56 protein-coding genes (1 of these 56 running past the window's edge) are annotated in these 57,671 nt (G+C 36.5%); 25 read left to right on the top strand and 31 right to left on the bottom strand.

Going from position 1 to position 57,671, the window contains the following annotated elements; genetic code table 11:
• On the bottom strand, nt 1–721 hold the 5' portion of the coding sequence (locus tag Q4493_RS08760; protein ID WP_303451645.1) for a type IV pilus twitching motility protein PilT. The gene continues 323 nt to the left of window position 1, outside the view; the window shows 721 of its 1,044 coding nt (coding positions 1–721); the start codon lies at nt 719–721; the stop codon falls past the left edge of the window.
• 180 nt (nt 722–901) lie between these two features.
• Here Q4493_RS08760 and Q4493_RS08755 point away from each other — a divergent pair, with 180 nt between their 5' ends.
• From Q4493_RS08755 to Q4493_RS08740, 4 genes are all read left to right on the top strand, one after another.
• Nucleotides 902–1,588, top strand: coding sequence for a YggS family pyridoxal phosphate-dependent enzyme (locus tag Q4493_RS08755; RefSeq protein WP_303451643.1), 687 nt, complete (start codon nt 902–904; stop codon nt 1,586–1,588).
• Nucleotides 1,589–1,665: 77 nt separating this feature from the next.
• Entirely contained in the window at nt 1,666–2,481 is an 816-nt protein-coding gene (gene proC / locus Q4493_RS08750) for a pyrroline-5-carboxylate reductase (protein WP_303451641.1), read from the top strand.
• Nucleotides 2,482–2,559: 78 nt separating this feature from the next.
• A complete protein-coding gene (locus Q4493_RS08745) occupies nt 2,560–3,108 on the top strand; it encodes a YggT family protein (protein ID WP_303451639.1) in 549 nt (182 codons plus the stop codon).
• Between the two features lie 86 nt (nt 3,109–3,194).
• Nucleotides 3,195–3,635 (top strand): DUF4426 domain-containing protein, encoded by a 441-nt coding sequence (locus Q4493_RS08740; RefSeq protein WP_303451637.1) that lies wholly within the window; start codon nt 3,195–3,197, stop codon nt 3,633–3,635.
• 73 nt (nt 3,636–3,708) lie between these two features.
• Here the strand turns inward: Q4493_RS08740 and Q4493_RS08735 are convergent, their stop codons facing one another.
• A complete protein-coding gene (locus Q4493_RS08735) occupies nt 3,709–4,608 on the bottom strand; it encodes an EamA family transporter (protein ID WP_303451635.1) in 900 nt (299 codons plus the stop codon).
• Nucleotides 4,609–4,702: 94 nt separating this feature from the next.
• Between Q4493_RS08735 and Q4493_RS08730 the strand changes: the two genes are divergently transcribed.
• Genes Q4493_RS08730 through Q4493_RS08715 form a run of 4 tightly spaced genes read left to right on the top strand, consistent with a single transcriptional unit; the run spans nt 4,703 to nt 7,507 of the window.
• Nucleotides 4,703–5,314: an XTP/dITP diphosphatase gene (locus Q4493_RS08730; protein ID WP_303451632.1), complete on the top strand. Its 612-nt coding sequence runs from the start codon at nt 4,703–4,705 to the stop codon at nt 5,312–5,314.
• 12 nt (nt 5,315–5,326) lie between these two features.
• Nucleotides 5,327–6,496: a radical SAM family heme chaperone HemW gene (gene hemW, locus Q4493_RS08725; RefSeq protein ID WP_303451630.1), complete on the top strand. Its 1,170-nt coding sequence runs from the start codon at nt 5,327–5,329 to the stop codon at nt 6,494–6,496.
• Nucleotides 6,493–7,026: a tRNA adenosine(34) deaminase TadA gene (tadA, locus tag Q4493_RS08720; protein ID WP_303451628.1), complete on the top strand. Its 534-nt coding sequence runs from the start codon at nt 6,493–6,495 to the stop codon at nt 7,024–7,026. The genes hemW and tadA overlap by 4 nt, the downstream gene beginning before the upstream one ends.
• 7 nt (nt 7,027–7,033) lie before the next feature.
• Nucleotides 7,034–7,507 (top strand): GNAT family N-acetyltransferase, encoded by a 474-nt coding sequence (locus Q4493_RS08715; protein ID WP_303451626.1) that lies wholly within the window; start codon nt 7,034–7,036, stop codon nt 7,505–7,507.
• A 98-nt stretch (nt 7,508–7,605) separates the two neighbouring features.
• On the opposite strand, the gene Q4493_RS08710 is transcribed toward Q4493_RS08715, so the two are convergent.
• Both Q4493_RS08710 and mltF read right to left on the bottom strand, forming a co-directional pair.
• A complete protein-coding gene (locus tag Q4493_RS08710; RefSeq protein ID WP_303451624.1) occupies nt 7,606–7,734 on the bottom strand; it encodes a hypothetical protein in 129 nt (42 codons plus the stop codon).
• Between the two features lie 192 nt (nt 7,735–7,926).
• Nucleotides 7,927–9,396, bottom strand: a complete 1,470-nt coding sequence (gene mltF, locus Q4493_RS08705) for a membrane-bound lytic murein transglycosylase MltF (protein WP_303451927.1) — start codon at nt 9,394–9,396, stop codon at nt 7,927–7,929.
• Nucleotides 9,397–9,574: 178 nt separating this feature from the next.
• Between mltF and purL the strand changes: the two genes are divergently transcribed.
• Nucleotides 9,575–13,495, top strand: a complete 3,921-nt coding sequence (purL, locus tag Q4493_RS08700; RefSeq protein WP_303451925.1) for a phosphoribosylformylglycinamidine synthase — start codon at nt 9,575–9,577, stop codon at nt 13,493–13,495.
• 269 nt (nt 13,496–13,764) lie between these two features.
• Nucleotides 13,765–14,439, top strand: coding sequence for a nitroreductase family protein (locus tag Q4493_RS08695; protein ID WP_303451622.1), 675 nt, complete (start codon nt 13,765–13,767; stop codon nt 14,437–14,439).
• 408 nt (nt 14,440–14,847) lie between these two features.
• On the opposite strand, the gene Q4493_RS08690 is transcribed toward Q4493_RS08695, so the two are convergent.
• Nucleotides 14,848–15,195, bottom strand: coding sequence for a ribonuclease E inhibitor RraB (locus tag Q4493_RS08690; protein WP_303451619.1), 348 nt, complete (start codon nt 15,193–15,195; stop codon nt 14,848–14,850).
• A gap of 297 nt (nt 15,196–15,492) precedes the next feature.
• Here Q4493_RS08690 and Q4493_RS08685 point away from each other — a divergent pair, with 297 nt between their 5' ends.
• Nucleotides 15,493–16,380 (top strand): RluA family pseudouridine synthase, encoded by an 888-nt coding sequence (locus Q4493_RS08685; protein WP_303451618.1) that lies wholly within the window; start codon nt 15,493–15,495, stop codon nt 16,378–16,380.
• Between the two features lie 19 nt (nt 16,381–16,399).
• Here Q4493_RS08685 and dapA read toward each other — a convergent pair whose 3' ends face one another.
• The 3 genes from dapA to Q4493_RS08670 form a co-directional block, all read right to left on the bottom strand.
• Complete coding sequence (gene dapA, locus Q4493_RS08680) at nt 16,400–17,323, bottom strand: 4-hydroxy-tetrahydrodipicolinate synthase (RefSeq protein ID WP_303451616.1); 924 nt, start codon at nt 17,321–17,323, stop codon at nt 16,400–16,402.
• Nucleotides 17,324–17,354: 31 nt separating this feature from the next.
• Entirely contained in the window at nt 17,355–17,735 is a 381-nt protein-coding gene (locus Q4493_RS08675) for a hypothetical protein (protein ID WP_303451614.1), read from the bottom strand.
• Nucleotides 17,736–17,854: 119 nt separating this feature from the next.
• Nucleotides 17,855–18,622, bottom strand: coding sequence for a DUF4097 family beta strand repeat-containing protein (locus tag Q4493_RS08670; protein ID WP_303451612.1), 768 nt, complete (start codon nt 18,620–18,622; stop codon nt 17,855–17,857).
• A 129-nt stretch (nt 18,623–18,751) separates the two neighbouring features.
• On the opposite strand from Q4493_RS08670, the gene Q4493_RS08665 reads away from it, so the two are divergent.
• The 4 genes from Q4493_RS08665 (at nt 18,752) to Q4493_RS08650 (ending at nt 23,134) form a co-directional block, all read left to right on the top strand.
• The gene (locus tag Q4493_RS08665) at nt 18,752–20,029 is read left to right on the top strand and encodes a CinA family nicotinamide mononucleotide deamidase-related protein (RefSeq protein WP_303451610.1); all 1,278 of its coding nucleotides are present in this window, start codon (nt 18,752–18,754) and stop codon (nt 20,027–20,029) included.
• A 250-nt stretch (nt 20,030–20,279) separates the two neighbouring features.
• Nucleotides 20,280–20,606, top strand: coding sequence for a hypothetical protein (locus tag Q4493_RS08660; RefSeq protein WP_303451608.1), 327 nt, complete (start codon nt 20,280–20,282; stop codon nt 20,604–20,606).
• Between the two features lie 44 nt (nt 20,607–20,650).
• The gene (locus tag Q4493_RS08655) at nt 20,651–22,336 is read left to right on the top strand and encodes a DUF342 domain-containing protein (RefSeq protein ID WP_303451606.1); all 1,686 of its coding nucleotides are present in this window, start codon (nt 20,651–20,653) and stop codon (nt 22,334–22,336) included.
• Between the two features lie 30 nt (nt 22,337–22,366).
• Nucleotides 22,367–23,134, top strand: coding sequence for a DUF2884 family protein (locus Q4493_RS08650; protein WP_303451604.1), 768 nt, complete (start codon nt 22,367–22,369; stop codon nt 23,132–23,134).
• Between the two features lie 35 nt (nt 23,135–23,169).
• On the opposite strand, the gene Q4493_RS08645 is transcribed toward Q4493_RS08650, so the two are convergent.
• The 12 genes from Q4493_RS08645 to murJ form a co-directional block, all read right to left on the bottom strand.
• Nucleotides 23,170–23,487 (bottom strand): TapY2 family type IVa secretion system protein, encoded by a 318-nt coding sequence (locus Q4493_RS08645; protein ID WP_303451602.1) that lies wholly within the window; start codon nt 23,485–23,487, stop codon nt 23,170–23,172.
• A 1-nt stretch (nt 23,488) separates the two neighbouring features.
• Complete coding sequence (locus Q4493_RS08640; RefSeq protein ID WP_303451600.1) at nt 23,489–23,887, bottom strand: type IV pilin protein; 399 nt, start codon at nt 23,885–23,887, stop codon at nt 23,489–23,491.
• Between the two features lie 8 nt (nt 23,888–23,895).
• Nucleotides 23,896–27,447 carry a pilus assembly protein gene (locus Q4493_RS08635; RefSeq protein ID WP_303451598.1) on the bottom strand — a complete coding sequence of 1,184 codons (3,552 nt, stop codon included), beginning with the start codon at nt 27,445–27,447 and terminating at the stop codon, nt 23,896–23,898.
• A 30-nt stretch (nt 27,448–27,477) separates the two neighbouring features.
• On the bottom strand, nt 27,478–27,993 hold the full coding sequence (locus Q4493_RS08630) for a pilus assembly PilX N-terminal domain-containing protein (protein WP_303451596.1): 516 nt from the start codon (nt 27,991–27,993) through the stop codon (nt 27,478–27,480).
• Complete coding sequence (locus tag Q4493_RS08625; protein WP_303451594.1) at nt 27,984–28,964, bottom strand: PilW family protein; 981 nt, start codon at nt 28,962–28,964, stop codon at nt 27,984–27,986. Before Q4493_RS08625 ends, Q4493_RS08630 begins: the two co-directional genes overlap by 10 nt.
• A gap of 1 nt (nt 28,965) precedes the next feature.
• The gene (gene pilV, locus Q4493_RS08620; RefSeq protein ID WP_303451592.1) at nt 28,966–29,514 is read right to left on the bottom strand and encodes a type IV pilus modification protein PilV; all 549 of its coding nucleotides are present in this window, start codon (nt 29,512–29,514) and stop codon (nt 28,966–28,968) included.
• Between the two features lie 316 nt (nt 29,515–29,830).
• Nucleotides 29,831–30,760: a 4-hydroxy-3-methylbut-2-enyl diphosphate reductase gene (gene ispH / locus Q4493_RS08615; RefSeq protein ID WP_303451590.1), complete on the bottom strand. Its 930-nt coding sequence runs from the start codon at nt 30,758–30,760 to the stop codon at nt 29,831–29,833.
• Nucleotides 30,761–30,791: 31 nt separating this feature from the next.
• Nucleotides 30,792–31,226: an FKBP-type peptidyl-prolyl cis-trans isomerase gene (gene fkpB / locus Q4493_RS08610; protein WP_303451588.1), complete on the bottom strand. Its 435-nt coding sequence runs from the start codon at nt 31,224–31,226 to the stop codon at nt 30,792–30,794.
• 1 nt (nt 31,227) lies between these two features.
• Entirely contained in the window at nt 31,228–31,740 is a 513-nt protein-coding gene (gene lspA / locus Q4493_RS08605) for a signal peptidase II (protein ID WP_303451587.1), read from the bottom strand.
• 116 nt (nt 31,741–31,856) lie between these two features.
• Complete coding sequence (gene ileS / locus Q4493_RS08600) at nt 31,857–34,694, bottom strand: isoleucine--tRNA ligase (protein ID WP_303451585.1); 2,838 nt, start codon at nt 34,692–34,694, stop codon at nt 31,857–31,859.
• A 54-nt stretch (nt 34,695–34,748) separates the two neighbouring features.
• A complete protein-coding gene (gene ribF / locus Q4493_RS08595) occupies nt 34,749–35,699 on the bottom strand; it encodes a bifunctional riboflavin kinase/FAD synthetase (protein WP_303451583.1) in 951 nt (316 codons plus the stop codon).
• 133 nt (nt 35,700–35,832) lie between these two features.
• Complete coding sequence (gene murJ / locus Q4493_RS08590; RefSeq protein ID WP_303451581.1) at nt 35,833–37,404, bottom strand: murein biosynthesis integral membrane protein MurJ; 1,572 nt, start codon at nt 37,402–37,404, stop codon at nt 35,833–35,835.
• Nucleotides 37,405–37,651: 247 nt separating this feature from the next.
• On the opposite strand from murJ, the gene rpsT reads away from it, so the two are divergent.
• Together rpsT and Q4493_RS08580 are read left to right on the top strand one after the other, a co-directional pair.
• Nucleotides 37,652–37,912 (top strand): 30S ribosomal protein S20, encoded by a 261-nt coding sequence (rpsT, locus tag Q4493_RS08585; RefSeq protein WP_303451579.1) that lies wholly within the window; start codon nt 37,652–37,654, stop codon nt 37,910–37,912.
• 158 nt (nt 37,913–38,070) lie between these two features.
• Nucleotides 38,071–39,723, top strand: coding sequence for a Zn-dependent hydrolase (locus Q4493_RS08580; RefSeq protein WP_303451578.1), 1,653 nt, complete (start codon nt 38,071–38,073; stop codon nt 39,721–39,723).
• A gap of 67 nt (nt 39,724–39,790) precedes the next feature.
• Here the strand turns inward: Q4493_RS08580 and prsT are convergent, their stop codons facing one another.
• Entirely contained in the window at nt 39,791–42,586 is a 2,796-nt protein-coding gene (gene prsT / locus Q4493_RS08575) for an XrtA/PEP-CTERM system TPR-repeat protein PrsT (RefSeq protein ID WP_303451576.1), read from the bottom strand.
• A gap of 275 nt (nt 42,587–42,861) precedes the next feature.
• Here prsT and Q4493_RS08570 point away from each other — a divergent pair, with 275 nt between their 5' ends.
• Nucleotides 42,862–43,710: a PEP-CTERM sorting domain-containing protein gene (locus Q4493_RS08570; RefSeq protein ID WP_303451574.1), complete on the top strand. Its 849-nt coding sequence runs from the start codon at nt 42,862–42,864 to the stop codon at nt 43,708–43,710.
• 145 nt (nt 43,711–43,855) lie between these two features.
• On the opposite strand, the gene Q4493_RS08565 is transcribed toward Q4493_RS08570, so the two are convergent.
• From Q4493_RS08565 to Q4493_RS08550, 4 genes are all read right to left on the bottom strand, one after another.
• The gene (locus Q4493_RS08565; RefSeq protein ID WP_303451572.1) at nt 43,856–44,599 is read right to left on the bottom strand and encodes a tRNA-uridine aminocarboxypropyltransferase; all 744 of its coding nucleotides are present in this window, start codon (nt 44,597–44,599) and stop codon (nt 43,856–43,858) included.
• Nucleotides 44,600–44,747: 148 nt separating this feature from the next.
• Nucleotides 44,748–45,548, bottom strand: coding sequence for a DUF2884 family protein (locus Q4493_RS08560; RefSeq protein WP_303451570.1), 801 nt, complete (start codon nt 45,546–45,548; stop codon nt 44,748–44,750).
• A gap of 294 nt (nt 45,549–45,842) precedes the next feature.
• Nucleotides 45,843–46,052 (bottom strand): cold-shock protein, encoded by a 210-nt coding sequence (locus Q4493_RS08555; RefSeq protein ID WP_303451569.1) that lies wholly within the window; start codon nt 46,050–46,052, stop codon nt 45,843–45,845.
• 196 nt (nt 46,053–46,248) lie between these two features.
• Complete coding sequence (locus tag Q4493_RS08550) at nt 46,249–46,776, bottom strand: RNA methyltransferase (RefSeq protein WP_303451567.1); 528 nt, start codon at nt 46,774–46,776, stop codon at nt 46,249–46,251.
• A 113-nt stretch (nt 46,777–46,889) separates the two neighbouring features.
• Between Q4493_RS08550 and Q4493_RS08545 the strand changes: the two genes are divergently transcribed.
• The 3 genes from Q4493_RS08545 to Q4493_RS08535 all read left to right on the top strand — a co-directional run bounded on the left by Q4493_RS08545 (nt 46,890) and on the right by Q4493_RS08535 (nt 49,543).
• Nucleotides 46,890–47,654 (top strand): class I SAM-dependent methyltransferase, encoded by a 765-nt coding sequence (locus Q4493_RS08545; RefSeq protein ID WP_303451566.1) that lies wholly within the window; start codon nt 46,890–46,892, stop codon nt 47,652–47,654.
• A 320-nt stretch (nt 47,655–47,974) separates the two neighbouring features.
• Nucleotides 47,975–48,625 carry a signal peptidase I gene (lepB, locus tag Q4493_RS08540; RefSeq protein ID WP_303451565.1) on the top strand — a complete coding sequence of 217 codons (651 nt, stop codon included), beginning with the start codon at nt 47,975–47,977 and terminating at the stop codon, nt 48,623–48,625.
• A 117-nt stretch (nt 48,626–48,742) separates the two neighbouring features.
• Entirely contained in the window at nt 48,743–49,543 is an 801-nt protein-coding gene (locus Q4493_RS08535; protein ID WP_303451564.1) for a peptidylprolyl isomerase, read from the top strand.
• A 157-nt stretch (nt 49,544–49,700) separates the two neighbouring features.
• On the opposite strand, the gene arfB is transcribed toward Q4493_RS08535, so the two are convergent.
• The 3 genes from arfB to Q4493_RS08520 all read right to left on the bottom strand — a co-directional run bounded on the left by arfB (nt 49,701) and on the right by Q4493_RS08520 (nt 51,357).
• On the bottom strand, nt 49,701–50,120 hold the full coding sequence (gene arfB, locus Q4493_RS08530) for an alternative ribosome rescue aminoacyl-tRNA hydrolase ArfB (protein ID WP_303451563.1): 420 nt from the start codon (nt 50,118–50,120) through the stop codon (nt 49,701–49,703).
• A 73-nt stretch (nt 50,121–50,193) separates the two neighbouring features.
• Complete coding sequence (gene raiA, locus Q4493_RS08525) at nt 50,194–50,550, bottom strand: ribosome-associated translation inhibitor RaiA (protein ID WP_303451562.1); 357 nt, start codon at nt 50,548–50,550, stop codon at nt 50,194–50,196.
• A 318-nt stretch (nt 50,551–50,868) separates the two neighbouring features.
• Nucleotides 50,869–51,357, bottom strand: a complete 489-nt coding sequence (locus Q4493_RS08520) for a GNAT family N-acetyltransferase (RefSeq protein ID WP_303451561.1) — start codon at nt 51,355–51,357, stop codon at nt 50,869–50,871.
• A gap of 337 nt (nt 51,358–51,694) precedes the next feature.
• Between Q4493_RS08520 and Q4493_RS08515 the strand changes: the two genes are divergently transcribed.
• Together Q4493_RS08515 and Q4493_RS08510 are read left to right on the top strand one after the other, a co-directional pair.
• Nucleotides 51,695–52,024 carry a DUF3718 domain-containing protein gene (locus Q4493_RS08515; RefSeq protein WP_303451560.1) on the top strand — a complete coding sequence of 110 codons (330 nt, stop codon included), beginning with the start codon at nt 51,695–51,697 and terminating at the stop codon, nt 52,022–52,024.
• Between the two features lie 188 nt (nt 52,025–52,212).
• Entirely contained in the window at nt 52,213–53,322 is a 1,110-nt protein-coding gene (locus Q4493_RS08510) for a 1-acyl-sn-glycerol-3-phosphate acyltransferase (RefSeq protein ID WP_303451559.1), read from the top strand.
• Nucleotides 53,323–53,431: 109 nt separating this feature from the next.
• On the opposite strand, the gene Q4493_RS08505 is transcribed toward Q4493_RS08510, so the two are convergent.
• The 3 genes from Q4493_RS08505 to Q4493_RS08495 form a co-directional block, all read right to left on the bottom strand.
• The gene (locus tag Q4493_RS08505) at nt 53,432–54,871 is read right to left on the bottom strand and encodes a hypothetical protein (RefSeq protein WP_303451558.1); all 1,440 of its coding nucleotides are present in this window, start codon (nt 54,869–54,871) and stop codon (nt 53,432–53,434) included.
• Nucleotides 54,872–55,088: 217 nt separating this feature from the next.
• The gene (locus tag Q4493_RS08500) at nt 55,089–55,397 is read right to left on the bottom strand and encodes an AzlD domain-containing protein (RefSeq protein WP_303451923.1); all 309 of its coding nucleotides are present in this window, start codon (nt 55,395–55,397) and stop codon (nt 55,089–55,091) included.
• The gene (locus Q4493_RS08495; protein ID WP_303451921.1) at nt 55,397–56,107 is read right to left on the bottom strand and encodes an AzlC family ABC transporter permease; all 711 of its coding nucleotides are present in this window, start codon (nt 56,105–56,107) and stop codon (nt 55,397–55,399) included. The genes Q4493_RS08500 and Q4493_RS08495 overlap by 1 nt, the downstream gene beginning before the upstream one ends.
• A gap of 203 nt (nt 56,108–56,310) precedes the next feature.
• Here Q4493_RS08495 and Q4493_RS08490 point away from each other — a divergent pair, with 203 nt between their 5' ends.
• Together Q4493_RS08490 and Q4493_RS08485 are read left to right on the top strand one after the other, a co-directional pair.
• A complete protein-coding gene (locus Q4493_RS08490; protein ID WP_303451557.1) occupies nt 56,311–57,063 on the top strand; it encodes an SDR family oxidoreductase in 753 nt (250 codons plus the stop codon).
• 36 nt (nt 57,064–57,099) lie between these two features.
• Nucleotides 57,100–57,489 carry a ribosome recycling factor family protein gene (locus Q4493_RS08485; protein WP_303451556.1) on the top strand — a complete coding sequence of 130 codons (390 nt, stop codon included), beginning with the start codon at nt 57,100–57,102 and terminating at the stop codon, nt 57,487–57,489.
• The last annotated feature ends 182 nt before the right edge of the window (nt 57,490–57,671 follow it).

Genomic DNA, 57,671 nt, shown 5'->3' with positions numbered 1-57,671 from the left:
TAATACGATCGATTGTTTTTGGGGCTGAGGTTGTATGTAACGTTCCAAACACTAAGTGACCCGTTTCTGCTGCTGTCATGGCAAGACGAATGGTTTCTAAATCACGCATCTCACCAACTAGAATAACATCTGGATCTTCACGTAATGCCGAACGCAATGCCGCGCTAAAACTTAACGTATCGCGATGCACTTCACGTTGGTTAATCAAACACATTTTGTTTTCGTGAACAAATTCGATAGGATCTTCAATCGTTAAAATATGATCATGTTTACTATTGTTAATGTAATCAACCATTGCCGCTAACGTCGTTGACTTACCCGAGCCAGTCGGTCCTGTCACTAACACTAAACCACGTGGCTTTTCAGAGATCTGTCTAAAAATATCAGGGCAACCTAAATCTTCTAAAGATAACACTTTACTTGGGATGGTACGGAAAACGGCTGAAGGACCACGGTTTTGATTAAAGGCATTCACCCTGAATCGTGCGAGATTCGGTACTTCAAAAGAGAAATCGACTTCCATATTCTCTTCATATTCTTTACGTTGACGATCATTCATAATATCGTAAACAAGCGCATTGACATCTTTGGCATCAAATGCGGGGATATTAAGTTTACGCACATCCCCATCAACACGAATTAAAGGAGGAGTGCCGGTAGAAAGATGTAAATCAGATGCATTATTTTCTACGCTAAACGCGAGTAATTCGGTAATATCCATAAAAACCTCTTATAAACTAATTTTAACTTTTATTTTTATAAACTTTATAAACTAAGTAACTACTTTTAGACTAACCATTATTTTTCATTAATAACTATTTATTTAATTTTTTATTATATGAAAGCATAAACCATGATTGCTTAAACTTAACATTTTTCTCAGGTAATTGAATAAAAAAACATGACGCATATTAAAGATAACCTCGCCGCCATTAACCTGCAAATATCGCACGCTTGCCAGCTTGCTAACAGAAGTATAGATGAAGTTTGTTTGTTGGCGGTAAGTAAAACGAAATCGGCAGAACTTATTCAACAAGCGTATGAAAGTGGACAACGAGCTTTTGGAGAAAGCTATATTCAAGAAGCAATTGAAAAAATTCAGCAATTAGCTCACCTCAATGATATTTCTTGGCATTTTATTGGCCCTATTCAATCGAATAAAACTCGACTTATTGCCGAAAATTTTTCTTGGGTTCATAGCGTAGATAGAGAAAAAATCATTCATCGCCTTAATGAACAAAGGTCAAATCAAGATACCCCGCTCAACGTTTGTTTACAAGTAAATATTAGCGATGAAACGGCTAAATCTGGTATTAATGTCAATGAGTTAGTCAAATACGCGACGCTAATTGAACAGTGTGATCATTTAACTTTACGCGGTTTAATGGCCATACCGAAAAAAAATGATTCTCAAGAAAGTTTTAGTAAAATGGCAGAGCTATTTACTGAATTAAAATTACGCTTTCCTTCAGTTGATACCCTATCTATGGGAATGTCGGGTGATTTAAGCCAAGCGATAGCCAATCAATCAACGATGGTACGTATAGGTACTGCGATATTCGGCGAGCGGGAAATAGTAAAAGAATAAGAGAAAAAGCGCGACTTTTCCCTTAAATTCAACGACAATTTAACCAAACGTCAATTTCAAAACAAACTAGGTTTTCTATGACAAATATCGCTTTTATTGGTGCTGGAAATATGAACAGCGCCATTATTTCTGGATTAATCAAAAAAGGCTATGACGCCAATAATGTGATGGTGTCAAATCCCTCTGCTGGCAAAAGAGAAGCTTTAGCCGAAAAACTCGGCATTCATCATACCTCAAACAATATAGAGGCAGCTAAGTTTGCCGATTTTATCGTGTTAGGGGTAAAACCCTATTTTATCGCAGAAGTTTGTCAACAAATTAGTCAAGCAATGGATGTCAGTGATAAGTGCTTTATTTCGGTGGCGGCGGGTTGTTCTATGGCAACCATAGAAAAAGCATTAAATAAGCCATGCTCTGTAATACGCACTATGCCCAATACCCCTTCTCAACTGGGATTAGGCGTAAGTGGTATTTATCCTTCAGTGAATACTAATGCAAAGCAAAAAGACTTGGCAGAGCAATTAATGTCAGCCGTAGGCATTACGAAATGGCTTAATAAAGAAGAAGAAATTGACAATATCATCGCCGTTTCAGGCTCTGCGCCTGCATATTTTTTCTTGTTTATGGAAGCCATGGAAAAGAAAGCGATTACCTTAGGCTTTACTGAACAAGAAAGCAGGGAATTGGTGCAGCAAACAGCGTTAGGTGCTGCACAGATGGTAGTAGAGAATGATATATCAATTAAAACATTACGTGAAAATGTCACCTCGAAAGGTGGTACAACACAAGCCGCATTAGCCACCTTTATTGACGGAGGCCTAGAGAAACTCGTATCAAACGCTATGGATAGCGCTCTGCATCGCGCAAAAGAAATGGCACAAAGCAATAGTTAATCAACTTTTATAATCACAATTGAAAAATGCCTCACTTGACCAAATATAATGAATAAGTGAAGCATTTTGGAGTATGCAATGGCAGCAATAAATTATTTACTTGGCTTTGTTTTTGACGCCTTGTTAATGGTATTAGTAATTCGTGTGTGGCTTCAGCTAGTAAAAGCTGATTTTTATAACCCGCTCAGTCAGTTTGTCGTGAAAGTGACTAATCCATTGGTGATCCCGTTTCGCCGTGTAATTCCAGGCTTTGGTGGCATAGATATGGCAACCTTGGTTATCGCCTACTTAGTCGCTTCTTTGAAGTTCATTATTATCCCTTTATTAAATGGTGGACCAATCGATATTATTACCTCACTATTTTTAGGCTTGTTGTACTTGGCAAAACAAACAGGATTTTTATTGTTTGTATTAATGCTTGTCATGGCGTTAATGAGCTGGGTGGTGCAAGGATATAATCCAACACTCATGATATTACATCAATTAACAGAGCCGGTTTTACGCCCGATAAGAAATATCATTCCGAATATTGGTGGTTTAGATTTATCAATTTTGGCGGCATTTTTATTATTGAACGTCATCAATATCTTACTTTCTGGCTGGATCCCTTACTGGGCAATGCTATAAAAAGTTAACAACCTAAAATATAAAGATAATCTAAAATATGGGTATGAAACGCATCAAGTCTCATACCCTTTTTTATTGGAGAGAACATGAATAGCTTTATTAAATTAACCATAATCACCCTAATTGTTTTAGCAAGTACTCTGTTAAACGCACACGCTGAAAACATGAAAAAAATGGGCAATATGAATATCCATTACATTGCGCTTAACGCCAGTTTCATCACGCCAGAAATAGCCAAAAACTATGATATATTTCGAAGTAAATACAATGGCTTAATTAATATTTCAGTGTTAGATAACACCTTAGCGTCTACACCGGCAAAAACAGTATCAATTACTGGTACAGCAAGAAATTTAGCCGGACAAGATAAAAAGGTTGAGTTTGTTGAAGTCAAAGAAGGTGATGCTATTTATTATTTAGCACAAGTCAATTTTCGTAATGAAGAAACCATTGTGTTTGATTTAACCATTTCCGATAGTAAAGAAAGTCATCAATTAAAATTCTCTCAAAAATTTTATGTCGATTAGTTAATACGTAAAATTTTTATAAATAGAATACAAGCCGACAATCTTTAAGCTGGCTTGTATTCTATCATTATCATCAACCTACCGTTGAACGTGAAAACCGTTTAAACCAGCGGCCACCTATGGCATTGATCACTAAGCCAACCATCACTAAAAATATTCCAATATATTGCTGCTCACTTATAGTTTCATTTAGAAAAATTGCAGCGCAAATTATTCCAACAACAGGAACCCCCAAGGTTAATGGTGCAACTTGTCCTGCAGGGTATCGAGATAACAGATAACTCCATAAACTGTAACCTAAAATAGAAGCGGCAACAGCCAAATAGAAAATCACAAAAACCGTGGTAAAACTACTTTGGTTCAAACTGCTGAGAATTGCATCACTGCCTTCAAAAACCAAACTAGAGATAAAAAATGGTATCATTGCAATCCAAGATGACCAAACAACTAAGCCCGTATTAGCTTGATAACCTCGTTGATTAATCAAGCGATTAAACACATTACCACCTGCCCATGAAATAGCTGCGGCAATCGTTAATGCAAAACCAATCGCTGTCATATTGCCATGCTCGCCTGTCATACCAATGATAGATAACCCAATTCCTGCAAATATCATCGCGATAATTTGATTGATTTTAATAGCCTCGTGTAAAAATAAAGCCGACAATATCAACGTAAAAACCGCCTGTGACTGTAAAACCAGTGATGCTAAGCCTGCTGGCATACCAAAAGCCATCGCTGAAAATAACAAAGCAAATTGACCAAAACATAAGGTTAATGAATAAGCAGCCATCCAACGCCAAGGAATATTAGGTTTTTTGATAAATAAAGAGCCAAGCGTCGCCACCAATAAAAATCTCGCAGCCCCCATAAACAATGGCGGTAAATCATCGACGCCCCATGAAATTACAACAAAATTAAATCCCCAAATGAAGATAATCAATAAGCTAATTAGGCTATCTTTAAAAGTCATTACAATCCTTACAATCAATCAAGTCAGGTCTCCCTCTTTCCCTTAGATTAAGGTATTATGCTCGCCAATTGAATGAATATTTTGAGAACGCATTATGTCTACTATCGTTTTGGCAACGGGCAATAAAGGAAAAGTGAAAGAACTCGCTGAATTATTAGCCGAACATCACATTAATGTTAAACCACAAAGTGAGTTTAATGTGCCTGATGTACCGGAAACCGGCACCACATTTGTTGAAAATGCCATTATCAAAGCAAGACATGCCGCAAAAATTACGGGGCTACCAGCAATCGCTGATGATTCTGGTTTAGAAGTTGATGCGTTAAACGGTGCTCCAGGGGTTTACTCGGCTCGTTATGCCGGAGAAGGAGCGAGCGATCAAGACAATAATAATAAACTAATTGCAGCGCTTGAAAATGTGCCTGAAGAGCAAAGAACTGCACGCTTTCATTGCGTTTTGGTTTATATGAAGCATGAAAATGATCCCACGCCTATTATTTGTCATGGCAAATGGGAAGGTTCAATCATAACCACACCTCAAGGTGAACAAGGCTTTGGCTATGACCCGTTATTTTGGCAAGCAACACTTAGTATGACTTCGGCGCAATTACCCCGAGAGATTAAAAACACCTTAAGTCATCGAGGCCAAGCATTGCAGCTATTAACGGCTAAGTTAAGTAAAGTTTTCACTGATAAAACAGCGTAAGTAACTATTATAATGCTTATTGAACAGCCGCTTTCTTTATATATTCATATTCCATGGTGCGTGGAAAAATGCCCTTACTGTGATTTTAATTCTCATGCTTTACCGCACAAAAAATCTAACCAAGAAAATGGTCTACCTGAACAAGCTTATGTTACTGAGCTGATCAAAGATTTAGACAGTGATATTAAACGCTTTTCCCTTGAGCAACGTAAACTTCACACCATTTTTATTGGTGGCGGCACGCCTAGTTTATTTTCGGCACAAGCTATCGAAAGTTTACTTTCCCAAGTTTTAAAACGTTTTGATCATGATGAAAATATTGAGATCACTTTAGAAGCTAATCCCGGAACAGTTGAAGCCGAAAAGTTTATCGGTTTTTTCAAAGGTGGCGTATCAAGATTATCTGTTGGTGTACAAAGTTTTGAATCAGACAAATTAATCAAACTCGGTCGCATTCATGATAGCCAACAAGCCAAAAATGCAGCGACCCTTGCCGATAGTTGCGGCGTAAAAAGTTTTAATTTAGATCTGATGCATGGCTTACCCAACCAGACAATTGCCAACGCGCTAGACGATTTAAAAACCGCTATATCGCTTAATCCCCGTCACTTATCTTGGTATCAATTAACTATCGAACCTAATACGGCATTTCATTCAAAACCACCTAAATTGCCAATGGATGAGACCTTATGGAATATTCAAGACCAAGGATTTGAATTATTAGCCCAAGCGGGTTATCAACAATATGAAATATCAGCCTTTAGTAAACAAGGCTATCAATGCCAGCATAATTTAAACTATTGGAAATTTGGTGATTATATCGGCATAGGTTGTGGCGCACATGGCAAGATCTCAGATGTTAAGCAACAAACCATTTATCGCACCGTAAAAGTAAAACATCCGAAAGGCTATTTAGATCAATCCAGAGAACACCTTGATCATTTGCATACCGTTGATAAATCAGAATTACCGTTTGAATATATGATGAATCGATTACGTTTATTTTCATCGTTCACCCTTAATGAATACCAAGAAGCTACGGGATTATCGGCGGATAAAATACTTGTGATTTTAAATCAAGCAAAATCTAAAAACTTGATGGAAAACCATGGCAATAGTTGGCGAGTCACTCAACAAGGCCATCGTTATTTAAATGATTTACTTGAGATGTTTTTGTCATGATAGATAAGACGATAGAAACCAATGAGCAGCAGAGCGAAGATGAAAAATTCATGGCTTTGGCGATGAAGTTGGCTCAGCAAGCTGAGCAGCATAACGAAATTCCAGTTGGCGCAGTCGTTGTCGCGAATGGTCAGGTTATCGGTGAAGGCTTTAACCAATCCATTATGCTGAACGATCCGTCGGCGCATGCTGAAATGATTGCTATTCGCCAAGCGGGTCAAGTGATGAGTAATTACCGCCTGCTTGATTGCACGCTTTACGTGACACTTGAACCTTGTCCTATGTGTGCAGGCTTATTAGTGCATAGTCGTATTAAACGAATTGTTTTTGGCGCCTTCGACTTAAAAACAGGTAGTGCCGGCAGTGTTTTTAATATCACCAATACCGAGAAACTGAATCATCAAATTTCTGTTAGCTCTGGAGTGTTAGCTGAGCAATGCAGTCATTTATTATCCGCTTTTTTTAAACGACGTCGTTTAGAAAAAAAAGCAATAAAACAGGCTGCGAAAGCAAATAACTTGAGTAAATAACGCTAACATGAATCGCCTGACCTTAATCCCTTGTAGTCAAGATCACATCGAAACTTTACGTACTTGGTCAACACAGCAAGATGAAGTGACCCAATGGGCAGGGCCAAATGTACGCTTTCCCCATACATTGCAAACATTTTTAGCAGACCTTAAGTATCCAGAATTACCCAGTTACGGCTTAATTAACGAGAAAAAAGCGTTAGTTGCCTTTGGGCAATTTTATCAACGATTAGGCCATTGTCATTTAGGTAGGTTAATCGTCAATCCTGACTTTAGAAGACAAGGTATTGCTAAAATATTAGTTGAAGCCTTGTCAAACAAAGCCCAGCAGGTTTTACAATTAACCGATTTATCGTTATTTGTTTATCAAAATAATACTGCCGCAATCACCTTATATAAAAAATTAGGCTTTAACGAAACAAACTATCCTGAAGATATGCCTTTAACTGACTGTTTATATTTAACAAAAATTAGCGATTAAGAAACTAGCCATGAGAATTCTATAAAAGGGATTCTAAGGTGGCAGGAATATGAAGGTTGAAGGGATACAAAGAGTTCACTCGAAAGTATTCGAGTGAACTACTTCGCGATTGATTGGCAAAGCGATTGATTTTCTTGAATAAATTGTACGTGACGTCGCGCACTTACTTTATGTTTTTGTTGACTGATCAAACGTTTTCTTTGAATTGAATGTGATTTTTTTCTCATACAAGTCTCCTAATAAATTGAATATAAAATAAAACTCTAATTGTATTAATACGTTAGTCGAAAAACTGCGTAATAAAACAAAAGCGAGTATTGATTTTCATCCTAAGTATCTCTGAGTTATATGACCAAAATATGACAATTAAAATTTCACAAGTAATTTTCTAAATTAGCGCTCTTAAAAAATTTCAAATATTATTTAGGACTTGTTGCTATATCAGTTTCATTTTGACTATTTTGAATAGCTTCTTCTATCAAGATTTTTTCAGCTTCTTGTAATTTAAGCGCTTCCTCTTCCTTAAGTTGAGCTTGTTGTTTGTTGTCCATCCACGTTAATGTGTCATAGTAACGACGTATATTATCAACATAATTAATTGGTTCATCGCCACGCGCATAACCGTATTTGGTATTTTTATAATATTTTTTTTGTTTTAATAATGGCAGCCTATCTTTTACTTCCACCCAACGATCCGGGTCGCCACCCTGCTGTTTTGTGATTTTACGAGCGTCATTTAAGTGGCCTAAGCCAACATTATAAGAAGCAAGCGCAAACCAAAGTCTATCAGGATGTGGCACTCTATCGGGCATGCGCTCAAACATTTGCTTAAAATATTTAGCCCCGCCTCGAATGCTTTGTTCTGCATCTAAACGGCTTTTAATGCCCATTTGTTTTGCAGTAGGCAAAGTTAACATCATCATACCTCTAACCCCAGTATGAGAACGTGCATGCGGTTCCCAATGAGATTCTTGATAACTTATGGCGGCTAATAAACGCCAGTCAACTTCTTGGCTATATTTTTCAAAAATAGAACGGTATTTTGGTAATTTTTCTTCAACCGCTTTGATAAAAGTGCGGGTATCTACGTAGTTAAATTCTTCAACGTGTCCATAATATTTATCGTCTAAGGCTAACAAAGTACCATTATGATGAACGTCACCAAAAAATTCGATTAAACTGGCAAAAATTGAATCATCGCCACTTTTAGAAACAGCCCATGCCATCGGCTCAGATTTTTTAATGGTAAAACCAATGCTAATTTCTGGATAATAACGTCGGTTAACCGCTAAGGTATGACTATCAACAATGGTATAATCAATTTCTTCCGCTAAAATTTTTAATAATAATTCTTCATTATCAAGTTCTTCACTTTCTTGCCAATTTAAGCCTGCATGACTTTCAGATAAACGCGTCAGATTTTCTACATGACTTGAATTCGCGGTAACCATCAACGTACCAGTAAGATCGTCCAATTCTCTAGGACGCTTTTTACCTTGTTTAAAAACCAGTTTTTGACTGATGTTGTTGTAACTGGGTGCAAAATTATATTTTTGTCGACGATTGTCAGTAACGGTTAACCCTGCGGCGAGCAGATCAACTTCGCCTTTGTCTAAACGAGTAAAGAGCTCATCAAGGCTGTAGCTTGCCATTATTTTTAAATCGACACCCAAAGAGTCAGCATATTTTTTTGCTAATTCGTACTCAAAACCAGTGTCGCCTTCAGCACCAACATAATAACTCGTCGGCCCATAAACGGTACCAACCACTAAATATCCGCGGTCAAGAACACGCGATAAGCTGGCAGATTTTTTTTCTGTAGTACACCCTTGCAGCAATAATATTGACACTATTGTACAAACAAAAATGCTCAGTCTTTTTTGAATCATATAAAATTGATTTTGCTTCATAAGCACTTATTGTGGCTTGGTTTTATTTTTTGTGAAAGTATTATTTCAGTATAGCTAATTTCTGATAATAATTTTGCTTATCATTGACTGCAATATCCACTATAATACGCGCGATTTTTTCCCCTAAATTAATTTACTAGTGAGTAAACAAATGGCGATGTTGATCCAAACACTTCGTGGCGCTCCGGCACTATCAGATTTTCGTATCAAAAAACTGTTAAACCAATGTGCTGAGTTAAACCTTCCTATCAGCGATATTTATGCGGAGTTTACTCACTTTGCTCAATTATCATCAGCATTAGATGATAATGAAACTAAAATACTGGCTAAATTATTAACCTATGGCCCAACCATAGAAGAACATGAACCTGTGGGACAATTTATTTTAGTCACCCCTCGCCCTGGTACTATTTCTCCATGGTCATCAAAATCTACTGACATTGCACACAATTGTGGCTTAGCTAAAGTGGTTCGATTAGAGCGTGGTATTTCTTATTATGTTTCTTCAGATGACTTAAATGAGCAACAAAAAGCGCAATTAGCGAGTTTGATTCACGACAGAATGATGGAGACATTATTCAACGATTATCAACAAGCGGAACAATTATTTGCCACCGCTGAGCCAGGTAACTTTACCTCTATCGATGTGCTGGCTGGAGGCCGTGAAGCCTTAGAAAAAGCAAACGTAGATTTGGGTCTTGCTCTTGCAGACGATGAAATTACTTACCTTGCTGAAAATTTTGTAAAATTAGGCCGTAATCCTAACGACATTGAATTATATATGTTTGCCCAAGCAAACTCTGAGCATTGTCGTCATAAAATTTTTAACGCCGATTGGACGATTGACGGAGTTAAACAGCCTAAATCATTATTTAAAATGATCCGTAACACACATGAGATCAACCCTGACTATGTATTAAGTGCCTATAAAGATAATGCTGCGGTAATGGTGGGTAGCGAAGGCGGAAGGTTCTTCCCAGATCCTGAAACTTTAGAATACGGTTATCATCACGAAGACATTCAAATTTTAATGAAAGTTGAAACCCACAACCACCCTACAGCGATATCTCCTTACCCTGGGGCTGCAACTGGCTCTGGTGGTGAAATTCGTGATGAAGGTGCTACGGGTGTTGGCTCAAAACCAAAAGCAGGTTTAGTCGGTTTTTCTGTTTCTAATTTACGTATTCCAGGTTTTGAACAACCGTGGGAAACTGATTTTGGCAAGCCTTCACGCATCGTAACAGCCTTAGATATTATGATGGAAGGTCCGTTAGGTGGCGCAGCATTTAATAATGAATTTGGTCGCCCGGCCATTTTAGGTTATTTCAGAACCTATGAAGAACAAGTTAACTCATTTAACGGTGTTGAAGTGCGCGGTTATCATAAACCTATCATGCTTGCCGGTGGTTTAGGTAATATTCGTGACGAACATGTGCAAAAAGGTGAAATTTGTGTAGGTGCAAACCTAATAGCGTTAGGCGGCCCAGCAATGAACATTGGTTTAGGTGGAGGTGCTGCTTCTTCAATGGCATCTGGTCAGTCGGCGGAAAACTTAGACTTTGCTTCAGTACAACGTGAAAACCCAGAAATGGAAAGACGCTGTCAGGAAGTGATCGACCGTTGTTGGCAATTAGGTGAAGACAACCCTATTTTATTTATTCACGATGTTGGCGCCGGTGGTTTATCCAATGCTTTTCCAGAATTAGTATCAGATGGTGGCCGTGGCGGTAACTTTGAATTGCGTCATGTGCCAAATGATGAACGTAGCATGGCACCACACGAAATTTGGTGTAACGAATCGCAAGAGCGCTATGTTTTAGCCGTTTCTGATGAGCGCTTAGCTGACTTTGAAGCTATTTGTAACCGTGAAAGAGCGCCTTTTGCCGTAGTGGGTAAAGCAACAGAAGAAGAGCATTTAACAGTAACTGATTCTCATCATAACAATACGCCAATTGATTTACCGCTTGATGTTTTATTAGGTAAAACGCCTAAAATTATCAAAGATGTAAAATCAGTGAAAGAAACGGGTGAAGCGTTATCACTACACGATATTTCAATTAGCGAAGCTGCTGATCGTTTATTACGTTTACCGACCATTGCTGAAAAAACCTTTTTAATCACCATAGGTGATAGATCGGTAACGGGCATGGTAAATCGCGATCAAATGGTTGGTCCATGGCAAGTACCAGTTGCGGATTGTGGTGTTACTGCAGCAGCATTAGATTCTTATCATGGTGAAGCCATGTCTTTAGGTGAAAGAACACCGGTTGCCTTACTGAACTACGGCGCATCAGCTCGATTAGCAATTGCTGAGTCTTTAACTAATATTGCCAGTACTGATATTGGCGATTTAAATCGCATTAAATTATCGGCAAACTGGATGTCACCTGCTGGTCACCCAGGTGAAGATGCAGGTCTTTATGAAGCGGTTAAAGCCGTGGGCGAAGAATTATGTCCAGCATTAGGACTAACCGTGCCGGTTGGTAAAGATTCGATGTCGATGAAAACCCAATGGGATGAAAATGGTGAACAAAAATCAGTAACTTCCCCACTTTCGCTAATTATCACAGCATTTGGCCGTGTAGAAGATATTCGTAAAACGGTTACGCCTGAGCTGCGTACTGATAAAGGTGACACTCGTTTAGTTGCTATTGACTTATCAGGCGGTAAAAACCGTTTAGGTGGTTCATGTTTAGCGCAAGTTTATAAGCAATTAGGTAAAGAAACACCTGATGTTGATAACGCAGAACACTTAAAAGGTTTCTTTAATGCGATGCAAACCTTAGTGCGTGAAGAAAAATTAATCGCTTACCATGATAGATCTGACGGTGGTTTGTTCACCACAGTCGCTGAAATGGCTTTTGCTGGCCATACCGGTGTTGATATTGATCTTTCTAATTTACCTATTACTGAAGGCGGTAGCGATTTAGAAGTACTGTTTAGTGAAGAATTAGGCGCGGTGATCCAAATCCGTGAAGCAGATGTCGATGATATTCATGCAACGTTTGAAAAACACGGTATTTTATCGCTTTGTACTGATATTGGTCGTTTAAATGATTATGACATGATCACCTTTAAACGTGACGATGTGGTTGTATTAGAAAATACTCGTACATATTTCCGCACTATTTGGGCTGAAACTACCCTAAAAATGCAAGCATTACGCGATAATCCAGAGTGCGCACAACAAGAATTTGATGTGAAGTTTGATACAGAAGATCCTGGATTAAATGTTGAGTTAACTTATGACATTAATGAAGATATTGTTGCCGATTTAATTGCCAAAGATGCGAAAGATATTACCAACCCACGCGTGGCCATTTTACGTGAGCAAGGTGTAAACTCGCATGTTGAAATGGCAGCATCATTTGACCGTGCTGGTTTTATTGCTGTTGACGTACATATGTCTGATATTCTTTCAGGCCGTACTGATTTAGCTGATTTTAACGGCTTAGTGGCTTGTGGTGGTTTCTCTTACGGTGACGTTTTAGGTGCAGGTGAAGGTTGGGCAAAATCTATTTTATTTAATGCCAATGCTCGTGAAATGTTTAAAACCTTCTTCCACCGTGAAGACACATTCTCTTTAGGAGTGTGTAATGGTTGTCAAATGTTATCGAACCTGAAAGAAATTATTCCAGGCGCAGAAGCATGGCCACACTTTGTTCAGAATAAATCAGAGCGATTTGAAGCCCGTTTCTCGTTAGTAGAAATTCAAGAAAGCCCGTCAATCTTCTTCAAAGGTATGGCTGGCTCTCGCATGCCAATCGCGGTATCTCACGGTGAAGGTCGTGCTGAATTTACTTCAGAACAAGTGATTGCCAATACCAATGATTCTGGCACAGTTTCGATGAGATACGTGAATAACTACGGCGATGTGACAGAAACATACCCTGCTAACCCTAACGGTTCACCAGATGGTATCACGTCATTAACGACCACTGATGGCCGAGTTACTATTATGATGCCTCACCCTGAACGTGTATTTAGAACCGTAGCTAACTCATGGCACCCTGACGAGTGGCAAGAAGATTCGCCATGGGTAAGAATGTTTAGAAATGCGCGTAAATTTATTGGTTAAGTAAGCTACCATGAAAAGCATTAAATTAAACCAGAATGAGTTCGCTTATTCTGGTTTTTTATTTACTCATAATCGCTAACCCCTTTGTAATTAACTCCTTTGTAATTAATCTTTATTCATTAGCCTTTTTTAATTGGTCTTTTTTAATTGATTTGGCTAACTTTCTGAATCGACTATATTGAGAAAACGACTAAAAAATTATATTGCACTTGCAATATAATTTCGTTTAGTTATTCTGTCAGAAACTATCGATAGGAAATCAAAAAATTATGCAATCTCATGACGCTTCTCCGCTTACCGATTACGTAGAATATTCTTGTGAAGAAATGCTTACGCGCTCAGAAACCTTTTATGCTGAAATTAAACGTCGACACTCCATCCGTAGTTTTAGCAATAGACCGGTTCCACAAGAGATAATTGAAAATTGTATAAAAGCCGCTGCCACGGCGCCAAGCGGCGCAAATCATCAACCTTGGCATTTTGTCGCGGTTCATAGTGACGATATTAAAAAGCAAATTCGTGAACAAGCAGAAAGCCATGAACGTAGTTTTTATGAAGGTCGCGCCGGAGAAGAATGGCTTGATGCATTAAAACCTTTAGGAACAGATGCAAGTAAACCATATCTCGAAGAGGCACCTTGGTTGATTGCTATTTTTAGTCAAAAAAAAGGCGGCATTCATATTGATGACAACAACACCAATTATTATGTCCATGAATCGGTAGGAATAGCGACCGGCTTTTTAATAAACGCCTTACACTCTTCTGGCTTAGTTACCTTAACTCACACCCCTAAGCCGATGTCATTTTTAAGTAAAATTTGTCAACGCCCTGAAAATGATCGAGCCTACATGTTAATTATTACGGGTTATCCTGCTGAAGATGCCACGGTACCGCATCATGCACTAGTAAAAAAATCTTTCGATGAAGTGTGCACAATTTTATAACGAATAATTAACAGCGAGAAATTAAAAGCGAGTTATTCATGGTTAAAAACTTAAATGATAAAGCTAATTATTAAAGCTATATAACGAAGCTATTGTAACGAAGCTAAATAACAAGCCTAAGAAATAAAAAAGGAATGCTAAATTAGCATTCCTATTCTCTCAATATTAATAACAAATTTATCAAACCATACTAGCTACAATCAAGTTCGATATCAGTACATTTTTTTGTACATTGTATCGTCGAAGGATCATCGGTATGACTCATGTGAATGGTCAAATTTTGCTTGCATTGCGGGCACTGAGTTATTCGACCCGCTAACACTTTTTTAATAAAATTCTTTTGTTGGTGAAAAGAGTCACTGGTTAATTTATTAAATGACTTTAATTGAGCAAGTTCAAACATAACAATTATTTATTTTCGCTCACACAATACCAGCCATCAAATTTTCCTTTTAATGGCTCAGAGCTAGTTTCTAATAGATGTTGATAAGCAGATAGATTTTCATGAGTAGCTGGCATTTCAGGGTAAGCGGTAATTTCCCATGGATATTCTTCGCTTTCTTGATAGCTACAAAATGACAATTTTTGATTATTTTCAAGTAACAGTTGACCAAACTTTAATGCTAGTTCTTGATCAGGAAAAATCACAGAAAACTCAATTTCTCTTGCCTGAGAAAGATCATCGCCGTCTAACAACATTTGCCATAAAGCATCACCATTATTATCGTTTGGAAAAAGTGTTAGGTCACGTTCCATTTATATTGCCTTTTTTTGTGTTTAGGAGCCCGCCAAGCTGAACCCATAAAATTTCATTTTGGTATGTTAATTACCGTTAAGTTTAATAGTAAAGTGGTTAAATTAACATGTAAACTTCTGGCTATTTTCTTTAAATGATAAAACTCATTATTTCTGTTCGAATTCTAGAAGCTAATTGCTACAATACGTTTTTCGGTGAAGCCCTTGTTACCTCTAACATTACATTTGCTTTCGCCAGCATATTCTTATGAAACTTAGTTAGCATCACTAAACTGCTGACATGACAAAATTGCAGACATGATAAGATTCGAACGCCATATTAATGTTACTGCTGATAATCTCAATATACTTGAGTTATTAGCACAGAGTTGTTGTGAATTTTCACTGAGTAACGCTAAATTAAAAGATGCAATCAATAAAGGTGCATTATGGTTATCGCGTGGCAAATACACGCAGAGAATTAGAAAAGTCAAAAAAAGTCTACAGCAGCATGATGTTATCCACTTTTATTATGATGAAAAAGTACTCTCTCAACAACCTCCACAAGCGCAATTAATTGCCGATTTGCAACAGTATAGTGTGTGGTACAAACCCTATGGCTTGTTAAGTCAAGGCTCTAAATGGAGCGATCATTGTACTATAGCGCGTTGGGCTGAGACTCAATTATTACCACAAAGACCGGCTTTTATTGTTCATCGTTTAGACCGAGCAGCATCAGGGTTAATTATCATAGCCCACAGTAAAAAAATGGCGCAAGCCTTTAGTCAAATTTTCGAGAATCATCAGTTAGCAAAGATTTATCAAATAATTGTCCACGGAGTATTCCCCGATAACCTTGATAAACAAACAGGCTTGGTAGTCACCACCAATATTGATGATAAACGTGCGAAATCCACTTTTTTCCCACAAGAAGTAGATCAACAAGCACAATTGAGCTTAGTAAAAGTCAATATTGAAACGGGTAGAAAACACCAAATTAGAAAACATGCGGCGAGTATTAATTTACCTGTAGTGGGTGATAGGCTTCATGGCGACCAAACCAAGAAAATACCTGAAACAGTAAATTTACAACTGTGTGCGGTAGAGTTACAGTTTACTTGCCCAGTAAGCCAAACTGAAAAGCATTTTGAATTACCAAGTCAATTAACATTATCGCTAACCAACTTGGTTAAAACATTAAGCTAAATCTTACACTTTAATTTCACTATTCAGGACTGTAAGTAAAATCATCATCACTTAGCAGTTGTAGATCATCGCCAACGATATCGCTTTGAGATAATTTAGATAATAAAGCAAAACCTTGCTGACGTTGCTCAAGTGTTAAGGCTTGATAAGGTAATCTAAAGTTGGCCGAAACAGCATTAGTCATCATCAAAGCCGTATTAATCGCAATAGGGTTAGGTTCACAAAATAACCACTGCATTAAGCCATTCACTTCAGCATTAAGGGTATCATTTTTTTCATCCATGAGTTTACGCATTAATCCCGGAACAATATTAGAAGTAACAGAAATAACACCGTGCGAGCCAAATTGGTGGCGACCATCATGACTTTCATCGTCATTACCTGACCAACATGCAATACCTTTGTTTTCATAATAGGCAATACGTTCGTTACCTGCACACTCTTTTACACCAATAAAGTTTTCTAATTCAGCTAATGGTTCAATAATATCCGGAGTTAAATCTTGACCAGTTCGACCTGGCACGTTGTAAATAAACGCAGGACCAATAGCTAATACTCGTTTGAAATGCTCAATAACACCCGCTGTTGAAGTTCGACCATAATAAGGGTTGATTTGTAAAGCAGCATCCATTCCCATAGCAAAGCCATTTTCAGTTGCTTTAATAGCTTCACGCGTATTATTACTGCCTGTATTACCGACGATAATTAATTTTTCACCATATTGATGCACACTATGAGCAATTAACATTAAGTGCTCTTCCCAACTCAATAAATGCCCTTCACCGGTTGTGCCTCCAACAATAATACCGTCGACACCCGCCGCTATTTGCTCAGCGATTAATTTATCGTATGTTGGTAAATCAATATCACCATTGCTGTGGTAAGGGGTTTTTATCGCGGTAATTAAACTAGCAGCTCTTAATTGCTTCATCCGTAATCTCATGTATTGGGTTAAATATTTAAATGGTAGAAAACTAGCAGTGGGCGATCTTATCAATAACGCGTCGAAGGATAAATACCTCATTGCTAACAATATGCTGATATTTAAAAAATTGATGGCTTAATTCTAAAACTTTATAGGCATGGTAATTATCTTGGTCTGCAAGATCTGCCGCGTATTGTTCATCGTCAATATACTCAGCTTTTGCGATGGTGAAATGAATATCCCCAACCAGCCCCCAATCTCCAAACTCGATTGAGTGTTCTATTACTTCGCCTTGCTTGCCATGGATTGAAAAAGCAAATTCATAAGCCCCATCTTCAGACATTTTCGCAAGTTCAGTTTGAATGGCGCCATCAGGTAACACTTCACTACGATACCAAGAACCAAATAATTGTTGCCGTTGATAATTCATCTTTAAAAATAATTAATTTCCTTAACGCAAATAATACGCTATTCATCGTTTTCAGGCATTAAAAAAGCGACGATATGTCGCTTTTATTAACCATTATTATGACCATGGCACTTTCGATGTTAATTTTTGCGTAATTTTACGCCACCATTCACACTTTCAATCGATATGCGTATATCACCAGAACCAATCGTGCCGTGTAAATTTCTCCCGGAAAACATGTTTTTATTCACTGACAGACCAAAATCATTTCGAATACTACCGTTCATGGTATCAATTTCAACATCGGCATTAATTGAATCTGGTACATTCAATTCAATACGGCCATTGACGGTATCTATCGAGATATCTCGTAGATCAGATGATAGTGACTTATAAGTAGCGACTATGCTTCCATTAACAGAATTAATTTCACTATCTTTGGTTAAACCTTCAGCCTCAACTGAGCCATTAACTAAATCAATATTCATTTCACCTTCCACACCTTGAATAGTTAGTGAGCCATTGACTAAATCAATAGAAGACAAACGAGTATAGCGTGGCACCATCACCGTATATTCCACAGTACCAGAGTGATTATTTCCCCAGTTAGAGGATTTTTTATAATGAGTTTCAACACTGACACCGCGATCATTCTCATTCATTTCAATGGTGATTCTGTCACGTGCGGCTTGATTTTTCGCTTTAATAACAGCCTTAACTTTAATTTTGTTATTATCCCAAGCACTTATTTCTACATCGCCATTAACATTATCAAGCCGAAATTCACTTGGCTCGCCAACATTAAATATTTTAGTAATTTCATCACGTACTTCTGCCGTTGCTGTAAAACTAACAAGTGATGTCGTGATAACAAAACCAATCACACTCGCCATATTTAATAATTTCATCATTAATCCTTTTGTTTCTTTAAGCTGATTTATAACATTAGTAACAACAAAGAATAAAAAGGTTTAAATCCCTTAATTAAATAGTTAAATTACTTGCCTCAAATGAGTATAAATAACAGAGAAACTATTTTGGATGACCTTAAGATTCAATTATTGTTAACCGGAAATGAGTTAATGGTTGGCGATATCATTGATTCAAATTCAGCGATGATAGCGCAACATTTATTACCCTTAGGTGCCTCTATTGAACGTAAGGTAACCGTTGCAGATGACATTGACTTGCTCATTCATGAAATTCAAACAATTAGCCAACAAGCAGACGTGCTTATTATCAATGGCGGTTTAGGCCCAACGATTGATGATTTAACGGCGCAAGCATTAGCAAAAAGTTGCCAACTCCCTTTAAAAGAACACCCTTGTGCCGTTAACCACTTGCAAGAATGGGCGAATAGACGCGGCATCCCTTTAGATAAGACCAACCTAAAACAAGCCATGCTTCCTCAACATGCTACTATCATCCCGAATAGAACGGGAAGCGCGGTAGGTTTTCATCTTAATTTTCAACAATGTGATATTTATTGTACGCCTGGTGTGCCTAGTGAATTAGCCATCATGCTTCAAGAAGAAGTTATGCCGTTAATACAACCTAAATTAGCACAACATCAACATTATCAAGTGTTACGACTTCATGTTTTTGGTTTAGGCGAATCAACATTACAGGCTTTATTAGAAGAAAAGTTCCCCACATGGCCAAAAGAAGTCGATATTGGTTTTAGAGCCTCTTCTCCTTTTTTAGAGTTAAAGTTAACGATTCAGCAAAAGCAAGATATAGAGCTATTAACCATTTACAAAGCTAAACTTTATGACTTATTAGGTGATCATATTTTATCGCAACTTAGTGATAAAACACCAACAATGGCAGAATATGTACTGACCTTATTGCAAGAAAATAATCAAAGCATTACTACGGCGGAATCCTGTACTGGTGGCTTGATATCAAGTTTACTTACCAATATTGCCGGCGCTTCCAAATCGTTTGAAGCCGGATACATCACTTATTCTAATAGTGCCAAAGAAAAAATGCTTGATGTATCTAATGAAACGCTACGAAAATATGGTGCCGTTAGCGAACAAGTTGTTATAGAAATGGCACAGGGTGCATTAGCAAAGTCTGATGCCGATTATGCGATTGCCGTTTCAGGAATTGCAGGCCCAGAAGGCGGCACTAAAGAAAAGCCTGTTGGCTCAGTATGGATAGCTTGGGGAAATAATAAAAAAATCAAAACGGTTTACCTTTGTATTAAAGGAACAAGATATTATTTTCAAACGGCAGTAGCCAATAGAGCATTGGATTTAATTAGAAGAGACTTAATTGCGAGTGCGGAACAACCTTATTATTTTAACTAAAGCAATGTTAAAAAAATTAACCCAATAATATTAACTTTTTCATATGATAGCTTGTTATTTATTGCGTATTAAATCAAAACTTTATATATTTAAACTAATCTAAACTAAACTTAAAAAAAACAGGCATTACTTAATCTGTTAGGGGTATAGTTGTTTATTATGCTATAAAGTTTATTTATAGCAGAAAGTTATTTGATGCCAATAGTTTGCCAATATTTAACATCATCATAAAGCTATTTAGGAGTATATTTTGATTGAGAAAAATTTTATCACCAGTGGTAGAAATACAATCATCCATAAAATTCGGAAGTTTGATTTATTAATCATCAATGGCGCTCATCCTGTAGTGATAATTAGCAACAGAGGTATCGGTATATATAACGGCCCTATACCTAAAAAGAAGTCGGATGCAAAAAAAGCCTACCAAGACGTGGTTGATGTAGCATCAACTGATGTATTTTGCGAAGAAAAAACATTGATTTTTATACAAGCTTTAGATAATAAAGAATACAAAATTGATTACTCTAAAGTTGGCACAAACAACTTCATTCGAATCCATCAAGAAAATTATACTTAATTATTATTTATTAAATAATAGTCGAGTTAAAGAGAGTTTATAACGTGACCAAAGCGTGTTTAGAACCTAATAAGAAAGATAATATTGACTTATTATTACAACCAATAAAAGACAATCAGCTAATTACTGAAGCTTCAATTCATGAGCTGATTGAAAATTCTGAATATACTGCTTTATATGTGGATTCTGGCAATATAAAAAATGCTGTTGCAGAGCTCAACAGCGTTCTAAAACCCTTACAGGCCAATCAATCTGGTCGTGAGATCCGTTACCAAATTCTCGAAAGACGCGACGCCAAAATATCTATAGAAATCGATAAAGATGAAATGTCTGCTACCGGTGAAATATCTACAGCGTTAGGCGGAAAACATCTCTCTGCAAAAGCGATTTTACATGCTGCTCAAAAAGCAGGAGTGACTAAAGGTTTTAGTAAAGAAGAATTAGTTAAACTTGCGCAATATGCTGCAAAAGAGCCGCCAGGCTCTATTGTTAAAGGCAAAATAGCACTAGGAAAAGACCCAATCAACGGTCAAGACGGCAATATCAAACTTCTAGTTGAAAGTGCCCAAGAACGCATTTTAAAACCTAAAGAACAAGAAGACGGCTCTGTAGATATGCGCGACTTAGGTGATATTATCTGTGTTAGAGTCGGAGATCCTTTAGCTAAAAAAATCCCTCCAACAGAAGGAATTAAAGGCTTTTCAGTCACAGGAACTCCTTTAGAGCCGATCCCTGGTGAAGATGTCTCATTAAACGTTGGCGATGGCACTACTATTAGTCCAAAAAATCAAGATATATTGGTTTCCACTCGTGTTGGCTTACCTCGAATTATCGATAACGGTATGGAGGTTGATGAAGTTTATAAGATTAAAAACGTTGATGTCAGCACCGGACATATTCAATTTGAAGGTAGTGTCATTATCGAAGGTGATGTCTGTGAAGGCATGAAAGTTATTGCTAGTGGCGATATATCTATTTCAGGCTTCGTAGAGTCAGCTTATTTAGAGTCTGGCGGTGATATTACCATTGGCAGTGGCATTATAGGTAAAAAGCAGGATACTGAGGAACAAAAAGTAACCGATATTATCATGAGTGTGTCAATTAAAGCGGCAGGAAAAGTTTTTGCCAAATATTGTCAATATGCTGATATTTCCTGTCAAGACTTACGCATCGAAAATCAAATGATGCATAGTATTATCAACGTAAAAGAAAGGTTGTGGTTAGGTACCGAAGAGAAAGCAAACGGTAAATTAATCGCTGGATTTATTAGTGCGGGTAGTTCTGTTCATGCAGGAACTGTAGGAGCAACCGCCGGTAGCACGACCATTGTTACTTTTGACAAAAGGTTGGAACAAATACAGGAAAAATTAGCCGATATCGAAGAAAAATTAGAAGCAGAATCGAACGCGACTAATGAATTGAAAGAAGCCAGTAATAAATTAAAAAAACTGCCTAAAGATAAACTCAACCCTGAAGTACTCAATAAGGTAATGTCAACGTATAAGCATCATGCAGAGATTATGGGTGAATTACTGAATGAAAAAGAATTAGTTGAAGAAGAAAAAAATATCTATATGGCTAGTGTTTTTATAGAGGCTAATGAACGCATTTACCATGGTGTACAATTGATTGTTGGAGAGTTTCACGAGAAAACGAAACGAGAATATGGCCCGAGTAAAATGCGCTACAAAGAGAGAAAGATAATAATTGATCCAATCGTTAATTCCTAACGTATACTTAGTTAACTGATTAATTTACTTATGTTATTACGTAATTTAGTTCTAATAGCTAGCTCGTTTTGCGTTCACAACGCTTTAGCAGAACAATGCGATATCAATTTAAAATATGGCGTTATTATTGATCCTAGCCATGTCAGAATTATCGAGCACGGAAAAACTTACATTCAAGTAAATGGTAATCATCAGCTTTTTATTAACGGCAGTGAAATTCCATTATCAGATGAGCAAAAACAACTTGTTAGTGAATATTTTTCCGGTATTCGAGAGCAAATCCCAGAAATAGTCTCAATCGCCATAGAAAGTGTTGATGTAGGCCTAAAGGTTGTAAATAAAGTTATTGCTGGCATTACCGGTGAAAATAGCGCTTCGCACCAAAAGCTGCAAAAACAATTTGATGAATTACAATGGCGTATCCGTACACGCTTTAATCACAGTGATAATAGCTTTTATATTGCCCCTCAAGATTTCGACAATTTTGATGACGTGTTAGCCGGAGAGTTTGAAGAAGAAATTGAAGCTATTATTACCGATTCTATCGGAACAATTGTATCTACGGTAGGCAATGCGATAAGCAGTCATGACATTGAAAGTAGTGAGCAAAGGCCCAATACTTTAGTGCGTAATATGGGAAATATCAGTAAAGATCTTAAACTTAATTCTAAAATTAGTACGATAGAATCGAAAGTTTCCGTATTCTGTCAGCAACTCAAAAATTTAAACACCATTGAACAGAAACTAAATGAAAACATAATTAAATTAAAATCCTTTAATTTAATTGATAAAAATTAACGCTTTCATTTAGTTATTTCGAGCAATTACTACTTTTAGTAAGGAGTAATTTTTTCAACGGCTAAAGCCAATTGATTTTTAAAGTTATCTGCAGTCTGCACACATTCAATCACTTTATATACTTTCATTTTTTTATCCGACAATGTTGTCATTGTTGATGTATTAGTTAATAAATCAGCTAATTTATTGAACTTACTTTCATTGATTATTTGATAAAGTATTGTCTGCTCACCTCCATATAGGGTCACAAAACATTTAGTTTTAATCGTTTTTTCTACTTTAGTGTTAGCTAATCCGTTGCCACTAATTAGCAAAAAAAACAAACAAAGTACGGAAATAAATATATATTTCATTTTACTGCTCCCAACAGTTACTCGCCGGAGTTTTCTTACCCGTTTCAGTAATTGTCATTGTTTTACAATTGGTGTCTTTCGTTTGAGTTCCTTTAGCTGTAGCCGTTAATGTAAAGCTTTCTCCTGAAACGGTAGCATCAATACTATACAGCCCACTTTCAGTAATATACGGATCAGCTGCTAACCCTAACTTAGTCATATTAGCGGTATAAGCTCTACTATCAACGTACAGTTGTTCTTGTAAATTAGCTAAACGCACAAGTTCTCTTTGCCCTTCAGATCTATTAGATTTAAGAACAAAATCTATATATGACGGGTATGCCACTGAAGCTAAAATACCAATAATAGCGACCACTATCAGTAATTCAACTAAGGTAAAACCCGTTTGTTTTTTATTCATAAATTTCATTAATTATTCTCATCAATATAAAGGTGGGTTCGCATCGTTTGTAAATTAAAGCCCACAGGTACAATTTTACGACCAACAATGATATTACCTACCGCTTCATCAATAGTTTCATCGTCACCATCATCCTCTGGAACTACAATTAAGGTTGGCGTACCTAAAAATTGCTCACTGATATAAACTTTTCGTTCATCCCCATCCGTAATTCCATCAGGATTATCAGAGTCTACCCAGTTATATTTACTGGTACCTTGCGCTAAATCCACCGCATATAACCAGCCTTGACCACCAGGTATTTCACAAATCGCTTGATTAGCAACCAATGATGGCGGCATAAACGAAGTGAAGTACGCAACGCCTTTTATTACAATTGCAGACTCGGTATTTTTCTCGCCATCTGATTTACCAAAGTTTATATACCAGCCCTGTTTCTTACTCACCGCTAGCTCTAATGCATTTAACTGTGTTGTGGTTAGTGTTTGGCCAAAAGGATCATTGGTATAGTCATACAATTGACTCATCGTAATCGCTGTAGGCGCAGGTATTGTCGGTAATGTTTTACTAGGGAAAGATTGTGTTTTAATATTTTCATCTTTGATCATAAAAAAACTATCTTGTGTATCTTCACCTAATGGATTGGATCTATCACCAGACCCAATAAGTATCGCCTCATAAGGTTTTTCTTGCTTACTAGTGATTTTAGTCGTTGCGCCTTCTTCATCTGTAACAGTAGTTTCGATAGTTTCAGTGATAAAAGTTCTAACAATAGAAGGCTCATTAAAAAAACGACGATCTGTATCGTTTGTGGTCCCACCTAACGAAGCCAACTTAAATACTGTCCATGGATTTGTAGGGTCTGTTGGGCTTTTATCAGGCATATCAACACGCCAAATATTACCACCGGTATCGCCAGCATATAATCGATCCACTAAGCCATTACCATCACTATCTAACATACCAATACTAGAGGCGATACTATCAGTGATGCCACTAAATGCCATCGTTCCACCACTAGGTGCTAAGCTCCACTTTAAGGTACCTGTTTTGGCATCAACCATATAAATAGCACGACCTGAAGAATCATCACCACCAACCCCAGCAGCATCTTTTCCTGCATCATAACCTCCACCAAAAATCAGTACTGGCTCTGCAGTTGTACCTGTGACATTTAAGGCAGAATAGCCGATTTTAGGTTGCGACCATGATTGGCCAAGCTCACTAAAACCACTAGTATCGCTATCAATTTTCCATAATAACTTAGGAGAGGTAGGAGAAGTTATATCAAGTGCGTAATAAGATGAACCACCACGACGAAGGCCAAAAAAGATATAAACCTTATCTGTACCATTTACAACACCATCACCATTAACATCTTTAATATATGAGGTAATACGGCCATCAATACCATACACTTTATCAGCAGATGAATAATTATTTCGCAAATGTTTAATGTTTGAAAGGAACTCTTTTGGTAAAAACGCCCATGTTTCTGAGACAACATCAGTTTCAGTGTTATCTTCAAACATATGAAGCACCCCAGCATTCGTGCCGATCATAATACGAATACTGTCGCCATAATTAACAACGAGCGGTTTTGAGTGTAAAGGATCACCAAAAACATCATATCGCATATCGGTTGTTGAATTATCACCATCCTCATCATCAACATCTATACCCGCGTGCCAATTTAAGGTATCGTCTATATCATCCTCTAGAACATCAAGCTCAGCGGCTAAACCCGCAGCATCAGTAAAAGCCTTTTCTGCATTTGTACGATTAAAAGTGACTAAGCTGTCTCCATCAACCGTTAAGTCACTATAAAGGGTTCTGCTATTTGTTTTGCGCAGCATATCCGCAACACCACCTTCTGCGACTTTATCACCATCTTTAGAATTAGTTGGTGACCAAAAACTAGTAACGCTATCTGAAAAATGCCCTGTGTCTTCATTCAACGCAGGAACTTTCGACTGCCCTACTTGTTTACCGCCAATGACTTTATATTTTTTAAGATTTCCTTGCCATCTAGGGCCATTTTGCGGGTTAAACATCGCGTAATAAACGGCATTTAATGTTTCTGTTCTATCAAAATTATTTGAGGCAACTGAAGCTGAGGTCAAACTATCATTACTAGGTTCTAATTCCCCTAGTGCTGTTAAAAGCGCGGCAGTTAACTGAACACTATCTTTAGCCTTAAAATATTGTCCTCCGCCCCTTGAAGCCGTTTCTTTTAATAATTCTTCGGCGCTATCGGCACCTTTACTAAATCCTATGGTAAATGTACTTACTTTTTGGGAACCATCTAAATCAGTATTAACGTCATAATCATTCATCCACCCAGCTAAACCTGCTAAATAATTACTTTTATACTTAGTACCATTGAACTTAACTGTACTTCCATCTTCTTCACTGGTTAACGCTTCAATCTTTTTATCGGCACCATTATCGTAGGTAGGCTCACCATCTGTGATTAAAATAACGTACGCTTTGCCATTACAATTACTAAAAGGTGTAATGTATTTGCTGCTACTTTCAATACTAGTATCCCTGGGTGGTTTATTTTTGGTGTACGACTTTCCTTGGCTTTGATCATCATCACCAAAATCTACTGATTTGCCAGCAAAGTAATTATATGATTCATAAAGTGATTCGCATAAAGGAGTCCAAGTTTGCGCTTTTAGTTCATCATTAACTATTTTTAAAAATGCCGCTTGCTTAGTATCATCAAGTTCATCAATACCAAAAACAATTCTCCCACCATTAGGATCAGTTGACTTATCACCATCATCATAATTAAAAATTTGTAGACCAAAATCGACAGAAGGGGCTGATTTAATTACATTAGTAATACTTTCTTTTGCTTGATCAAGCCTAGATCGAGAAACTTGTGCAATATCTTCACCGTGATGCCATCGCAAATAATTATCGGTGTATAAAGTAACTAATGTACCCGACCAATTAACATTTGAGTCATTAACATTAGCAGTATGATAAACAGGATTTTTTTTATTACCTTCATTATCAATTGGGTAACCAGAATCTAAGCCAGCAACGTTGGTAGGGTCTTCATTAGTAACGTCATCTTCACAATCAATGACTTCAATATTGGCGCCGTTATTATCTGGCAACTCTTCCCATGTACCCGCATTACCTTTTAATGAATATTCACGAATATGTCCGGTATAAAAGCCTGTTGTCGCTAAAATATCTCGTGCCGTTTGACAGCTATTAATTTCATCTAAAAAACGACGTACTTCACTTGGGCTATCAGGTGTGGGTAAGGCCGCGCCATCAGCGCCGCCTTTAACGAAATATATAAATTTATCGGAAAGAGAATTTAAACCGCCAACAGCATCATATTCAGTATCAGGATCATAGGATGCATTGACATTCTCTTTCGTTCCCATACTGCCGGAATTATCAAAGATGATTAACACTTGCGGTCGTTGGGCTAACTGTTTAACCGTATCACTGATATAAAGCTCAATATCTTCTCCAATTGAAAAAAAAGACACAGTGAGTGCACACGTTAAAATTAGCGTTAGAACTTTCTTCATATTCCTATCCCCATGAGCCGAACATAAACACTATTTTAGCAACTGCTGAGCCACCCCAGAGTTAACGTCAACAGTATTTACATTGTTTCGACCATAATTACGATTTACTTGAACTTTTAATACGTTACAAGTAAAAACCTGAACCGAAGAAGCTGATCGAGAGTGGGGGCAATCAGCTTCTAGCCTTAATTCATTATTAGCAATATCAACAGTAGCCGTTGATCCTGTTTTTGTACCTGGTAACAATAACGATTGATCTGTATTTGGAAAATTCGCCACAACAAGCGGCTTAGCAAATTGATTCGTTTGACCTGGAGCTACTTGATTATAGATCACTTCGTCAATTGCGCTGACGGCTTCTTGCGTCGCCACCAGTTTTTCCTCACTTGCCCCTGACATTTTCATATCAGAAGTGGTGTTTTGCATTAACGCCGCAGCAACAGCCGTTAACGAAATTAAAAAAATTAACGAAACTACCAGTACAGCGCCATTTTGTTTATTTATAGCAGGCAAACTATTACATGAAAATTTATGTTTTACTGCCATGAATCAACCCTCGCATTAAATAAAGTAACCGTAGAACTAAATAATAACCGACGAAAATTATCGTTGGGAGTAAAAGATAAATCCCCCAGTTGATAAGTATTATTATTGGTATATTTATTATCTGGTAATACGCTACGTGCAAGTACAAAAATTTTCACAGCTAATATGTTGGAGTTTGTCGCATTATTCCATAAATCTTCGGTCATATTATCTGCCGAAATAAACGCATTCACAATGCCATCATCTGTGGTATCAACTCCATACATAAAGCGGATCATTTCAATACCATCAATGATAGGAGAAAAACTCATCGAATTAGTTAATCGTCCTTTCATCAATACCGGGACACTGATCGTACCTTGAACTTGCTCCGTGACATAATAGACGTGATGCTGGTATTCCCAAATTTGGCTATTATCTACGGTTGGTACAGCTGCCCCCCCATCAAATAATTCACCATCATTAATATTAGTAATTAAATAATAATTGTCTGCTGAAATGTCTGCCGGTAAAACGGGCGTTGAAATAACCCGTTTTAACTGTAATATATCTGAGCCTGTTTTGGCCTGTGCTGATGTGGCAAAACAACCTAATGGATCGCCCGAAGCTGCGGTTTCTCCCCATAAGGTTCTAAAGTGTCCATTAGCGGCAGGGAACGTTGTATTGTTTATCCCTCCTCCTTGGCAATCATTACCCGGTGCGCCCAAAGCAACACCGTTTAAATTAGCTAAGTCGAATGTGCCAACATAGTCACCCCAGAAATCTTGTCTAAGTAAATCATCAGATAAAACATTTAACGCAAATCGACCATTTTCTTGTAATTCACCGTAAGTGGAAGTTTCTTTGGTTGTCGTTTTCATACTAACAAAGACACTTAGTACGCCTGCAAGTAAACCTAAACCTACCGCTAACGAGATAAATAATTCGATTAAGCTAAAGCCTTTATGATAAGAATAATTAAAGTTTTTCATATTAATTTATAAAAGCCTCAACAATCACCTGCCGTCTTTTATCGCCAGCCGTACCACAAGCGTTCGCTTTTTTGCTATCAGAAATATCAACTCGTCCTTGCCAGCTCACCACAACAGTAATGGCATTTAGTGTGTTACTGATGCATGCCCTACCACCAACTAAACCTCCAGTATTTACAGTACCTTGGGTAACATTAGCGCCCATCAAGGCAGCTTCCCATTCATAAGTGTCATTAATGACCATTTCTGCAGGGGTACAAACGTTACCTACTGAGTTACAGCGTTTAGCAGGCACAGCATCAAGTGCTACACCATAATTTGTTTTCATATATCCTGCTAAAGTTGTCGGATCATTACTTCGCATTCTTTCGACAATATCTTGAGCTAAAGCAGAAGCTAATGAACGTTGCATTGCATCAAAACTACCTTTTTTCACGGTAGCCTGCATAGCCACTGCGCCCAAAACCCCAGTAACCAGAATAAAGAGTGCGACAAGCACTTCAATAAAAGTCATGCCTAACTGATTATGTTTAACATATGCTTTTTTCATCTCTCTTCCTTTGTGAATAGAATACAAAGATTCAAATAACAATAAGAATGCATTATTTGTAGAGCATACATTGAATTTTTGACAAGTGGAAATGTCGATATTATCGCGTTATTTAATATCGAGAAGATTTGTTTATATGTGTTAAAAATCACCAACGTGAACAGCATTAACCCATACCTTACATCCATATAACAAATAGCCATCCAATAGTAGACGCACAGTAACTATTTGTTTAATAGTAATGATTTACAAAAAATATAGCAGTTAGATTATCCCTGTGAAGATTACATTGCTTAACTTTCAGCCTAAACTAAGACTAGCGCAATTCAATCGGTACCGCAAATACTGTATTTTCTTCCCGTCCTGGAAACTCAGTCACCTCTTTTCCTCCATGATTTTTTAAGGTGTCTATGACTTGCTTTACTAATATTTCAGGTGCAGATGCACCGGCCGTAACGCCAACATTTTTAACGTTTTTCAACCAAACTTCTTTAATATCTTCTGCGGTATCTATTAAATAAGCTGTAGTGCCTATTTTATCAGCGAGCTCTCTCAACCTATTTGAATTAGAGCTATTCTTAGCGCCAACGACCAATAATAAATCAACTTCATTGGCAATAGAACGCACGGCATCTTGGCGATTTTGCGTGGCATAACAAATGTCGTCTTTTCTTGGGCCTTGAATCTCTGGAAATTTAATTCTTAATGCATTGATAACGTCACTAGTATCGTCAACAGACAAGGTCGTTTGGCTACAATAATAAAGTTGTTGTGGATTTTTTACCTCTAAACCATCGACATCATCGACCGATTCAACTAAGTAAATCCCCCCCTCTTCACTCTCATATTGCCCCATGGTTCCTTCAACTTCTGGGTGTCCTTCATGGCCGATTAATATACATTCGACATTTTTTCTACTGGCACGAGTGACTTCCATATGCACTTTAGTCACTAAAGGACACGTCGCATCAAAAACTTTTAATCCCCGACTTTTCGCCTGATTTCTTACCGCTTTAGAGACTCCATGAGCACTAAAGATAACAGTACTATCATCGGGTACTTCATGAAGTTCATCAACGAAGACAGCTCCCCTATTTTTCAAACCATTAACAACAAATTTGTTATGAACCACTTCATGACGTACATAAATTGGCGCATCAAATAAGTCTAGCGCTCGATCTACAATACTAATGGCTCTGTCAACACCGGCACAAAAGCCTCGAGGGTTAGCTAAAATAATATCCATAATGGCTCTCAAGAAAATAGGGTTAAATACATTATAAAACTTCAACAACGTCAATTACAAAAGTTACTGCTTGCCCAGCTAAGGGGTGATTAAAATCAACCGTCACTGAACTTCCTGATACTTCGCTGATCATACCTGGAAGTTCAATGCCACCAGGTTGAGTAAAAGTAATAATATTACCTACTTTAGCCGGTGTTTCCGCAGAAAACTTGCTTGCATCCACATAATGGATATTATCGGGATTCGACTCACCAAATGCATCTTTAGCTGCGAGGGTGAACTCTTTGCTTTCATTCGCTGAAAGCCCTAATAACTGTGCTTCAAAAGCAGGTGAAATACTCGCATCACCCATAATAATTTTTGCCGGTTTATTATTTACTTTGGTACTATCGGCTGCTGAACCATCAGCTAATTTCATGGTAATGTGAACAATAACTTCAGAATTTTTTTCTATAATTTTAGACATATCAACTCTCTTTAACATCCTGATTTTTACTAGCTTTATCTTGCTTAAACGAGTCTATGATCATTAAAGCAGCACCGACAAATATGATTGAATCGGCAACATTAAATGTTGGCCAATGATATCCTTTTACATAAAAATCTAAAAAGTCGATAACGTAACCAAATAATGAACGATCAATTAAGTTTCCTAATGCACCACTTAACATACAAGCCAATGCTGCTGCTAATAAGGGCTGTTCTTTTGGCGTTCGTTTGAGCCAAACTAAAAACACTATCGAAGCAATAGCTGCAACCGCGGTAAAAAACCAACGTTGCCAACCGCCTTGATCCGCTAAAAAGCTAAAAGCCGCACCATGATTTTGTGCATAGGTAATATTAAAAAAAGGTAAAACATTAATCGACTGATAAAGTTCCATTGAACCGGCAACCCAATGTTTAGTAATTTGATCGATAATTAAAAATAGTGCTGTGACCCAAAGCCACTGCAAACTTGATTTGATTTTTAAAGGAGCCATTAATTTCTCTGAGATATAATTAAGTTATTTAACTAAATACTCTGAATGCAAAATGCTCAGTTACCAATAGTGACATCACTAATAACTGAGCATTTTAATATTCTACTTAGTTAAAATTAAGCAAATTTACGTGTTTCGCCTTCGCCATCAACATTAGTAATACAACGACCACAAAGTAATTCATGTGCAGAATGTTGACCCACATCTGTGGTTACATGCCAACAACGATCACATTTTTGACCTTCAGCAGGTTCAACACTAACCCATAAACCTTCAATTTCAGTAGCATTAGCATTGGCTGGTTGTTCAGAAACAATCTCTACATTGGCTGCTGACGTAATTAACACAAAACGAAGTTCATCACCTAAGTGATTTAACACAGCAGCTAAAGTTTCATTAGTATATAAGGTCACTTTTGCTTCCAGTGCTTTACCTACTTGTTTTTCTTTACGCGCCAACTCTAAAGCTTTGTTTACTTCACCGCGTACTTGAAGTAATTGGCTCCAAAATTCGTTATTTAATTCACTGTTGCCAGCCATTGGTGCTAAACCATCAAACCAAACATTCGTGAAAACAAATTCATCACGCTCACCTGAAGTTGGTGCAGGTAAAGCAGTCCAAATTTCTTGAGCCGTGAATGACAAAATAGGCGCCATCCAACGAGTCATTGCTTCAGCAATTAAATACATTGCCGTTTGACATGAACGACGCGCCACACTGGTATCTTTTGCGGTATATTGTCTATCTTTAATGATATCTAAGTAAAAACCACCAAGTTCATTAGTACAGAAATTCATCATTTTATGAACAACTTGATGAAATTCATATTCATCGTAAGCGTTAATAATTTCAGCTTGTAACTCAGCAGCTTTAGCCACTACCCAACGATCTAACGCGACCATGTCATCGAAAGCAACTGAATGGTTTGCTGGTTCGAAGCCATTAATATTCGCTAATAAGAATCGAGACGTATTACGAATACGGCGATACGCATCCGCTTGACGTTTAAAAATTTCTTTAGAAACGGTAATTTCTTGCGTGTAGTTCACCGAAGCAACCCATAAACGCAAAATATCAGCACCATATTGCTTGGTGATTTCATCAGGAGTTATCACATTACCTAATGATTTCGACATTTTATGGCCTTTCTCGTCTACCGTAAAACCATGCGTTAACACTTGTTTATAAGGAGCTTTGCCGTTCATCGCAACAGAAGACATCATAGATGACATAAACCAACCACGGTGTTGATCGGAACCTTCTAAATACAGATCAGCGCCTGCATTTAACTCTTCACGGGCATCTACTACAGAGTAATGCGTTGTGCCAGAGTCAAACCATACATCTAAAGTATCAGGAACTTTAATAAATTGCTCTGCATCATCGCCAATCAATTCACGTGCTTCTAAATCAAACCACGCTTGAATACCTTCTTTTTCTACACGTTTTGCTACTTCTTCGATAAGTTCGATGCTACGAGGATGTAATGCACCTGTGTCTTTATCGATAAATAATGCAATAGGAACCCCCCAAGTACGTTGACGAGAAATACACCAATCTGGACGACCTTCAACCATAGACTCAATACGGCTTTGTCCCCAATCAGGGATCCACTGTGTTTTAGTTATTTCTTTTAAAGATTCTTGACGCAAACCTGCTTTTTCCATGCTAATAAACCATTGTGGAGTCGCACGGAAAATGATCGGCGTTTTATGGCGCCAACAATGAGGATAAGAGTGCTCATAAGCATGATGATGCATTAACGCGCCATGTTGTTTTAATACTTCAACAACACTGTCGTTGGCTTTAAATACATGCTGACCTTCAAAAAGCTCAGTGCCTTCAAGGTAAACCCCATTGGCACCAACAGGGTTAGCAACTTCAAGATTATAGGCTTTACCAACAACAAAATCGTCAACACCGTGACCAGGCGCAGTATGTACACAACCAGTACCAGAATCAGTGGTAACATGTTCGCCACAAATAATAGGTACGTTAAAATCATAAAATGGATGTTTAACTTCAGCACGATCTAACTCCGCACCTTTAGCAAAACCTAAGGCATGATATTTTTCAATACCAAAACGATCCATACAAGCTTGAACTAAATCTGTCGCAAGAATTAAACGTGCTTTACCCTGTTCATTTTCATATTGAATTAATGAGTATTCTACGTCAGGATGAACTGACACAGCGCGGTTTGCTGGTAAAGTCCAAGGAGTAGTGGTCCAGATAACTACGCCAATTTGACCTTCGCCGGCATGCCCTTCTGGGTGAGAAAATTTATCAGCAAGCGCTTCATCTACCACATTAAATTTTACATCAATGGCAGGTGACATTTTATCTTGATATTCAACTTCAGCTTCAGCCAAAGCACTACCACAGTCTGTACACCAATGCACAGGTTTAAAACCTTGTTGCAAGTGACCATTTTCTGCAATTTTACCTAGCGCACGGATGATATTCGCTTCCGTATCAAAGTTCATGGTTAAATATGGATTTTCCCAATCACCAAAAACACCTAAGCGTTTGAAGTCTTCACGTTGGCCATCAACTTGTTTGGCGGCATATTCACGACATTTCTGGCGAAATTGCGCAGCAGTGACTTTATGCCCAGGTTTGCCCACTTTTTTCTCTACCATTAATTCGATAGGTAAACCGTGACAATCCCAACCTGGAACATAAGGAGAATCAAAATCAGACAAAGTTTTTGCTTTAACAATTACGTCTTTTAAAATTTTATTAACTGAGTGACCTAAGTGAATATTACCGTTTGCGTACGGAGGACCATCATGCAAAATAAAAGATTTTTTACCTTTTTTCGCCGCACGAATTTTGCTGTATAACGCTTTTTCGCCCCAGTCTTTTAACATTTGCGGTTCACGATTTGCCATGTTTCCTTTCATTGGAAACTTAGTATCTGGCAAATTCAATGTATGTTTATAATCACTCATTTAAATTACGGTCCGTTATTTAATCTCGCTGGTTCGCACCAACATGCATATTAATCAATCTAAGCTTAAAGCCTGCGTGAATTGCCAAGCTTGCTCACTATCTTTACTAATTTGTTGTTTTAATTCATCAAGCGAATTAAAACGCTGTTCTTCGCGTAGTTTATGCAATAAAACCACTTCTATAGATTGTCCATAAATATCTTGTTGAAAATTAAAAATATGAACTTCTAACTGTTGTCTAATACCTGACACGGTAGGCCTTGAACCTATATTCGCCACGCCAAAAAAGTCACCGTCATGCGTATTTACTTTGACAACATACACACCCGATACAGGCGATACTCGCCTTTTCAACAAAACATTAGCGGTTGGAAAACCTAATTCACGCCCTCTTTTATCGCCATGAAACACTCGACCAATAATAGAATATGGCCGACCTAACATTTGCTCTGCTGCTTTTAAGTGATTATTTTCAAGTGCTTTACGTATTTCCGTACTACTTATTCTACACGCTGATACTTTATAACTTGCGGTATCAGAAACACCAAAATCAAAACGTTTACCTGCATCACATAACGTCTCAAAATTTCCTCGACGATTTTTACCAAAATGAAAATCATCACCAATAATCAAATATTTGACATTTAATTGTTCAACCAATAATTTTTCAACAAAATCTTTTGCCGTTAACTGAGCAAATTTTTGATTAAAGTTAACACAAATTAAACGTTCAACACCTAAACGCTCAAGTAAAACATACTTATCTCTTAATCGTGTTAAGCGCGCAGGCGCTGATTCAGGTGAAAATAACTCTTGTGGTTGAGGTTCAAACACCAAAACCGTAGCAATACAATTTAAACGCTTAGCTTTTTCCACGAGCGCTTTAATGACTTGTTGATGGCCTAAATGAACGCCGTCAAAATTACCAATGGTTAGTACACAGCCTTTACTATCAATCGAATCTTCGACTGACTTTATATTGTGGATACCACGTATTAACTGCATTAAACCAACAAACCTTTCTAACCTTATTCGTTATTTTCTAAAAAAGAAAAGCAACTTTACCTAAAAAATCGACGAATTATAGCGTAGTCATTAGTAAGAATCAGCACTTGAGCGAAATTTGTTAGTAATTTTTTTACTTTGTTGAAATTACCTTAAAATCTTTAAATCGTACCCCTAACAAAAGTATCGAAACAAAGTAACAAATTCCCCCACAAAAAATACAAAAGATTAATTGTAAAATTTGCTCGATAAAGGAAAAGGCTAACCAACTTTCAAAAGGTGGTGATAAGTAATAAACAACGAATGCCATCACAATTGATGATAAAACCACTTTAGCGATGAGTGTTTTTGCAGCTGTCGTTAAGCAATATACATTTTGCGTTTTCAACCCACTATATAACCAATAAGCATTTAAACTGGCCGATAAAGTCGTAGCTAAAGCTAAGCCAACATAGCCGAAAAATGGCGCTAAAATAATATTAAACGCCATGTTAGCAACCATAGCTTTAATGCCAATTTTTACTGGGGTTTTTGTATCTTGCCTAGCATAATATCCAGGAGCTAATACTTTAATAAACATAAAGCTAACTAACCCAGAAAGATAGGCGAATAACGCAAAAGAAACCTGTACAACATGGAATTGAGTAAATTCACCTCGCATAAAAAGGATCATAATAATCGGCTGAGCTAATACCATTAAGCCCACTAACGCTGGCCAACCAAAAAGGTTAATAATTTTAATGCCCCAATCTATGGTCAAAGAAAACTCATCATGGCTTTTCTGAGTATGAAGCTTAGCTAAACTAGGTAATATAACTGTAGCGATGCCAATACCAAAAAGCCCTAAAGGAAACTCTAATAATCTATCAGCATAATAAAGCCAACTAACAGAGCCTGTAACTAATAACGTGGCAATTTGCGTATCAAGTAATAAATTTATTTGCGTAACAGAAACACCGAATAAAGCCGGTGCCATCAGTTTTCTAATCTTATTCACGCCTTTCGTTCGCCACCCCCACGTAGGCTTAACTAAGGCTCCTGAGCGATATAAAAACGGCAACTGAAAAAGAAACTGCACCAATCCGCCAAGAAAAACGCCCCACGCCAATGCATATTCAGGACTTTCAAACCAATCATGCCCAAATATTGCCATTGAAATAATGCAGACATTTAGTAATACCGGCGTGAAAGACGACACAGCAAATCGCCCATAGGTGTTTAAAATAGCACCTGAAAGCGCAGTTAAACTAATAAACCATAAATAAGGAAAAGTGATTTTTAATAAGCTTGAAGCCAAGTCAAACTTTTCACTGCCTTCTTGTTGAATAGACTCCATGTAAAATCCAGGACCAAACAACATTACAATTAACGGTGAAGCAATCATGCCAAATAAAGTCACTAAGGTAATGATGACACCTAAGGTTCCTGAAACTTGGCCTATTAATTTTCGGGTTTCTTGTGTTTTATTATCCAGATCATTTTGATGATATTCACTTAATACAGGTACAAAGGATTGAGCAAACGCACCTTCTGCAAAAAGGCGCCTCAGAAAATTAGGTATTTTATTAGCAAAGAAAAACGCATCCGCGGAAGCACCGGCTCCCATCAAATTGGCAATAACAACGTCTCTGACCAACCCCAGCACTCTTGATACTAAAGTCATTGCACTCACTATCAAGCCTGATTTAACTAATTTTCGACTCAAGATACCCTCAAATAAAACACTTATTTTTATAATAGAATTATGCGTTGTTTTTACCTTGTTAAACAAGTCATTATTCCCTTGAGTCATGAGAAATTTGTTTGTTATGTAAAAAACTCAGTAAAGGCTTGCGATGAAACATAGGAACAAGTTAAAATAAAACATCGAAAAGGTTTGACAATACGCTGAAAAAAAGGCATATTTCGTCGCCTTAAATTTAGGCTATATTTAATCATTTTAGGAGTTCACCTTGGCTAATTCAAAGCAAGCTAAGAAGCGCGCAACACAATCAGAAAAGCGCCGTCAACACAATGCAAGTCGTCGCTCAATGATGCGTACTTTATTAAAGAAAGTTAACGCTGCAATTGAAGCCGGTGACAAAGAAACTGCAACAGCAGAATTTGTTGCAGCGACACCAATTCTTGACCGTTACGCAAGTAAAGGTCTTATTCATAAGAATAAAGCAGCACGTAGCAAAAGTCGTTTAAACGCAGCTATTAAAGCACTTTAATTTTTTTGAATTAAATTTGTAAAAAGCCGGCAATTGCCGGCTTTTTTTTCGCCTAAATTCAAGTTCCTCCCATAAAGATTCGCATATTCACTTATAACGGTTGCCATTAGTCTTATATTTTTTTAGTCTCTAACCAATAATTACAAAAAGGTTAGATCATGAAACTTTCAAAAATTGCAGCAATTGTTGTTTTAGCAACGTCATCTCTTACAGGTTGTATAGAACAAACCCCAACCAATAACCAAACCGTAGAGCTTATTCCTGAATATGAAAACAAGCTTGATATTTATAAAACCGTCAAACTTTCCAGTGATATTTCACATTTAACATCTGATCAAAAACAAATGCTTTCATTCTTAATAGAAGCGTCGGATATTATTGATGGCTTATACTGGCAACAAGCCTTTGGTGAAGATAAAGATAGCTTCCTAGCAAAAATCACCAATGAGCAAGTCAAACAGTTCGCACAAATCAATTACGGTCCATGGGATCGATTAAATGGTGATAAAGCTTTTATTGCCGGCGTAGATGCAAAACCATTAGGTGCACAATTCTACCCTGCAGATATGACAAAAGCAGAGTTTGAGCAATCTAATGTTGACGATAAAACCGGTTTGTACTCGGTTATAAAAAGAGATGATAATGGTAAGTTAACTTCCATTGCTTATTCAGAGCTTTATAGTGATGAGCTAAATCGAATAGCCGTTATTTTAGAAAAAGCCGCAACTTTTGCTCAAGACAAAGAATTTGCACAATATTTAAAAATGCGCGCGCAAGCATTAAGAACCGATGATTATCAAGCATCAGATTTTGCTTGGATGGACATGAAAAACAATCCAATCGATGTAGTAATTGGTCCTATTGAAACGTATGAAGACCAATTATATGGTTATCGAGCTGCTTTTGAGTCATATGTCCTTGTGAAAGATATGGCATGGAGTGAAAAACTCGCAAAATATGCGGCCTATTTACCTGAACTACAAAAAGGTTTACCGGTAAATAAAAAGTATAAGAAAGAAACGCCTGGCTCTGATGCAGATTTAAATGCCTATGATGTGGTTTATGTTTCAGGCCATGCAAATTCAGGTGGTAAAACAATCGCGATAAACTTGCCAAATGATGAACAAGTTCAATTAGAAAAAGGTACTAGGCGTTTACAACTTAAAAACGCAATGCGAGCAAAATATGATGCAATCATGCAACCTATTGCTCAAATGTTAATTGTGCCAGAGCAACGTGAAAACGTAACTTTTAACGCCTTTTTTGCTAACACTATGTTTCATGAAGTAGCACATGGTTTAGGCATTAAAAATACTATAAATAACAAAGGTACCGTCAGACAAGCTTTGAAAGAACATGCTTCGGCCTTAGAAGAAGGCAAAGCTGATATTCTTGGTTTATATATGATCAGTCAATTGCTTGAGAAGAAGGCAATCACTGAAGGTGAATTAGCTGACTACTACACCACCTTTTTAGCAGGAATATTCCGCTCGGTACGCTTTGGCGCAAGTTCAGCGCATGGTAAAGCGAACATGGTCAGATTTAATTACTTTGCTGAACACGGCGCATTTACCCGCAATGAACAAGGTTTATATGCGGTAAACATGGAAAAAATGACAGAAGCAATTGATTCACTTTCCTCGCTGATATTAACAATACAAGGTGATGGCGATTACCAAGGTGTACAAAAGCTAGTTGATGAAAGCGGTGTTATCGGTGAGCAACTCGCACAAGATCTTGCGAAATTATCAGCCGGTAATGTTCCTGTAGATATTGTATTTGAACAAGGTAAGAAAGTACTTGGGTTATAAATAAAAAGTGAGGCTATTTAGATAATAGCCTCACTTTTTTTAAATGTTTTTATACTGTTTAATATTGTTAAGATTCTAATTTAACTAATAATTTTTTTGCATGTTCTTTTTCAGAAAAATCTTGCGAAGAGCCTGTAGCTTCCTTCAGATATTTAATCGCTTCATTTTCACGTTTCAGCATCACTAAATTTACTGCAAGATGATACTTAATTTCGGCATTATCTGATTCTATTGCTAGCGCATTTCGAAATAGGTTTAAGGCTTTTTCAGGTTGTTTAGACTTAGTGTATGCCCAAGCCATTGTATCCATTATCGCGACGTTATTAGGCAACTTTTCAAATGCTTGCTTTGCAAATTTAAGCGCTTTATCTGTTTCGCCAAGCGAGATATTAACGATTGATGCATTATTTAATAGTATTGGCATTGAGCCATTTAATTCAATTTGACTATCATAAAGTTCGGCTGCTTTTTTAACCTGATCATTCAATACATATGTGTCAGCTAAAGCAATGGCAATCACAGTGTTTTTAGGGCCTTTAGCATGCCGTTCAGTCAAAATATCAATAGCTTCATCAAGTTTATTCTGCGCGATCAATGCCTGAGATAAACTTAATATTGTTTTTTGTGATTGATCCAGAACTAAAGATTCACGGTAAAATTTTTCTGCTTCAGAATATTTTTCTATTTGTAAAAAAACATCGCCCTTTAGTGCAAGTATTAACGCAGGGAATTCAATTTTAGTCGTTAAACTATTAATTACCCTAAACGCTTCTTCTTCATGATTATTTCTTGCTAATAAACCTATTAATTTTAGATAAGCACTGATGTGGTTTTCGTTCCAAGCAATCGCCTTTTGAAGATTTCCAATTGCTGCTTCAGGGTTTCTCATTTGGAGTTGTGCATCAGCAAAAGCCGATAACATTGCGGATTTATCAGCGGCATGTTTTACGGCTAATTGAAATGAGTTGGTTGCTTTGTCAAACTTTTTATTGGCTAAGTAAAATCCGGCTAACCTTTGTTGAATTTGAGCATTTTTATTATTTCTCGAAATAAATTCTGCTGCGACACTGATAGATTTTTCAATATCATTCTTTGCAGAGTAAATATCGAGCACTTTGTTTACAGCGAGTGTGCTATCTCTATTTAAACTATACGCTTTTTCATAATAATTTCTTGCTTGGTCAATCTCACTTTTTTGCGTAAACGTATTACCTAATTCTACTAATAACATCGCTTGCTCTGGAAAAGTTTCCAGTTTTGCTAACAGTCTTGTTCTTGCATTTGTCACCTTACCTTCAATCATATCCATTCGAGAAAGGTGTACAATAGCTTCAATATTATTCTCATCTAAACTTAAAGCTTGATTAAAACTTTCTCTTGCTTCTATATGCTTGTTAAGTGTGCCTAGTAAAGTTCCTTGTTGTAAATAAAGGAAACTACTATTCGGATCAGCGTTAATTAACGTCACGATTATATCTAATGCTTTTTCAAACTGTTTCGATTGCTGATAGGCTTGAGATAATTTAAAGGTAAATTGAGGATTATCTTGAGAAAGCTCTTTCGCCTTAACAAGGTTTTCAATAGCTTTATTCGTTTGCCCCATATTTAATTGAAGATTACCTAAGTCTAAAAAAGCATTTGCTGATAATGGTAAAGCTTTCACAACATCAGCAAAATATAACTCAGCTTTTTCAACTTCACCTGTCAAATGATAAGCCTTTCCAAGTAAAGACCAAATTTGGACATCATCAGGATCTAATAATCGCGCTTTAATTAAGTGATTCTTTGCAGAATAGGCTTCATTCAAAGCGAACTCTACTTGGGCAATTAACTTAATCGCACGAATATCATCACTAACTATGCTTAAATAATCACGTAAATCATCTTGTGCTTTTAAGAACTCCCCTTGATTAAAATTAACGAGGCCCGCTAAATAATAATAAATCGGGTTTTCTTTCATTATGTCATCAGGCATACCAGTTAAAACGATATCAAGATGACTTGTCGTTTTAGAGAACTCTTCTGATAACCCTAGGGCATTAGTAATAATTGCTTTTAAATAATTAGCCCTAGGTTCGTTAGGAATATCTTTTAAGATAACATTGACGTCAGCCAATCCTTCCGTAAATTTTTGTTGCTCAATATAAATACTAGCTCTCGTCAATAAAGCAGGAAAGTGTTTAGCATTAATAGAGATTGCTTCACTAATCGCTTTAACTGCCAGTTCAATATCACCTTGAATCTGATGAATACTTGCCTTTATTTGCATCGCATTCGTATTTAGAGGCGCAAGCTCAAGCGTATGTTGAATGTTTTTAAGCGCGTCATCAAATTGATTTCTTTTATAAGCAACCTGAGCTAAGCCAAGTAACGCATCGGGATTTTTGGGATTTAATTTTAACGCATTTTCATATTCTTCTTTCGCCAATACCGCATTGTTTTTATTAAATAAGGCACGACCTTTTAAAACCAATATATCACTAGATAATTTATCGCTTTCAGGTAAAGGGATAGCTTTATCGATGACTTGGTCAAATTTATTTTGTAATAAATAAGCCTCAAGCATCAACAAAAGAATTTTTTTATCATCAGCATTGCCTTGTTCAGCAAACTCCAACTCGATTTCAGCTCCCGCGCCATCACCTTGAGCAATTAATATTTCAGCCATAAGAATACGAGATGGCAAATGTTTTGGATTGTTTTTTAAAGCATTTTTTAGATGAATAACCGCGGCATTCAAGTCTTCCATGTAAAAACTTTTTAACGCATTTTCAAACGGCTCATTACTACTCGATTGCGCAGCAACTATAGATCCACTCAGTAAAACACTAATACCAAAAGCTAATATTTTTTTGGTTGGCATTCCTTTAATCCCCATTATACTTTTACAGTCCAAAATAATGACTCTTTAATAATTGTTGTTGCCTATGATATGATAAATACATTCAATACAGCAACTATATTACTACTGTCTAAGTTTTTTACACTCATCGAGAATACGATAAGTCAAAAACAACAAAACAATTAACAAACCACTGAAAATTAACAATTATTTTTTTATGGCTCAGTATTTGCTTAATTACAGGTAATTGTAAGTATACTTTAGCTAACATTTAAAAATTTAAGGTTCGAAATAGTATGAAATGTTTAAAATGGATTGCACTTTCAGCATTATCTTTATCATGTATTACTGCTACTGCGGGAAATATCCCTGCGACAACAATTCATGATAACTATATAGGGGCTGGTTACTCTGATGATGTAAAGGGTTACGAAAGCATTTATGATATATCAAAGATGGAAGTATCAAGAACTGGTACTCAAATGACGGTTGATATTTTCACAAATTTTGTTGGCAAAAATGATGATTACGGTATTGTGTTTGGCGACTTATTTATGTCAACTAATGTGACTAACTTTGATTCACCTTGGAAACCAAATAGTGCCAATGATACTTGGAATAACACTAACTGGAATTATGCTTACACCATTCAAGATTGGGAAAGAGGGAATGGTGGTGAATGGGATGATCGAGACAACACTTCAGGTGGTCAAGGTCGTTTAGTTTCAGGTTTCGATTCAGGTGATTTAAAGTATTCAAACAATTCTTCTAATCGTCATAATCAAGCTGTGTCATTGAAAAATACGAGTTACTATTCTCCATATAATTCTAAAAATGCCTATGACAATATACATTATAATGGTAACACTTATGATGCAGATTCTACATACTGGAATTCAAAGTGGAGTAACTGGTCTGCAGGTAACGGAAAAATTTCTTTTACGTTTGATGTAGCAAATACGTTATTAGAAACGGCAAATCAAATTGCATTCCGTTGGACTATGTCATGTGCTAATGACATTATCGAAGGTTTAGTTTCAGTTAGAGACCCAGACAATCAAGTTAAAGTGCCTGAGCCTCAAACGTTATTATTAATGTTATTAGGTATGGCTGGTATCGCTTACCGCCGTAAAAATAACACTTAATAAACAGTAAACATACCACGAAAAAACGACCTTTTAGGTCGTTTTTTTATGCCTTCAATAAATAGCAAATATGCCCTTTACTCTTATTGAATTTAGCTTGGCTGTTATTCCCTATGCATAGAGTACATTAGATCTGCTAAATATTTTAATTATTATACTCTTGCACTAACGACTCATATCTTTGTTGTGCTTGTGGGTCCCCTTTATTCGTTTGGCAAACACTTTTCTGATATTGATAACTATAAACATCAAACCAACTATCTAAAATTCTAGCATTTTCAAGCTCACCTGCCACCGCAAGTACTTGTGCAGCGACTTCTGCAGTACAAAGCTGATTAATTTTTTCTGAACTTCTTAATTGATATTTAGGCAAATAATCTTGATGAATAAACGTTTGAGGGTTTATTGAAAGTAAAGGTAACCCTGATAAATACGGACTTTTTCGAAATATTTTTTTAGCTTCCCGCCAACTACCATCAAGCACAATAAATAATGGTTTTTTCTTACTTTGAGTATCAATTTTTTGATTAAATACTTGTTGATTTTCTTTTGCGTATTCTGCAGGAAAAACAATATATGGTTGCCATTTTTCATCGTTAATTAATGCTATCAAGGCTTCATCAACAGTTGTTCTCGACCACAAAAATGCAAAAGTTTCTGGAATTAAATCTGCAATTAACTTTCCAGTATTGCTGGGCTTAAGTACTTCGGTATCGTACATCAATAATAAAAAACCAACATTGCTTCTTAGCGATATTTTTAGCTGGCAAACACAATTCTCCTTAGCTAACTGACATAATTCACAGCGAATCAATCGTTGTCCTCTAGATTTATATTCAGTAGTAGAAATGCTTTTACGGTATTGGAATAAGCGATTAACAGCGTGCATGAAATTGTAATTATTGAAACTAATTTGAAGATATTTTAAAAGATCCCCTCCTAAATAAACAGTAGTAATACATTACAAGATACGCTTTACGTTTTTTCTATACAAAAAAGGCGCATTTAAGCGCCTATTCAAATCTAAATACATTAATCTAAGCTTTATTTCTTTTATCTATATCAGCTGAAATTACATTAAAGCCGGATAGCGCTTTGATACTTTGACTCAATTGAGTTTCTATCCCGTCAATCTTATAAACGGTATGACACAGAGCCTCTCCTCGTTTTTCCAGTTTATCAGCACGATGCTCTATGTCACGCTCAATTTGCTCACCAAAATCTTCCATTCTTGCTTCAAAAGCGTCCATATCACCACCAGCAAATAACATCTCTTGCCCTATCGCAATCAATAAACTTCCTAGTGAATTTTGAATAGTATCCTCTACTGCGGCTTCAATACGTTGTTCCAATTCATTATTAAAAAAATCGTCACCAAAATCACCGTTTTCATCGATATAAAAATCTTTCTCACTATTGAATCGTTTTTCTACTTCGTCACGGATACCATATAAATGTGCAGTAAGGTCTTCACCAACATTATTGTTTTCACCCAATAACTCATTAAAAGCTAAGTTTACGCCTTCGACAGCAATTTCAATGGCATCAAAAGCAAGTTCTTTTGCTTCTGGCAATACAGAGCGAATACTTGACGAGTATTCCAACACTAACGACTGCTGATAATCATTGAGCTCAACTTCTTCCCCATTAACAATGAGTGTTTCATTATTAATGATTTTATAAAGAGGCTTATCATTTTTAGTAAATTCAATATAATTTTTATTAATTCTTACACCGGCGTTTAATTCAATATCACATGAATCAGAAGAAAAATGAGTATCATGTGCGAATGTAGTTGTAGTTGTGAGTAAAACAGCTGTAGCAAGTAATGATTTCATTGAAAGACCCTTTATTGTATTAACACATATTGTCTGTTTATCTATTCAAAACCAATGCCAAGTAGTAACCAGTTGAATTAAAAGAGGTATTTACAATATGGTGAGTTAATATATGTCGTGTTAAATAAAGAAGTGATGAAAAAAACAAAAAAGTAGTGAATTAAACCACCCATATTTAAAGCATGAGCACCCTAAACCCAATTGTATATTTGCTAAATTTTAGGCATTAAAAAAGGATAAGATTACAAATCTTATCCTTTCATTAATTTATATTTTCTAAAGTGAAAATTTAAATTATAAAGCTACGATATTTTCAGCTTGAGGACCTTTTTGGCCTTGAGTAACTGTAAACTGAACTTTTTGACCTTCTGCTAAAGTTTTGAAACCGTCGCCAGAAATCGCGCTGAAGTGTGCAAACACGTCAGGACCAGATTCTTGCTCGATAAAACCAAAACCTTTAGATTCGTTGAACCATTTAACTGTACCAGTAGTTGTCTCAGACATAATGCTTTCCTATTTAATTTGAGTAATTTTTTGCCCTAAGGCGATGTTGCAGGAAGTGTAACTATTACTTATCAAACGGGACGAGCTACTAATAACGCGATACGATGTATATAAAAATAGGTCTTACTTTCTAGCTGATTTGAATTCTAATGATTTACAGCTCAGAGTCAAGTTATTTCGTTTTTATAGTCGATAGTTAATCATTCTTGTTTATTTTGATTTTATTATTTGTATCTCTACTTTGTTGAATTAGTTCATTACTCACATCTAAATGTTCAGATTTAGCAAGGCGATCATATAAAACCACATTGACGGTAGCTGCTAAGTTCATACAACCTATTGTTGGCACATACACAACATGATCAGCGGCATCGACAACCTCTTGACTAATACTACCATCTTCAGGGCCTAATATATAAAGTGCATGTTCAGGATGTTTAAACAAAGGTAATGGTGTTGCACCTTCAACCAGTTCAACACAAATCACTTCTACATTTTTATCTTTAGTCGCCATGAGTGACTCTACCGGTGTTAATGGAATTCGTTTCGTCATATTTTTTGTATCAGTAGAGAATTTCGCCGCCTGCTGATATCGCTGTCCCGTGTAAACCACTTGATTTACCCCATAACAACCTGCTGCTCTCATAACAGCCCCAACATTACTTGGGCTCTTCGGGTTTGTTAATCCGATCACTACCGTAGAATTTTGAACTTCATTTTTCATATTTTTTAATCGACATAGGCATCATTTACCATAAAGTAGTAATTTTATTGCTTTTAAAGATGGGTGCCAAGTGTTACATCTATATAAAACTCAACCCAATAGAAAGGATTATTATGAAAATAAAGCAAATTGCGCTAATCACAATAACACTGTTGTTAGGAACAAATGCTTCTGCACAAAAGAATTCTTTGCAACAAAACATCCAAGAAGTCATGAAGATGCCTCATAGAACAGATGCCGATAAAATACGTGACGCTAACCGTTCACCGGCTCAAGCGCTGTCATTTTTTGGATTTAAGCAGAATATGAAAGTCATTGAACTGGCACCAGGTAATGGTTGGTACACAAAAATATTGGCGCCGTTATTAGCAGAGAATGGCGAACTTCATCTTGCCTATAAAGATGAATGGTTAACAGGTTTAGACCCTATTCTTTCTCAAAAGGGTTTTGAATCTACAGTAAAACTACCGATTGAACTATCGTGGAACAATCAAGAATATAGATATGATTTAGGAAAACTATCTTTTGGCATGACAGATGCTGATATGGTTTTAAATATTCGCGAGTATCATAATTTTAACTTAACCGATAAAACTACATTAAATAATGAAGTGTTTAACTCACTAAAACCAGGCGGAATATATGTCATTGTAGATCATTCTCGACGTCATATGGCGGTTGAAACCAGAGAGCTAGCCCGAAGAGAAGATCCTGTAAAAGTGATATTAGAAGTACAATCAGCAGGTTTTATTTTAGAAAAGTCTTCTGACATCTTCTATCGCCCTGATGATGAACTACGGTATGAAGTAGGCCGTAAAACAGTGACCGGAAATACCGACAGATTTACTTTGGTGTTTAGAAAACCAGAAATAAAATAGTATATATAAACTAAATTCCTTAAGTTTTTCAGTAATAAACTCAAGGAATGAACAACTCAATGGATTAACGCATTTTGTATCTATTGTTATACCGTCTATCAAAAACTATCAAAAGCTATAGAATTTAAAACCAATAAAGTAAGTTGTTACTCCACCTTTAAGCTGTGAGAACAATAGAATGACGCAACACTTCACCCATGGATATTCATAATTTGTTACATAAACGGTTTAACATTTAACTAAAGCATAGGAACTAATGCCAAGGAACTAAACCTAATCTTATTCATCCTAATTTCAAACGTCTTTTAAAGGAAAAATTTATGAGAAATATGGTTAGTAAAGTGTGGATTGAGAACAAATCGTTAATCGTTTTTATTACCCTAATGTTAATTTTCAGAAGCGCTGTAGCTGATTGGAATGATGTACCTACTGGCTCAATGAAACCGACAATTGTTGAAGGTGATCGAATACTGATCAATAAGCTTGCTTATGATCTTAATATGCCTTTCACCCAACAATCTTTAATAAAATTAGCCGATCCAAAAGTCAATGACATTATTATTTTTGAATCCAAAGTTGCTGGGAAGCGACTTGTGAAAAGAGTGATAGGGGTGCCTGGTGATATTGTGTCTATGTCGGATAACAAATTAACGATTAACCAAAGAACAATACCGTATAGCGAAATAAAAGTGCATGATGATAAAGTCATCCTTAACGAGAACTTAGCGCACAATACTCACACAATTCAACTTACTAAGACTTTTTCACCATTGAGAAACTTTAATGCTGTAAAAGTACCACAAGGCCACTATTTAGTCTTAGGAGATAACCGGAATAACAGTGCCGACTCTCGCGTGATTGGTTTTGTACCACGTCATGAAATAATTGGTCGTTCGTCCAAAGTTGTCTTATCGCTAGATTACAATAACTACTTCTTACCAAGAACAGAAAGATTCTTGCATGATATATAAAAAGATTAGTCCCTTTTTATGAATAGGTAACCGACAAGTCGCAAACAAAAATCACTTGTCGTTTACCTGCTAACTTATTATTATCCTCGCCTTGATTTTATACAAACATCCAAATTTATGACTAAAAATATTTTTAAAAACCTACTTACCCCATTGTTATGTACTTTAGGCTTAATCAGCATTTCCGCTCAAGCGACTATCGTAGAATTTCAAACCTCTCACGGTAACTTTAAAGTTAATTTACATGATGAGACGACACCAAAAACGGTTGAAAACTTTTTAAACTATGTCAACAGCGGTAGTTATAACGACACTATCATTCATAGAACCGTTGATAATTTCATTATTCAAGGTGGTGGTGCAAAATTTGAGGGAACATTACCCCCTAGTTGGATTGACGTGGAAGACTCCATTATTAACGAGCCAGTTTATTCAAATGTAAAAGCAACAATCGCTATGGCTAAACAAGGTGGAGTTGTCAATAGTGCAACCAGTCAGTGGTTTATCAACTTAGAAAATAACAGTACATCTGGCGCACAATTAGATACTCAAAATGGTGGCTTTACTGTTTTTGGCGAAGTGATTGAAGACGGTATGGATGTCGTCAATTTAATTGCTGCTGTTGAGCGTTGTAATACAGGATATTCAGGCTTTCAAGAGTTACCAATGCCCGACTATGCTGAGCAATGTTCTGATTCAAGCGCGGTGCCAAGCGTTGAAAATTTTGTGACTATTTATCAAGTGGTTATTTTTGATTCAACCGTGAAAACTGACAGCGATTTAAGCTCAGTTAGAAACACTAGTTTAAATAATGATACAGATGCCCCTACGGGAAGTGAAAAAAGCGGTGGTGGCACGCTAATCTGGTACACATTAGTTTTTCTTGGCCTATTAATAAGCTTTCGTCAAAAAAGCTAATCATGATAAGAGTAAGTGCTGGTTAAGTGCTTACTCTTACTTTTCTTTCAACTCTGCTTTTCACTAGCTACTTTCAACTAAATCCAAAAACTCTAAGCTCTAAGCTCTAAGCTCTAAAAAGGATAGCATTCCTTAAAGCTCAACACCTTTTCAACGATTAATAACTCACTTTTGTACGAAGCGATTTTGTTTGGCTGCGTTTCGTTTTTCCATCGAGACGCTTGCGAGTAGAAGATTTCGTTGGTTTGGTCGCTTTTCTTACCTTTTGCACAACCGCCACACCTTTGATCATTTGTACTAAACGCTCAATGGCATCGGCTCTATTTTTTTCTTGAGTTCGAAACTGCTGGGCTTTTAATACTATCTCTCCTTGATTATTTATCCGTTGATCTTTCATCGCTAATAAGCGCTCTTTATAAAAATCAGGCAGTGAAGATTGTTGAATATTAAAACGAAGGTGAATAGCAGAAGACACTTTATTGACATTTTGCCCTCCAGCACCCTGAGCACGAATAGCAGTAAGCTCTATTTCACTTAACAACAGTTCAACATTATTTGAAATACTTAGCTCAGACATGATAATAAAAACTTTGTTGGATCGAAAAACAGGAACCTAAGTTCCTGTTTTCATTAAATGGAATGAAATCACCTTAACCAAGGTTTAATGCTTGCACCTTTTCATGGGCAATATCAGGACTGGTTGCAACAGGTTTCGCGTGTAAGTTTGCTTTTAATTGTCCTTTTCTATGTTTTAATGCAGCATCTAATTTTTTAGCTGCGCTCGCAATGGCAGGATACATCACCGTATCATCACTTGAAACGGAAACTGTTACTCCTTCATAATTTGTGCTTAGCTCAACATGATGCTTGCCATGCTCTAACGAAATAATAACTTCTAATGCAATAAGGGTTGGGAAATGTGTGGCGATTTTTGAAAACTTTTCTTCAATATGTTCTCTGATAGAGTCTGAAACTTCTACATGGTGACCAGAAAGATTTATTTTCATAGCTTTTCCTTTTTGTTGTTGCTCATACTAAGACTCGGGCGAAAAGCCAAAAAACGCAAGTAGAATAAGCGAAAAATTTGATAAAAGTCATCAAGCGGTTAAATTTAAAACAAAAATATATTAAATTATCTTCAATTCAAACCTTCACTTGGTCATTTAAATTTCGTAAAGGTTAAATTTTATCAATCACAGCGATAATATTGTATTTAATAAAGGGAAATACATTCTATTAAAAAAGGGAATTTAGCTTATCGCATGCAATGAATAACTCACTTAATCATTTGAAGGTTGTTTACTTGAAACATCACCAGAGATATTTTAAACAGGGTTACGTAATTCATATAAATTGACTTTCTCAACATTAATATCAAGTAATATTTGTTTTTCAAATTCAAACCCTAATTTAACCAATAAGTTTGATGATGCTTGATTGTCAGGATTACAAATGGCTTGAAGCTTATTAAGATGAAGTACCGTTTTGGCATAATTCACCACTGCGCTGGCCGATTCAAAACCGTAGCCTTTACGGCAATGTTTATCTAAAAAAGCAAAGCCGATTTCAGGATATGTAATACCTTCTCTTTTAATCAACCCAGAAATACCAATAGGCTCACCGCTTTGTTTTAGCTCACAACAATAAAGGCAAAACCCAAGTGAATTATGCATCGCTAAAGGGCCTGATGAAATATAATGCCAAGCATCAGCTAAATTTCGAACATTTTTGTCACCAATATTTTTAATAAATGTCGGTTCGTTTAATAACGTTAAAATCATCTTTTGATCATTTTTTGTTAATAATCTCAACATTAATCTTTCTGTCTCTAATATCACCATTTAATTTTACTCTATTAATTACAATCAATTTATCATTTAAACAAATCCCAAAAAACTTACCTAGCAATAACATTCATTCGCAATGAAAGATTGAAATAAAAATTATGCTTAAAGTTTATTTCAAAAACTTAAAGCATATAAAAAAATACAAACCAAATTTTAGCGAATTTGACCACTTAATAATTTTAAAGACTTACCCTTAAAATTATAGCAAGTCAGAAAAACAACATAAGCCATTGATAAATATACAATTATACATTTTGGCATTATGAGTGCAATACACAATTTAAGCATACACAGGAGAAGCACTATGAAAACAGTTACTAAAATTTTAACCACTTTAACCATTTCTTTATCATTAGTTGGACTTGCAAACGCATCAACATTGGTAGCTAAAGACAACAGCATTTCAACTGAATTATGTATGAAAGCAGCATCAGGTAGCCGAATTGCTATGAATAAAGCAATTAAAGAGTCGAGATTGAGCAATTCATACGTTGTTTATAACATAAAATGTAACGAAGAAAATATCACAGATTTTGTTAGTAAATATGGCAAGTCACCAGAAAAAATGAACGCCCTACTTAATCGTGGTCGTATTAAAGGACATGTCAGTATTAACGATATTGCCGCTTTATAATTTATCGACTTTTATAATTATCTGTCATTAAAATGCCGTTTTAATAAGCCACCTCCCACCACTTATTAACTCGGCATTTATTATTTGTAAAACTCTGCTTTACTATTCCACTTAAAATCCCTTTTGCGATATAATCTTTACGTAACATTTAATCCTTATGCTATTAGGCATTTATATAGAGAACGTTAATGTTTGATGATATTCGTCCTTATCGAGATGATGAGGTAAACCAAGTACTTCATAAATTAATTAATGAAAAAGAACTGCAAGAATCCATTGCGCAATTTTCACTCCCTTTTTTGAAGAAGTATCTTCCTTCTGTCGCTAATTTCATAGTGAAGTTAAGCTTAAGAAGCCGTTTAAAGAATATTCATTGCATTAACGATATTCAAATTGAAGTTGCGAAATATCTCGATAAAATCATTAAAAATAGCACCTCTGGATTTACCTATAGCGGATTAGCTAATTTCGATCATTGCAAACCATGTTTGTTTATCAGCAATCACCGAGATATTGTTTTAGATGCCGCATTAGTCAATTATGCACTGCATAAAAATAATATTGATACCGTTGAAGCAGCTGTTGGTGACAATTTGTTACACAAAGATTGGGTTGCTGATTTAATGCGGATCAACAAAAGCTTTATTGTTAAACGTAGCGAAAAAACCAAACGAGCAATGTTAACCGCCTCAAAACAATTATCGAGTTACATCCATCATAGTTTAACCGAGAAAAAACAAAATATTTGGATCGCACAAAAAGAAGGCCGCGCCAAAGATGGCATAGATAAAACGAATGCTGCGTTAATCTCGATGTTATTGTTAAATAAAAATAAAGAAACAAGCATTGCTGATTATCTCGATGAATTAAATATAATTCCTGTGTCTATTTCTTATGAGTTTGATCCCTGTGATCACGACAAAGCTAAAGAGCTTGCAGAAAGACAAGCGACAGGAAGTTATCAAAAGCATGAAAACGAAGATTTGAAAAGCATTACTCAAGGGATATTAGGCCAAAAAGGTAAAGTACACGTTAGTTTTTGTCAGCCAATAAAAGGCGATTTTGAAGACAGTAAAGCAATTGCACTTGCCATTGATAATCAAATTATTAAGCATTATAAGCTCTACAAAAGTAATTTAAGTGCATATGAGCAGCTAAATGATTCGAGCAATACTGTAAGTTTAAATGATGCGCTTAACGAACGAGTTCAACAATTAACACAAGAACAAAAACATTGGCTGTTAACTATGTATGCAAACCCGGTGTTATCCAAAAAATCATTAGAACAAGTTTTATAGTATTAATTTTTCAGCTTGACTGTTCCCAAAGCTCTTTGCAAATAATAGCCAAGAAAAAACCGCCAATGGGCGGTTTTTTTCTATTCATAAATCTTGTTTAAAAATAGCGTTACTTTTGGCGATAAAATGCCGACATCGCTTTATACAAGGAATATAAATCAACTTTTGAGCCAACCGCATACGGCGAATGAATAGAAAGAATTGGCACGCCAAAATCAATCACTTCCATATTATCGTTTGACAAGTCACTGCCGATGGTACCGCCTGATGCTTTACCTTTATAAGTAGATGTTTGCCATTTAATATTATGATTATCTAAATAATTGCGTGTCCATGCCATATATTCTGAATTCGCATTAAACCCACCACCATAGAGTTTTAAATTGATACCATTACCTAAGCGTGGTGCATTACCTAATTCCCAAACACTTGACCAAGTTGGGTTAACACCAGGGTTAACGTCAGCCGAAATCACTTTGGTATTACGTAATACTTTTCGTAACAGATAATCGTTATAGTTTTCTGCTTTTTCGTTATATAACATGCCGCTTAATAAATCGACAAGATACGTTGAACTTGCGCCAGTGTTATTAATATTGCCAACTTCTTCGTTATCAACAAGATACGCTATTGAAGTATATTCAGGAGTTTCTTGTTCAAAAATAGCGTAAACCGCTGCAATAGAAGAAGCTTTATCATCATGACCATAAGCAGCAATTAAACTGCGATCTAAGCCAACATCACGAGGTTTAGTCGCAGGCACTAACGCTAATTCAGAAGAAACGAGATCGGCTTCTGTAATGCCGAATTCTTTTGCTAAATAATCAACAACTAGCGTTTTGACCTTTTTATCAAAATCAGGTTTTGCCGCAACAATAACATCTAATTCTTCTTTACTGATAACGTTACGACTTGTGCGACTTCTGTTAGGATGGTCAACATGCGGCGCTAGATCTGGCACCATAAAAATCGGATCGTTTTCATCAAAGCCTACCGAAATATTGACGACTGAGCCGTCTTTTTTATCAACTCGACCGACTAAAGCTAAAGGAATATTCACCCATTGATAGGTTTTGATTCCACCATGGACATACGTTTGAAACATAGCAAATTTTTGCTTTTCATAAACAGGACGACCTTTTAATTCTAAACGCGGTGAATCAATATGAGCACCGACAATTCTTGTCCCTTGCTCTAAACCCTTTTTCCCGATGACAATCAACGAAATAGTACGATCACGATTTACATCATAAAAACGTGCACCAGGTTTTAAATTACTTTTTTCTGTTAAACGCTTAAACCCTGCTTTTTCGGCACGCTTAATCGTCTCGGTTACGAAAGTTAACTCTGTTGGAGTTTTGTAAATATAGTCTTTATAGTCTTCACCATACGCCTCAACAGCCGATAATTCTTTCTTTGAAAGGCTTAACCAACTTGACGTTTGTTCATGTTTTTCAGCCGACTTGGTTTTCTCAAAAGCAAAACTGCCTGTAGAAAATGCAACTGAGGTGATAATAGCGATAGTGGATAATGTTGTTTTAATATTCATTAAATTATTGTTCTCATAATAAATCTCGTTCGTATAATAAGAGTGATTTATTAGTGAAAACAAGAGTAAAAGCCGTATAAATCGTTAAACGGTATAAAATAGATGTTAAATTGACATTTGCAACAAGTAAATAATTGCTTTTTCAACTTAATGGGTAAAAAAACAAGCAATAAATAATCACTAAAATTTTTTTAAGAACACATCAAATAAATTGTTTTTAGAGCATTTTCAAGGCAATAAATAATGCACCGCTAGTAATAAGAATAAAGTAAATATTAACTTTTTTCGCCGCAAGCAACACTGCAACGGTTGCGGCAATAATATAGGGATTATTCAAAGATAACGCCAAAGTTCCTTCGCGAATAAAAATGATTGGCACCCAAATAGCCGTTAACACCGCAGGCGCACTAAAACTTAAAAAACTCACAACCTTGGCATTTAAACGTAACGGGATTTTGGGATGAATAAACAAATAACGCGTTAAAAACGTGATCATAGCCATCAATAAAATAGTCATTAATGTCATCACTTTATCTCCTGCGATTTAGATTTAACTTTTTGTTGGTAACGCAAAAGATAGTATCCGGCAAACATTCCCATTAACGCCGATAATACCAAGTCTAATTCCCAGCCTAATAATTTAAATATTACTGAGCAAAGGCCTGAAACAATAACAGCAACCAGAATAGAGCTGTTTTTAATCGATGGGATCACTAAAGCAATAAAAGTAACTGCGATGGCAAAATCTAAACCTAAAGAAGTTAAATCGGGTAAATAACTACCGGCAAAAATACCAATAATGTTCCAAAGCAACCAACAAATATAAAAACTTCCCCCCGAAGCTAAAGCATAAATAAGCCTAACTTTACCTTTAAATGCTCTGGTATGGGTCGAAAGCGCAAAAAGTTCATCGGTTAACAAAAAACCTAACGGGTAACGCCAGCGATTAGGCAATTCTTTCATTTTATCGCGTAACGATAAACCATAAAGAAAGTGTCGCGAGCTAATAATAAACGTGGTAAATAAAATAGTGGCTAACGGCGCATTCCCTCCGATTAACTCAGTCGCCACTAATTGTGCAGAGCCAGCAAAAACAATCAACGGCATCAATAAGGCTTCAAGAACTGAAAAATCACGTTGAATCGCCAAAGAGCCACACAATATCCCCCAAGGAATAACGGCTAAATTAAGTGGCATCATATCCATAAAACCTTTAACAACAATACGACTAGTCATGCTAAATTTAATTTTTGAAGCAGCCTTTGCTTGCTGTTTACTTTTCTTGGACATTGTCTTTTTTAACCTAGTTGTTTTTTGTTATTCGTTATTTGCATTTCGTTGAGCCAACCCGTGTATTTATTCGTTCGATATAAATTAATACTATTGATTTCATTGAATTTTTAATAGTATTGTATTTACCAAAATTGAACGATAAGTAAATGATGAAAGAAAATATTGCCTTGATAACCGGAGCAAGCCGAGGAATTGGCGCTGCAACGGCAAAACTCCTTGCTCAGCAAAATTTACATATAATAGTTCACTACCATAAAAATAAAGTTGCTGCGTTAACCGTTGTAAAGCATATTATTGAACATGGTGGCTCGGCACAAGCTATTCAAGCAGATATATCTCAACCATCTGATATTGTTAACTTATTTAATCAAATAGACCAAATTAACGGTAAGCTGACTATGTTAGTCAATAATGCCGGCATCTTATTCCAACAATCGACGATAGAAAATTTAAGTGCAGAAAGAATTAATAAAGTGCTAAGTACAAACGTCACTGGCTCGATATTGTGCTGTAAAGAAGCGGTGAAACGTATGGCGATAAAATATGGTGGTAAGGGCGGCTCCATAGTAAATGTTTCTTCAGCTGCCTCTAGGTTAGGCGCACCTGGCGAATATATTGATTATGCTGCAAGCAAAGGAGCCATCGATACGTTAACGACTGGCTTATCACTTGAGGTTGCTGAACAAGGTATTCGTGTTAACGGAGTTCGACCAGGCTTGATATACACCGAAATACATGCTGATGGTGGCGAGCCAAATCGCGTAGATCGCCTAAGTAATAATATCCCTATGAAAAGAGGTGGCCAACCCGAAGAAGTTGCCCAAGCCATAGTCTGGTTATTATCCGAGAAAGCGTCTTATGTTACAGGAAGCCATATTGATTTAGCCGGCGGAAAATAATGTAAATCATTAACGAACTGTTTTAAAATAAAAACAATGAAACGATTCCCCCATCAAACTAAAACGACCACGATCACCCTACCTTCTTTTTTAAGACGGGTGATGAAAGCATATGCAATTAAAGCGATCATTCGTGACGTTGGCTGCGATCTAGCAAGAATAGGTCGGTCAAGAAATTGGCAATTAACCGCAACTCCGGAAGAAATTCACCAAGTAATATCGTTAATAGAAAGTCAAGATGAAGAAAGCTGGTTGTGGGTGGCAAAAAAATTAAAACAAGATGGCCAACAATTCTCTCATAGTTTATTACTTGATATCGCGAAAAAAAATGATGGCATTACCGTCAATGAACTGATGGCTAAAACCGACTGTACCGTCATTCAAGCAAGAAAGGTGATTGACGAAATAGAATGGTCAGAAGAATAAAATAAAACGCTAAAAGTTGAATTTGAAGCTTTCAAAGACACTTCAGGATCAGACAAAACCATAAATAAAAAAGCACTCAAATGAGTGCTTTTTATTTAACTAAAACTGACCCGTCCTAAATAAGGTTGACACTTTTCCAGCAACAAATTGGAGAGAGTCATGAAATCAACCACTAAACGTAC

The sequence above is a fragment of the Colwellia sp. 1_MG-2023 genome (assembly GCF_030546755.1).
Lineage (GTDB): Bacteria > Pseudomonadota > Gammaproteobacteria > Enterobacterales > Alteromonadaceae > Thalassotalea_H.
This window is presented reverse-complemented; position numbering and strand designations above follow the sequence as displayed.

Bases quoted from the DNA above. Each gene is read 5' to 3' on its own strand.
- Q4493_RS08555 (WP_303451569.1), bottom strand. From the start codon at position 46,052: ATGTCTGAGACAACTACTGGTACAGTTAAATGGTTCAACGAATCTAAA.
- ribF (WP_303451583.1), bottom strand. From the start codon at position 35,699: ATGCAGTTAATACGTGGTATCCACAATATAAAGTCAGTCGAAGATTCG.
- ispH (WP_303451590.1), bottom strand. From the start codon at position 30,760: ATGGATATTATTTTAGCTAACCCTCGAGGCTTTTGTGCCGGTGTTGAC.
- Q4493_RS08650 (WP_303451604.1), top strand. From the start codon at position 22,367: ATGTTATTACGTAATTTAGTTCTAATAGCTAGCTCGTTTTGCGTTCAC.
- Q4493_RS08675 (WP_303451614.1), bottom strand. From the start codon at position 17,735: ATGAATTATCAACGGCAACAATTATTTGGTTCTTGGTATCGTAGTGAA.
- Q4493_RS08755 (WP_303451643.1), top strand. From the start codon at position 902: ATGACGCATATTAAAGATAACCTCGCCGCCATTAACCTGCAAATATCG.
- Q4493_RS08515 (WP_303451560.1), top strand. From the start codon at position 51,695: ATGAAAACAGTTACTAAAATTTTAACCACTTTAACCATTTCTTTATCA.
- Q4493_RS08580 (WP_303451578.1), top strand. From the start codon at position 38,071: ATGAAACTTTCAAAAATTGCAGCAATTGTTGTTTTAGCAACGTCATCT.
- Q4493_RS08645 (WP_303451602.1), bottom strand. From the start codon at position 23,487: ATGAAATATATATTTATTTCCGTACTTTGTTTGTTTTTTTTGCTAATT.
- purL (WP_303451925.1), top strand. From the start codon at position 9,575: ATGTTGATCCAAACACTTCGTGGCGCTCCGGCACTATCAGATTTTCGT.
- Q4493_RS08695 (WP_303451622.1), top strand. From the start codon at position 13,765: ATGCAATCTCATGACGCTTCTCCGCTTACCGATTACGTAGAATATTCT.
- Q4493_RS08730 (WP_303451632.1), top strand. From the start codon at position 4,703: ATGTCTACTATCGTTTTGGCAACGGGCAATAAAGGAAAAGTGAAAGAA.
- Q4493_RS08570 (WP_303451574.1), top strand. From the start codon at position 42,862: ATGAAATGTTTAAAATGGATTGCACTTTCAGCATTATCTTTATCATGT.
- Q4493_RS08735 (WP_303451635.1), bottom strand. From the start codon at position 4,608: ATGACTTTTAAAGATAGCCTAATTAGCTTATTGATTATCTTCATTTGG.
- Q4493_RS08715 (WP_303451626.1), top strand. From the start codon at position 7,034: ATGAATCGCCTGACCTTAATCCCTTGTAGTCAAGATCACATCGAAACT.
- Q4493_RS08640 (WP_303451600.1), bottom strand. From the start codon at position 23,887: ATGAATAAAAAACAAACGGGTTTTACCTTAGTTGAATTACTGATAGTG.
- Q4493_RS08685 (WP_303451618.1), top strand. From the start codon at position 15,493: ATGATAAGATTCGAACGCCATATTAATGTTACTGCTGATAATCTCAAT.
- Q4493_RS08520 (WP_303451561.1), bottom strand. From the start codon at position 51,357: ATGTTGAGATTATTAACAAAAAATGATCAAAAGATGATTTTAACGTTA.
- Q4493_RS08485 (WP_303451556.1), top strand. From the start codon at position 57,100: ATGAAACGATTCCCCCATCAAACTAAAACGACCACGATCACCCTACCT.
- Q4493_RS08565 (WP_303451572.1), bottom strand. From the start codon at position 44,599: ATGCACGCTGTTAATCGCTTATTCCAATACCGTAAAAGCATTTCTACT.
- Q4493_RS08690 (WP_303451619.1), bottom strand. From the start codon at position 15,195: ATGGAACGTGACCTAACACTTTTTCCAAACGATAATAATGGTGATGCT.
- mltF (WP_303451927.1), bottom strand. From the start codon at position 9,396: ATGATTCAAAAAAGACTGAGCATTTTTGTTTGTACAATAGTGTCAATA.
- raiA (WP_303451562.1), bottom strand. From the start codon at position 50,550: ATGAAAATAAATCTTTCTGGTCACCATGTAGAAGTTTCAGACTCTATC.
- Q4493_RS08560 (WP_303451570.1), bottom strand. From the start codon at position 45,548: ATGAAATCATTACTTGCTACAGCTGTTTTACTCACAACTACAACTACA.
- Q4493_RS08625 (WP_303451594.1), bottom strand. From the start codon at position 28,964: ATGAAAAACTTTAATTATTCTTATCATAAAGGCTTTAGCTTAATCGAA.
- Q4493_RS08745 (WP_303451639.1), top strand. From the start codon at position 2,560: ATGGCAGCAATAAATTATTTACTTGGCTTTGTTTTTGACGCCTTGTTA.
- Q4493_RS08740 (WP_303451637.1), top strand. From the start codon at position 3,195: ATGAATAGCTTTATTAAATTAACCATAATCACCCTAATTGTTTTAGCA.
- Q4493_RS08635 (WP_303451598.1), bottom strand. From the start codon at position 27,447: ATGAAGAAAGTTCTAACGCTAATTTTAACGTGTGCACTCACTGTGTCT.
- pilV (WP_303451592.1), bottom strand. From the start codon at position 29,514: ATGAAAAAAGCATATGTTAAACATAATCAGTTAGGCATGACTTTTATT.
- Q4493_RS08550 (WP_303451567.1), bottom strand. From the start codon at position 46,776: ATGAAAAATGAAGTTCAAAATTCTACGGTAGTGATCGGATTAACAAAC.
- Q4493_RS08630 (WP_303451596.1), bottom strand. From the start codon at position 27,993: ATGGCAGTAAAACATAAATTTTCATGTAATAGTTTGCCTGCTATAAAT.
- ileS (WP_303451585.1), bottom strand. From the start codon at position 34,694: ATGAGTGATTATAAACATACATTGAATTTGCCAGATACTAAGTTTCCA.
- prsT (WP_303451576.1), bottom strand. From the start codon at position 42,586: ATGCCAACCAAAAAAATATTAGCTTTTGGTATTAGTGTTTTACTGAGT.
- Q4493_RS08670 (WP_303451612.1), bottom strand. From the start codon at position 18,622: ATGAAATTATTAAATATGGCGAGTGTGATTGGTTTTGTTATCACGACA.
- hemW (WP_303451630.1), top strand. From the start codon at position 5,327: ATGCTTATTGAACAGCCGCTTTCTTTATATATTCATATTCCATGGTGC.
- Q4493_RS08535 (WP_303451564.1), top strand. From the start codon at position 48,743: ATGACTAAAAATATTTTTAAAAACCTACTTACCCCATTGTTATGTACT.
- Q4493_RS08505 (WP_303451558.1), bottom strand. From the start codon at position 54,871: ATGAATATTAAAACAACATTATCCACTATCGCTATTATCACCTCAGTT.
- tadA (WP_303451628.1), top strand. From the start codon at position 6,493: ATGATAGATAAGACGATAGAAACCAATGAGCAGCAGAGCGAAGATGAA.
- lepB (WP_303451565.1), top strand. From the start codon at position 47,975: ATGAGAAATATGGTTAGTAAAGTGTGGATTGAGAACAAATCGTTAATC.
- proC (WP_303451641.1), top strand. From the start codon at position 1,666: ATGACAAATATCGCTTTTATTGGTGCTGGAAATATGAACAGCGCCATT.
- Q4493_RS08545 (WP_303451566.1), top strand. From the start codon at position 46,890: ATGAAAATAAAGCAAATTGCGCTAATCACAATAACACTGTTGTTAGGA.
- Q4493_RS08490 (WP_303451557.1), top strand. From the start codon at position 56,311: ATGATGAAAGAAAATATTGCCTTGATAACCGGAGCAAGCCGAGGAATT.
- Q4493_RS08510 (WP_303451559.1), top strand. From the start codon at position 52,213: ATGTTTGATGATATTCGTCCTTATCGAGATGATGAGGTAAACCAAGTA.
- Q4493_RS08495 (WP_303451921.1), bottom strand. From the start codon at position 56,107: ATGACTAGTCGTATTGTTGTTAAAGGTTTTATGGATATGATGCCACTT.
- lspA (WP_303451587.1), bottom strand. From the start codon at position 31,740: ATGGCTCCTTTAAAAATCAAATCAAGTTTGCAGTGGCTTTGGGTCACA.
- fkpB (WP_303451588.1), bottom strand. From the start codon at position 31,226: ATGTCTAAAATTATAGAAAAAAATTCTGAAGTTATTGTTCACATTACC.
- Q4493_RS08500 (WP_303451923.1), bottom strand. From the start codon at position 55,397: ATGACATTAATGACTATTTTATTGATGGCTATGATCACGTTTTTAACG.
- dapA (WP_303451616.1), bottom strand. From the start codon at position 17,323: ATGAGATTACGGATGAAGCAATTAAGAGCTGCTAGTTTAATTACCGCG.
- Q4493_RS08710 (WP_303451624.1), bottom strand. From the start codon at position 7,734: ATGAGAAAAAAATCACATTCAATTCAAAGAAAACGTTTGATCAGTCAA.
- arfB (WP_303451563.1), bottom strand. From the start codon at position 50,120: ATGTCTGAGCTAAGTATTTCAAATAATGTTGAACTGTTGTTAAGTGAA.